The organism is Psychrobacter sp. AOP7-B1-25 (assembly GCF_052376195.1).
Classification (GTDB): Bacteria; Pseudomonadota; Gammaproteobacteria; order Pseudomonadales; family Moraxellaceae; genus Psychrobacter.
The window spans coordinates 115,343-173,013 of record NZ_JBQSVK010000005.1 but is presented as its reverse complement, the minus strand read 5'-3'; the positions used below and the strand labels follow the sequence as shown (position 1 = coordinate 173,013).

Below are 57,671 nucleotides of genomic sequence, written 5' to 3'. Positions count from 1 at the left end.
TCGTTGCGGATGCTCTTTGTAATGAGCCAGTAAAATCAGCGAAATCAATGTCATTTTTATCAGCGACTACAACATATTCAGGCAATAAAATTTCAGTCTTGGTCATAATGTCACGCGCAGTCTCTAACAAATCTGCTTCGTATAATGAGGCACCAACACTGTGGCCTTTTGCTGCCAAGAAAGTATTGGCAATACCACCACCAACGATAATCTGTGTGCAGACTTCAGCCAAGCTGTGTAGCACTTCCAATTTTGTAGATACTTTTGACCCACCAACGATAGCAAGCATTGGCTGCGCTGGCGTTTCAAGCGCTAGGCTCAAGGCATCAAGTTCAGCGGCTAACAATGGCCCTGCACACACAGTTTTGTCTGCTTGACGCATTGCTTGGGTAACACCTTCTGTTGATGCTTGCGCACGATGCGCAGTACCAAAAGCATCCATCACAAATACATCGCACAAATCAGCGTACTTTTTCGCTAGCGTGGCATCGTTTTTCTTTTCACCGTCATTGAAGCGTACATTTTCTAATAGAACCACTTCGCCCGATTTTACATTGGCACCTTGGGTAAGGTAATCACTATTAAGACGTACAGGTGTCGATAGTTGCGAGCTTAATTTTTCCGTCAAATAATCAGCGACTGGTGCCAATGAATATACAGCTTCAGGATTGCCTTCTGTTGGGCGGCCTAAATGTGAGCAAACAATTACCGCAGCGCCTTTTTCAAGCGCCATTTTGATGGTAGGAAGACTGGCTTGCAGGCGTGCATCGCTCGCGACCTTACCGTCTTTAATAGGTACATTTAAATCTTCTCGGATTAATACCACCTTATCCGTTAAGTTCAACTCACTCATACGCAAAAAATTCATTACCTGCTCCTATGCATCAATATATCTGTTAATTTCTGATTACTGTCGTTACTGATATGTTCACTATAGCCGGATTCATACAAATCAGAGACAGTGCTAAGCTCGCTCGACCTACTATTCGTAGCACTCTCACTCGCCTGCCTTATAACTACGCTATTTTATATCCAAGCTATATAGTCACTATCAGCTTTATTGCTTTTCAATGTTTTTTAACGCTTGGCTCTTACACTTATCAAGCCACTCTGGTGAGTCGATCAAGTAAGCAGAATTCAGCGGCGGTGTATTCTACCAGTTTTCTACCGCAGTCTCACAAACAACCTGACACAAATTTCAGTAAGTTTAGAATATTCAGTCTATATTCTTAGACCATTATTTGGTTGCAGCAATTACAGTTTCTGGCTTTGGGCATAGTCAATAAACAGTAACATTTCGTGGTGGTACTCAGCAGTCAAGCTCTTTATGATAGAAACATTGACAATAAAAACAATCTATTAGGAGAAAATAATGAGCATCAATTTAGACGCTGCCAAACAGAACCTATTAAAATTAAAAGATGAGTACGAATCTCGAATTGATAAGATAGAAGATCACATCCAAAATCCGCAAGATGAGCTCAACGAACATTGGGAAGATCAGGCCATATCTTATCGTCAAAACGACATGCGCAAAAACTTGATGAGCGAGGCACGTCAAAGCTTAACCTATGTCGAAAATGCATTGAGTCGGGTTGAAAATGGTACTTATGGCGAGTGTGAAGTCTGCGGTGAACCAATCGAAGAGCAACGTTTAGAAGCGCTACCCTACGCCACTTTATGTATGGAACATGCTGAATAGCGCTCTAGCATTGAGGTCCTATAATAAAATTATTGCCACTCTAAAAACCTTTCAAGAAGTAAAATTCAAGTAGGTATTTTCCATTTAGAAAATGCCTGCTGCCATTCATGACAGCGCTGAGCTATGTCTGCTACTGGCAAATTCATTATATCCCCGACGACTGCTACAAGCGCAATGGGCAAATTTACTAAATTCAAGACATTTTCTGCGGTTATCCCGCCTATGACACATATTGGTACGCCTTGCTGGCATCCTTCAACAAGCTGCCGACGCGAAATGATATTGGCATTTGGCTTAGTCGTAGAAGTAAACACTGCACCCATCGCAGCATAACTTGCACCGTCATTTTTCGCTTCTTTAACTAGCGCCACATCACCATGGCAAGTACGACCAATTATTTGATTTGGTAAAAGGGACTTAAGAGCATTATCGATACTGCCGTCTGTTTGACCAAGGTGTACCCCAACGCCAAGCTTTTCAGCTAATTTCACATTATCATTAACTACAACTGGTACATCGTATATTTTAGCCAACTCAATGATTTTCTTTGCTTCTTCAAAAAGCGTCAAAGCTCCATTAGGTAAACTAAGAACTTGCTTACGTCGAATTTGTAATAGCGCAATTAATCCTGTTGACAAGGCTGCCTCTAACTTTTGATACAGCAGCTCAAACTCGTCGTCATTGGTCAATAAATATAGTTTAGGCATAGCAGAAGATAGTGGCATATGGCTCATAGGGTGCTTCCTTAATTCTTAAATTTAACACAATAAAAAAGCTGTTATATCATATAACAGCTTTTTTTATGCGCTTAGAACATCAAGTCTATACCGTACGGCGAGTAGCCAAACTGTTTAAGATGTTTTTAGCATCACCCCAACGTGTCGCTGAGCTGTTTGCCCCTAAGATAACAATAATGGCAGGACGGTTGTTAACACGAGTTTCCATCACAACACAACGCCCTGCTTCATTGATAAAGCCTGTTTTAGAAATACCGATTGGATAACTGCCATCACGGACCAACATGCTAGTATTATTGGCTTTATAAGTGCGATTACCATTTGAGTAGTTTGAGACAAAAAAGTCATAGCTCTTAGTAGTAGAAAAACGACGAATGACATCGTAGTTACCAGCAGCACGGACCATCTTAACTAAGTCTTTTGAAGAAGCTACATTGCGCTTATCAAGTCCTGTTGGATCCCCAAAAAATGCCGTGCTCATACCCAAATCTTGCGCCTTGCGATTCATCGCACGCATGAAAGCGGCGTAACCACCTGGATAATTACGCGCCAGACTCTTCGCTGCTGGATTTTCAGACTTCATTAATGCCATTAATAGCATCTCAGCGCGGTTCAAACGATCACCTGATTTTAAACGCGAGCTTGCACGCTTAGGACCGACAAAATCTTCTGGATCAAGCGTGATTTCTTCACGCATATCAAGGCCTGCATCCAATACAACCATAGCGGTCATAACCTTGGTGATACTAGCCATTGGGCGTGCGATATCGGCATCTTTTTCGTAGATAGACTCGCCAGTTTCAGCGTCAATCACAGCAACACTACGTGAGTCAGTGCTAATCGGAATCATATCGCTACTACCAAATGCACCACGATAAGTTGTATTGTAGCGAGGACCATTGTTATTGCTACTAGCAAAGCTATTGGTATTCGTAACATTGGTTGTGCCATAACCGTTATCGACTTTCTTAATCGGCGAGCTATTGGACTTATACATGATATTACGCGCTTCAGACAAACTGTCAGCACCGCCCCAACTTAGGCGTGCACTAGAAGCAGTCTCAGTGCTACCATTAATCGTAAGTGCCGCTTGTGCAACACTGCCCAAACTCAATGAAATCATAGCAGCGATTAATTGCTGTTTGGTTAATGGTAGTTGCTTCATTATGACTCCTATTGCCGCTATTGCGCCAGTTACATAATGACTGACGCCTGGAACATGCATAGCGTTTGTAAATGTGTTTGTAAGTACTCGCATAGAGCTTTTGTATTTTTAGTGTATCATGGTTTACATTTAAGTTTAATCTATCAAACTGATTTAGTAGTTTTTTCTAGCTACTTTCAAATTTTGCTACAACCAATTTATACTTTAGAAACAACGATTCACATTACAGCAATATAAATTAACTTCAAATGTTATGATTATCCGTATTTTGTTATATTAATCAACGGTATTTTGAATATATAAAGATAATAATGAAGCCCAAAATATATTTCTTTTCTATAGTATTTAAGCTTAATAAAGCGTTCATTCTGACAAACAATAAAGAGTATGGTTATGATTAAAGTATTAGTGGTAGACGATCATGATTTGGTACGGATGGGTATTAGCCGTATGTTGTCAGACAGCCCTGATATCGAAGTAGTAGGTGAGGCAGACAGCGGTGATATGGCTATCAAACAAGCCAAACTGTTACATCCTGATGTCATTTTACTAGACGTCAATATGCCGAATATTGGTGGGCTAGAAGCAACCAAACGTCTGATTCAACTCGATATGGGTATCAAAATTTTAGCAGTCAGTAGCATGTCTGCACAGCCCTATCCTTCGATGTTAATTAAAGCAGGTGTCAACGGCTATATCACCAAAGGCACACCCCTTGATGAGATGATACGTGCAGTCAAAAAGATTTATCAAGGCGGTCGTTACTTCAGTCAAGACGTCGCTGAGCAATTAGCAGACGTTTTATTGTCTGATAATGCTACTTCACCTTTTGATTTATTAAGCGATAGAGAAAAACAAGTGGCTATGATGGTTGTTAACTGTCAGAGCCCTCAGCAAATCGCTGATCAATTATTTGTTAGTGTAAAAACCATCAACACATATCGCTACCGTATCTATGAAAAAGTTGGAGTTGATAGTGATGTTAAATTGACTCATTTAGCCATTCGTCACGGTCTGATTCAACCATAAAGCACCTAATATATTACGGCCAGTTTATGAAACCTGCTACCAGTCCTAGATCTGTCGCTACTCGCTACGCCAATCATGACGCTACGCTGCCTTTGTCACAATTGCGTAAGTTAGGACTGATTTATAGTAGCTATCGTTTCGTCGTTAGCCTGTTCTCTATGCTCATGCTATACATCCCTACTCGTACTGACAGCAGCATATCCCTACCCAGCTTTTTGCAGCAAACAACCTTAAGCTTTTATATGCTTCTAAGTCTGATACTGCTTGGACTGTTTTATGTCGTCAGAAAGCATATGCGCCGTCAGTTGGCATTTGGGCTGGCATTAGACGTTATCATATTAAGTCTGCTGCTTTACACTACAGGTAATCCTGATTTGCAGTTGACCATGCTATATATGGTTGTCGTCGCGGCCAGCTTTATGCTACTACATAGCTCACAAGCCTTGGTTATTACTTTACTTGCCATCATTCTTGTTATTTATCAGCAGTTTTTTTATGCTATTGCCAATAGCATGAGTCTAGCCAACCTAGGTGACGCGCTATTGATGTCGGCGAGCTTTTTAGCAGTTGGCGGTTTGAGCTGGTCTATCTCTCAACGATTGGTACAGCTTGAAAAAGTCGCCGCAAACCATGCGAAGGAAGTCGAGAGACTTAACGTGATCAATCAAGAAGTTATCACGCAAATGGTTAATGGTGTCATGGTTATCGATAAGCAGCATATTGTCTTAGCCAATCTTGCTGCACATCAATTACTTAGTCTTTCACTTGTCACACCTACCACAGCGCAAAATACCTTTGGCAATACTAAGGACGCTCAACACAAAGCGCTTCTCTCTAATTTCGAGCAGCAACTCAATAAACAACACACACAATTATTTAGTGCTTGTTTGTCGGTAGCTTCAGGGCAGTCACGCGCTTTTACCTATGATGTACCAGCGGTGGCAAATTCCTCAATATTTGGTAAATTACGCGTACAGATTATTCCACTAAAAGACGATAGCAAGCTTATCATATTAGAAGATTTACGCCGTGAGCAAGCCAGTGCTCAACAGCTCAAACTGGCTTCTTTAGGACAACTAACTGCTAGCATCGCTCATGAAATCAGAAACCCTTTAGCAGCGATCTCACAAGCTAGCCAGCTATTAATGGAAGATGTTGCAGAACAAGCGGAAGGTCATAGTACATCAAAAAATGAAGTGCATGCTGCTATGACGGGCAATCATGAGCTTTATGAAATGATATTTTCACAGACAAAACGTGTGAACCGCATCATCGAGGATATTTTAAAACTGTCTCGTCAGCAGACAGCGACCCAACAGGTGCTCAAACTGGCTGAATGGATACCATCGTTTTTGGAAAATTACTTTCAGGGACACGACATTTTTCTACGAGTAAAAACCAAACCTATAATATCATTCGATACTCATCAGTTAGAGCAGATATTAATCAATTTAATTAACAATGGCCTGCGCTATAGTAGCTATGCTCACCCTCATGCTTACGTAGAAATCGACATTTACTGCGCAGACAACGATGTTATAATCGATATATTAGATGATGGTAATGGCGTGAATACTGAGAATTTACAACTTTTGTTCGATCCGTTTTTCACAACAGATAAAACTGGTACAGGTTTGGGGCTTTATTTGTCACAAGCATTTTGTGAAGCCAATCAAGCACGTCTACTCTATATTCCTGAACATGAAAAAACATGCTTTCGATTAATTGTGCCTTCTATTAAATCTGATAATAAATTTCAAACCATTGAAGAAAGTCTTTCCTAAACTTATTTTTTGGAACAATATTGTTCTACGTTAATTTTACCAAACAGCAGGTTTGAGATGAAATTAATAAAAGTACATGACGTTTTGACTTTGTATAAAGCTATACGCCTATTTAGGTCCAGCTATGAATTTTATAGCCATTGAATACGATGAGATGATGTATGACAACAACCGCGCTAGTCGTCGATGATGAAGTAGATTTATGTCGATTGATGCAAATTACTTTGACAAAAATGGGTATCAAAAGTGATGTGGCTTATACTTTGTCGCAAGCAAGATCATTTTGGCAAGATAATGACTACGATTTTTGTTTGACGGACTTGAAGCTGCCGGATGGTTCGGGATTAGAGTTGGTGAAAGAAATTAGCAGTAGCTCTAATATTCCAATAGCGGTGATTACGGCTCATGGCAGCATGGATTTAGCTATTGAGGCGTTAAAACTCGGTGCCTTTGATTTTGTTAATAAACCGCTTGAACTACCACGTTTGCGCCTACTAGTAGAGAATGCCTTAAAAGTTATTCATCAAGATAGTGAAGTACAAACCACACCAGAGTGTTCTCCTGAACAAAAAATGTTGGATAGCAGATTGATTGGTAACTCCGCTGTCATGCATCCTCTTAAGAATACTATTTTAAAACTAGCACGCTCACAGGCGCCTGTATTTTTATCGGGTGCTTCTGGCACAGGTAAAGAAGTGGTCGCTAGATTGATCCATGATTTAAGTCCACGTCGTGATGGCAGCTTTGTACCAGTGAACTGCGGTGCGATACCATCAGAGCTGATGGAGTCGGAGTTTTTTGGTCACAAAAAAGGCAGCTTTACAGGGGCTGTCGCTGATAAACAAGGATTATTTCAACAAGCCAATGGTGGCACGTTATTTTTAGATGAGGTAGCAGACTTACCTTTAGCTATGCAAGTTAAATTGTTACGTGCCATTCAAGAAAAAACAGTCAGAGCAATTGGTGATACAAAAGAGGTTCCAGTGGACATACGCATATTGTCTGCCACTCATAAAGACCTAAGCCAATTGGTACAAGATGGTGCATTTCGACAAGATTTATATTATCGCATCAATGTTATTGAGCTCAAGCTTCCAACCCTGAACACACGCCGCGACGACATTCCTGTATTGGCAGAACACTTTTTAGCGATGATCGCTGATGATTGGCAATTAGAGTCACCACCATCACTGACGATCGAAGCCTGCGCACGCTTACAACGTCACGATTTTGCGGGTAATGTCCGTGAGCTACGCAACGTACTTGAGCGTGCAGTCACGTTAGCTGAAACCTCATGCATTGACATTAGTCATTTAGGTCTTCCTGACATTGAACCTGAGCTTGTAAATACACAAGAGAAGAATCATAACTCAGCTATTGACGACTCTGAGCTACCTCCTCATAACTCAGAAAACCAAATCGATGCTCAACCTACAGCCCAAGCAACGAAAAGTGGTGAGCAAGTAATTCAATCTAGCAGCAATATAACGACACAGGTTAAGCAAAGTGCGATTAATATACATCCCTATCGTACTAGCACCCATCATTACCCTTCCATGATGCAGCATTCATCAGATAATAATGGCAGCCCTTCAACCAACGTAGCAAGTACTCATGAAAAAGAATCACTTCTTAACTCTATTTCGCACCAAGAACTATCTAAAGATATATCAAACTCGCAAGAATTGTTTAACGGTCAACTACCGCCTCAAGGATTAGAGCATTATTTGCAAGAACAAGAAAAGCAATTAATTATCACCGCACTCAAGCAAACTGGCTGGAATAAAACCAAAGCAGCTGAGTTGTTGGGAACAACTTTTCGCTCTTTACGCTACCGTATGAAAAAGCTTGAAGTTTCTGAAGAGGCGTTCGATTAGCATCTTCAGAAATTTCAAACATTTCGGCTGTGTGATTAGATGTACTATTCATTGACAGATACAAAAATCTATTCTTGTACAGCCGTTTTTCTAACAAAGCGAATGCCAGAATCTAGCGCGCGCACTTTTACTAATTCTAATGCTTGCTGCTCCCACGTACTCTCACTGCCTGACAAGGTCACATCAGGCTCTACGCCGATCTCGTCTATTTGCCTACCTGCTGCCGTCATATAACTGGCCACAGTCAACTTAACGGCTTGCTCATCGTTTAAAGGAATGACCGATTGTACTGAGCCTTTTCCATAACTAACTTCACCAATAATAGTAGCGCGTTTTTGTGCTTGTAAACTACTAGCAAGCACCTCTGACGCCGATGCTGAATAGCGGTTTTGTAATACAACTAACGGCAAAGGCTTGAGTATCGCATCACCTTGGGTCGATAGTACGCGTGATTTATTTTGACGTGCTTGCACTTGTACCACATCAGTATCATCCATAAATAAACTGGCAACACTCACTGCTGATGTCAGTACACCACCTGGATTATCGCGCATATCTAACAAAATACCTGATATAGGAGCGTTAAGGTTAATCAAACCTTCTAACAACTTTTCACGGCTATTGTTTTGAAACGCAGGTAATTTAACAATAGCAATGCCGTCAACTAGCTTAGTCTCGATAATCTGCGGATGACTATTATTACGCTGCAACGTTGTTGTGTGCTTACGTCGACCAGCTTTGGAAGTAATAATATCTACCTGCGTACCAGCAATACCTGTCAAAAGCTGCTCAACATCATTGGCTTGCCTCCCTTCATCTAATTTAAACTCATCAACCTGATGTAAATAGTCACCAACTGCGATGCCTTTTTTATCCGCAGGTGAGTCATCGATAACTTCTGTTACGACCCAATACCCTGCTTCTGGCTGGTAGTTAACCTTAAGACCAATATCACCTACATCACCTTCGGTAAAAGCACGCAGGTTCTCATACTCTTCTGCATCTAGAAACTCAGCATGACTGTCAAGCTTGGTCAGCATACCGCTCATCGCATTGCTAAACAACTCTTCGTCATTGACCGTATCAACATACTCACGGCGTACTAAATCCACTACAGCCACGAACGTCTTTAGTGTCTCAGGAGAGATGGCATTTAACGATACCTGAGCGACCTCCGCTGGAATGTCCGTATTAATATCATCGGTATCATCTATTAGAGCGCTTTCATCTGGCACACTATCTATCAAATCATCTGGCTCATCGGCAACATCTAGCATATCAGCAATATTCGATAAATTATCAGCGTCGTTTTCATCCACTATCTCATCTGCATTTAGACTGATGAGCTGTAGACCGTCTGTAGAATTAGTACTATCTGCAGAAGACTCTACCCCTACTGCTGCCTGTACATTCACGCTAATCGCACAACCAAGCATACCTACCAAAATTGCAGGCTGTAAAACCGTAGACGCGGCTGACGGCTTCCTTACTGATTTACTTAACCCTTTGGATAAAAAAGAACGTGCAAGAGAAATAGGCTGCATAAAAGGACTCATTTAAATAATAGAGAATACGAATTTATGGTTATATAACGACTGATAAGATAGCACCAAACGCATATTTCAAACTAGCATAGTATTGCAAGTAAACTAAGTAAAATGTATCACAAAAAAAGGAAAGGATAATAGGTTATCCTTTCCTTTTCGATACCTTCTAGTATAGATATTCAATCAATATGAAGCCCAGCAACTCAAGGGTCGTTTTTGATTCGACTACCTTAAACTACTGGGATAAGCAAGCTCTCACCTGTCATCTCCGCTGGTGCATCAATATTCATCAACGATAAAATAGTCGGTGCTATATCACTCAGTTTACCGCCGCGACGTACTTGCAGCTTTTGGTCGCCCACATAAATTAACGGCACATGCTCTGTCGTATGCTGTGTATGTACTTGACCGCTTTCATAATCTTGCATTTGCTCACAGTTACCATGATCGGCTGTGATAAGCATATCACCATCAGCAGCACGCACTGCTGACTCGATACGGCCCACACATACATCCAAAGCCTCAACCGCTTTTACCGCTGCATCAAAGATACCTGTATGCCCAACCATATCACCATTGGCATAATTGACCACCAATACATCATACTTACCAGACTCAATCGCTTCTACTAGTTTATCCGTAACTTCAGGCGCGCTCATCTCAGGCTTTAAATCATAAGTCGCAACGTCTGGTGATGATACTAGAATGCGAGTCTCACCCTCATACTCTTCTTCGCGGCCACCACTAAAGAAAAAAGTCACATGCGCATACTTTTCAGTTTCAGCAATTCGCAGCTGCGTTTTTCCTTTATCCTGTAAGTACTCTCCCAATGTATTAGCCAAAGACGTTGGGTAGTAGGCAATGCTAGTCTTTGGGTTATCCGCTAGGATATCTGAATACTTCGTCAACATCACAAATGCTGCCAGTTTTGGCTGCTTTTGGCGAGCAAAACCAGAAAACTCATGGTCTGGTAAAACAAACGCTTGGGCGAGTTCACGAGCACGGTCAGCCCGGAAATTCATAAAAATAAGTGCATCGTTATCATTAACAGTATACGGCACTTCATCACGTCCAATTACGGTTGTTGGACTGACGAACTCATCGGTCTCACGCGCTTTGTAAGCAGCTTGGACAGCACCATCTGCCCGTGTTGATAGACGATCAGCTTTACCTTCAGTAATCAGCTCATAGGCTTTTTGTACTCTATCCCAGCGATTGTCACGATCCATAGCATAGTAGCGTCCGATGATGCTTGCAATCTGTACGCGGCCACCTTCGTAATGAGCATTCAACTTATTGATATAGTCACGCAAACGGTTGATATATTTATCAGCAGACTTAGGCGGGGTATCACGGCCATCTAAAAAGCAATGAATAAAAACATTCTTGGCACCATGGACCAACGCTGAATGACACATACCTTCGATATGATCTTGATGTGAATGGACGCCACCATCAGAAAGCAAGCCCATGATATGAACATTACCGCCACACTCATTGGCAGCTTTTACGGCATCGACCAACGCTTCGTTTTTATAAAATTCACGGTTAGTAAGTTCACTTGAGATACGTGTCGAGTCCTGATAAAGAACGCGACCAGCACCTAGGTTCATGTGACCAACTTCTGAATTCCCAAACTGCCCCTCTGGCAAACCAACATCTTCCCCTGAAGCAGAAATCAGCCCATGAGGATACTGCTGATAGATCTTATCTAAATTTGGCATATGAGCGGCAGCGATGGCATTATCTTTATCTTCTTCACGATGACCAAAGCCGTCCAATATCATCAAGACATGCGGTGTTTTTTTATTTTGGGCACTGTCTTGGTTATTGCTAAGCTGTGTTTTGTTATCAATAGAATCTGATGCTTGTTGGGTACTGGTCATATATTACCGCTCCTCGAGTGAATGAACGCCTATAATGTTGTGTAAGGGAATATAAAGCCCTATATATTAACACACATCTTGAAATAGCTGAAAAACTGACAATTTTTTACTAATAAACGAATGGTTTTGTATCGTTTTTATACCTTGGTATTTGTAAGCAAACCCTTACTAGTCATGCCTTTCAATGGCATTGAGTATCAATCTGTAATTCAGACTTGCAATCATTCTTTTCATTGGTTAAGATGAAACTATTCTGAAGTGTTGGCTAGTAGATGTTTATTCCCTGAGCCGATAATGCTTTACCAGGATGTGGTACCTATTGTCTCATTGTGTATGCCTGCACCGCTTGCGGTGTATCAGGAAACCTGCAGAGATGATGACGCATCCGCCCTGAACTTCACGGTTCATGGGTCACCATCTTACAGCGGCACTTCGGTTGTTTCATTCGGTTAGTAACTACACCTTTTATAACTGGTTTACTTACTACCACTAAAAAGCCCTTTCCGTCATTGACGAAAAGGGCTTTTTTTATGCTTATGATTTCGCTAAATAGTTATTCGTCATTAGCAGATTTCGTAATTTTTTTTACATCTTTAGGGACGTTTTTAGCGGTACCATCAACGGTAGTATGCTGTTTAAACACATCACCAAATGGGTTTTGTTGCTGTTGACCAAATGGATTTTGACCATTCATACCACTTGCGCCACCGAATGGGTTTTGGCCACCCATACCACCAGCACCGCCAAATGGGTTTTGACCGCCGCCCATTTGACCACCCATCTGTTTTGCCATCATTTCCATCATTTTTTGCTGATTGTTCATGACATAATTATTGGCCAAGTCTTTTAGCTTTTTTTGCACAGGTGGCAATACGACCAATAACGCTATCAAATCACTGAGCACCCCAGGGATAAGCAATAAAACACCAGCAACTGCCATCGCGATACTTTTGATCATGGTGGTCTCTGGTGGACGCATGGCAGGGTTCATCATGCCACCAGCTTTCATTTGCTGTGCCATTGGATTAAGAGCAGCCATACCTTTGCGTATTAATGAGATACCGATAACTGCAGCAATAATAAACCATATAAATACCCACCAGCCGCTCATAAATTGCGCAAGCAAATACCACAGTAGCATCTCGATAATAAACCAAACAATGGCTATACCAACTATCTGACCCATAAAGTGTCGTCCTATAAAATAAAAACCAATAAATTGAACGCCATGAAAATTAAAATGGCTAACATATGATGTATATGGGGATTGGTTGCTATACTATCAAACTTAAGGCTAATTTTTAAGCCATATAGTCGGTACAATACAATTTGGATATAAGGAAGGCGAACGTCAGCACTACAAGTAGTAAGCTGAGCGAGTCTGACTCCGTACCTCATTTATATAAGATTGAATGTAAAATAAAATGTAAGCAAGACGGAATATTATGGCAATTATTATAGGCATTGACCCAGGGTCACGCATGACTGGTTATGGAATAGTACAGCAAACAGGGGATAAACTGACCTATATCGATGCAGGGACGATTCGCACAGATACTAAAGAGATGCCTGAACGCCTCAAGCGCATCTTTAACGGACTAACTCGTATCACAAAACACCATTTAAAATATGCCGACGAGCCTATTTATACAGCGATTGAGCAAGTATTTATGGCGGAGAACCCTGATTCTGCACTTAAGCTTGGGCAAGCACGTGGCGCAGCGATTGCAGCGATGGTTGCCTTAGATTTAGAAGTATCAGAATATACTGCTCGGCAGATTAAACAAGCCGTCTGTGGCTATGGAGCTGCGGGCAAAGAGCAAGTACAAGAGATGGTGTGTCGTATACTATCGTTAGAAGTTGTACCGCAACAAGATGCTGCCGATGGACTTGCCTGCGCCATCTGTCATGCTCACTCAAGCCACTCCATGAACAAGCTAATATTGAATAGTGCCATGCGCGGACGCGGTGCTTCTAAAAAGAAAGGTCGTTGGCGTTTGACTGAAGAAGATTTAGGTAACTTACGTTAAATATAAACATTAAAACAGCTCGACATTGAAGCAGGAAGGCATTAAAACGGATAAATATCAAAATAGCTAGTCCATAAAAAAACACGTGCTATTAGACACGTGTTTTTTTATGGCTATAAGTATTTCAACTCTCAAAGCTCAAACGACAACAGGCTACTCTGTAACTGAACTTTCAATCACTGCATCTAGTATATAGGCATACTTTTCATCAGCAGTATCATCTTTGATTGGCTCACTGGCCTCTGACACGTCATCGATGTTTAGCGCATAGCGTTGTAAGCGTAATACTTCTTCATGTTTGTTGTCGTGCTGATAGCCATCAATTTCACCAAAGAATACTCGCCACTCTCCTTCGTAAGTTTTGATGCCTTGATTATTATAGGTGATAGGCTTGATTTGTAAACACTGTTCAGAGCTGCTTGCTTCACACGGTACAGTTTCGGAGTTTACTGCCCAAAATACTGTCTCACCTTTGCTATTGTATTTTGCTTGTGCAGTAAGCCTACCATTCCACACTAAAGTCACATCGTCATCAGTAACCTGCGTTAATACCGTGTTATCGCCTTGATCTATATTGAATTCACTGCTGCCTTGCATAAATGTATTCAAGGTATTTTCAGCTTCGTCCAGATCGCCACAGGACATTTTCGTACTCATACCCTCTTCAGTAGTCAAAGTATGCCCTTTTAACTGGTAAACTGCACTAATCGTATTACAGCCTACGCTATAGCTTAGCGTGTCTTGCCCTTGATACTGGTTAAATGAAAGGGTTGTATGACTGTTAATATTCGTAAGATCAACCACAGGTTGTTCATTAGCATCGATTGTACCTACTAGCGTCCAACGATGACGAGATAAGGTGGTCATTAGCTTTTCTTTATCGGTCAATTCAGTAGATTTAGATTCATTTAGTGTAGATTTGATACTAGATATTAAACTTTCATTTGTTGCTGTGTTTGTCACTTCACTATCTTCAGCAGTCTCTGCCATATCGTTTTCGCCAGAGGCCGCTTCTTGGTGACACGCACTTAGAATCAGACTAACCACCATCACACTGGGCAATAGCAGTGCTTTTAACGTTGGCTTATTTCGGCTACCTACCATATTACATACCTCTTAGTAAGCTTGTACAACTTATCTCACGTACCCTCTATGTTTTGAAACACTTACTCAAAAGATGTCATAATTTAAAATTACCTCTTTAAGTAAACGGTTTTGAAACATAACTTATATAACATTGATATAACGGGGTTAGACTGACCACTATAACCTTGGCTCTGTTGACCTATGTAACGAAATGTTGATTTTTATTATATTTCATAAAAAAACAGCTAACGGTTGGGGTTAGCTGTTTTGCTTTATCGCGATCAATTTACTGAGAAGGGTAATAGATAAACCTTGTGATTTGAACTATTTTCCTAGAACCTTTTAGTCATTCACATTTGCAGGTTTGGCTTTAGCCATCTTTTTAATACTAAAGCGGTCATTCATTTTTTGGTAAAAACGAGCTAGGTTTGCACCTTGTTCATTAGGATCTACTTTGAGTACTTTGCCAAAGTCTAAACCTATATAGAGTACGATATCGGCAAAACTTAATTGCTCACCAACCAAATACTCGCGGTCTTCTAGTATGCTTTCAAAATAAGCAAGTGTTTTGACACCTCGTGCGATAGACGGCTCAACAAACTCTGGCACTTGCTCAACACGTTGAGCCTTAGCAGGATTACTATGTTGAAACGCCAACATGAAGTTGTATAGTACTTCGAACTCTGCAATGCGGCGCATAGAACAAACTTGCGCACGCTGTACCACATCATTACCCATTACTGAACGCTCACCGTAAACGCGGTCGAGATATTCACAAACAGCCTGTGAATCATTTAGAACAGTCCCATCAGACAGTGTTAAGACTGGAACCGTACGCATCGGGTTCATGTTAGTAAACTCATCTGAATTCTGCTCACTTTCCGCAAAATCAATATCGATAACATCGATGTCATCCATGTTATCAACATCGATACCTTTTGAGGCCAATAGGATAAGCGCTTTACGTGGATTGGGCGCGGTACGGGTAATATATAGTTTTTTCATAGTAAACTCCTTGTAATAATGATTAGACAACAACTTAGCGCTGATACGCTTTATTATGGTTGTTGTACTTATAAGCATAAACCTATTGATACGCTATACCACAGTTATAGCCTAATCTAACCGTCGTGGCAAAGTTTTATTAATCATAAAATAGAAATAATAAAAGCCCCATAACTCTAAGTCATGGGGCTTTATTTAATCACATTTAGTCATCAGTATAATTATTTGTTTGGTGCAGGTGTAGTACGTAGATACGGCTTAATCTCTTTATGACCTTTTGGGTATTTTGCAGCGATATCTTCATTTTTTACACTTGGTGGAATAATCACGTCATCACCATCTTTCCAGTCTACTGGTGTTGCAATGTTATACTCGTCCGATAACTGTAGTGCGTCAATCACACGGATAATTTCATCAAAATTACGACCACAGCTGGCAGGATATGTCAGTGTTAGACGGACCTTTTTGCTTGGATCAATAACAAAGACGCTACGTACTGTATGAGTGCTATCAGCATTAGGATGCATCATGTCATATAGTTCAGCGACTTCTTTGTTAGGATCAGCGATGATTGGAAAGTTCAGGTCTGTACCTTGAGTCTCACCGATATCGCTCGCCCACGCTTTGTGATCTTCTAGGCTATCAACAGAAATACAAATTGGTTTTACATTGCGCTTTTGAAACTCACCATTCAATGCAGCGGCGCGACCAAGCTCAGTGGTACATACTGGCGTAAAATCTGCTGGATGAGAAAAGAAAACGACCCAGTGATCACCTGCCCACTCGTGGAAATTGATATCACCTTCTGTGGTTGTAGCGTCAAAATTTGGTGCGGTATCACCTAAACGTAAATGTGCCATGTTTGAATCCTTAGTTATATGGGTGAACACTTATATCGACACGTCGGCCTCGCGTTCTATTATTATCATCGACGTGCTTAGCTATCAAATATAACATAAAGCACATCCGTAAAAACTGACTTTATCTTAACAAACTGGTTATGAATGTCTTGTGACGGATTGTAATGCGGTTATTCCATCTAACGCTAAGCTGATGGACAGAGTTTTTAATAAGTTTTTATGAATCAACAGCTTTAATAAATAACTAGACCACCATCCCTGCATCCCATAAGAAAAATTCGCCACTATAATCATGCACAAACATGCACAAAATAACCATGTATAAAAAAGCCCATCCCTAGCGTACTAGAAATGGGCTTGCTTGCAAACTACTATTGTTCAGTATTATTTCAAAGTACCCTATCCATTTGGATAACAGTGTTTTTCAAATATTAAGCCAATATAAACTAAGCTGGCTTATAGCTATCACGCAAACTAACGATTTGATTAAAAACTGGCTTATCAGCACTGTGATCTTCGCTGTCAGAGATGAAGTAACCTTCACGCTCAAACTGGAAGCGAGTGCCAGCATCTGCATTAACCAAAGATGGTTCAACCACGGCGTTTAACTCAGTGAGCGAGTTCGGATTTAGCGCTTGATGAACATCAGCCACGCCACTTGGGTCTTCAGCACTGAACAGCTGCTCATACATGCGTACTGTGGCTGGTACACCTTGGCTGGCTGATACCCAGTGAATCACACCTTTGACCTTACGCCCTTCAGGGTTATTGCCCAAAGTAGTAGGGTCAATTGTCGCTTTTAGCTCAACGACATTGCCATTTTCATCAGTAATATGCTCAGTGACGGCTAGCACATAAGTATTACGTAGACGAATCTCTGGCTTTTCTGGAGAGAGGCGCTTGTAGCCTGCTGGCGGTTCAATCTCGTAATCACCTTGATCGATATATAGCGTTTCGGTAAATGGAATCTCACGCTCACCCATATCCACGTTAGGATGATTAGGCTGAGTCAACCAAAGCGTCTGAGTCGCCTCATCAAAACGTGCGTTAACGCTATCGGCTTTTTGCGACTCCCAGCTGCTGACCGCTTCGCTAAAGTTAGTGATAGTCACTTTTAATGGCTTTAGGACTGCCATACCACGACCAGTTGTCGTTTCTAACGATTGACGAACGCTGAATTCTAACAAACGAAAATCAACCACACTATCCGCTTTGGTCACGCCCACACGCTCACAAAAATCACGCAAGCCCTCTGGCGTATAACCACGGCGACGCATGCCAGCGACAGTTGGCATACGTGGGTCATTCCAACCACTGACGATACCTTCATCTACCAATTGCTTTAGCTTACGCTTACTAGTCAATGTATGGTCAACGTTTAAGCGGCTAAACTCATACTGATGCGGTGGTACGTCAAAGCCGATTTTCTCAATGACCCAATCATAAAATGGACGATGATCTTCAAACTCAAGCGTACATAATGAATGGGTAATACCTTCTAGCGCATCCGAGAGTGGATGAGCAAAGTCATACATGGGATAAACGCACCATTTATCACCAGTCTGATGATGCACTTGATGCATTACACGATAAATGACAGGATCACGCAGGTTCATATTTGGGCTAGCCATGTCAATTTTGGCGCGCAAGATAGCCTTTCCTTCAGCGTACTTACCTGCTTTCATATCATTAAAAAGCGCTAGGTTTTCTTCAACACTGGCATCACGATATGGTGAAGGCGTTCCTGCTTCATTAAATGAACCACGGTTATCGCGGATTTGCTCCGGGGTTTGCAAATCAACATAAGCGTCGCATTGCTCAATCAATTGGACTGCCCATGCATGTAGCTGATCAAAATAACCTGAGGCATGATGTGCCTCGCCTGCCCACTCAAAACCTAACCACTGTACATCGTTCTTAATATTGTCGATATAATCTTGCTTTTCGGCAGTTGGGTTGGTGTCATCAAAACGCAGGTTGCACACACCGCCGAACTCTTTGGCCACACCAAAGTTCAAGCAGATAGATTTTACATGGCCTAAATGCAGGTAGCCATTTGGCTCAGGCGGAAAGCGCGTTACAATTTGCTGGTATTTTTGCGCATTGACATCGTCACGAATGATATTACGAATAAAATCGTTTTTTGGTTCGTCTTTTTGTGCATTGTTGCTTGAGTGATCACTCATCGGGCATTGCTCCTAACGCAAATTGTCAGTTCATGGTGCGTGCCATCACGCATCACAAAACGTTTAAACTAGAATATTAAAATAAAACGAGAATATAAAAACTTAGATAGTGCGACAGCATTATCAAAATTTGTCAAAAATGGGTAAAGTTGCGTTATTCTATCAGGTTTCGCAAACGCATTAACAGCCTGATACATGACACGAGATAAAAAAGCCGTTAGACTACCCATAACTTTTTAACCACCAATTTTTTAGCCACCACTTGACAGTGTTATTTAAGGCGCTGCAACCAAAAAGGAATCTCCCATGGTAGACATGCCACCAGTAGTAGAACTAGAAACCAATATGGGTGCGATCGTTATCGAACTCAACGAAGAGAAAGCACCAAAAACCGTAGAAAATTTTTTAAACTACGTAAAATCTGGTCAGTATGACGGTACAATTTTCCATCGCATCATTGATGGTTTCATGATTCAAGGCGGCGGAATGGACGCTGAGATGAATGAAAAGCCAACCAATGCGCCTATCGAAAACGAAGCGGACAATGGTTTAAAAAATGACAAAGGTACTATCGCAATGGCGCGTACCCAAGACCCTCATTCAGCAACTAGCCAGTTTTTCATCAACGTAAAAGACAACGACTTCCTAAACCACTCTGGCAAAAACATGCAAGGTTGGGGCTACACCGTATTTGGTAAAGTCACTAGTGGTATGGACGTTATCGAAAAAATGCGCAGCGTACCAACGGGTCGTTTCGGCATGCATGCTGATGTGCCAAAAGAGCCAGTTGTTATCAACTCAGCTACTATCGTTACTCAGTAGTAGCTATTTAATAGCAGCTATTCAGTAATAGTTACTTAGCGATAGCTGTGAATGAGCGAGCATTTTTTAATAGAATTGATTAGAAAATGCTCGCTATACGATAAGTCACGAGGACAAAGATAAATGCAAAGTTTTAATCACTTAATCACGACCCGCCCTCATCAAGTGCGGCAAGTATTGATTAGCGATTTGCATTTATCGCCTCAAGAGCCTGCCTTAGTGCAGGCTTTTTTAGCGCTGCTCGATGACTGTCTTGCCCTACCTACTCTCAAACGCCTCTTTATATTGGGTGACTGGTTTGAGGTGTGGCTGGGTGATGATACCTACCTGTCACTGTCAGAAGATGAGCAGGTGGCGCACTGGTTGACGCCGCTTATCATTAAACTCAAACAATTACGTATCAATGGATGTGAGATATTAGTCATGCACGGCAATCGTGACTTTTTACTGGGTCAGCCGTTTTGTAACCTGTTCGGTGGTGAACTTATCAACGAGCCGTACACTTTGCCTATTGGTCCGCAGAATTATCGCTTAGAACATGGTGATACACTCTGTACTGACGATAAAAAATATCAGTTTTTTCGCAAGATTATGCGTAACCGCTTAACACAGTGGTATTTGCTTAATAAGTCGCTAGAAAAACGCTTAGCTATCGCAGACAATATGCGACAACGAAGCCAACAGAACAATGCTAGTAAGGCCGCTTATATCATGGATGTGAACGATGAAGCCGTAAGTAAAGCCATCACCACTAGCGATGCATTATTGCACGGACATACCCATCGCCCCGATATCCATCAGGCGACTACTGATAAAAAACGTTATGTGCTTGGCGACTGGCGATTATTAGATGAAGATTCCCGCCAGCCGAAAGTCAATGCAGTGATTGGGGCAGTAACAGATGACGAGAATTCAAATGACCGTTTGAATAGTAATGATGCTGAGTTTGGGTTGTTTGAGTTTGAATGTCTTATTCGCTAAAGCACGTTCAATGGCGTTTTAAACAACGTATCTCAAAACATTTTTCTTTAATACAAAAAGGGTCGGTTGATAATTCAACAGACCCTTTTTACTTTTACTACACTCTTAAACTGCTTATCGCCCGCTCTTTAGTCCATCAATTTAAAGAAATGCTGACGATAATGCTTTAGCTCACGAATAGAGTCGCGAATATCGTCTAGGGCTAAGTGACTACCACCTTTTTCAAAGTTTCGCAAAATATCAGGACGCCAGCGGAAACAAAGCTCTTTGATTGACGATACGTCAAGATTGCGATAATGGAAGAAACGCTCAAGTTCTGGCATTTGGCGCGCCATAAATCGACGATCTTGGCAAATAGAATTACCACACATTGGCGATTTTCCACTATCAACCCATTTGTTTAGGAACTTGATAGTCTCAGCTTCGGCTTCTGCCAACGTTACCGTACTACGACGCACACGATCGACCAATCCAGATTGACCGTGCTGCTTGGTATTCCAGTCATCCATTTTATTTAAGACTTGATCCGATACTTTGATAGCAAATACTGGGCCTTCAGCAAGTACGTTCAAATCTTCGTCAGTAACGACAGTAGCAATCTCGATAATCTCATCGTTTAAGGTATCAAGTCCGGTCATTTCTAAATCAATCCACACCAGCCCTTTTTTGCCTTTATTTTTGATTTTAATCTTGTTGGGATGGTCACCGGTAGTCATACAGTATCCTATGGTCATTGAATTTTGGAACAGTTTTAAACACAATTTAAAAAACGTATTACGAGTAAAGACTCGTGCTCAGACAGTATTGTAGCGCACTGATAGATTTGAAAAATCTAATAAGCAGCTAAAATATTACAAAACCACTGTCTGCCGCAGACGCTTTAGGCTGTATGTTAGCAAATTTTCACGCTACACTTAGCAATATTTTTATAATAGGTCACAAACCCATGGCATTAATCCGGCAACGCAAACTGACTAAACAACAGATTCGTCGCATCGACAAGCAGCAACTGTCCAATCAAGATAGTATTGATGACAGTTTGATGGATGGCGTGGTCATGGCGCATTACGGTAAGCAACTAGAAGTACAAGTCACTAGCCTGCCTGCAGTGATACCTGAGCAGCCAGAGATTGCACCTGATGATCCTGAGCCATTTTGGCAAGCGCTTGAATTGAATGATATTTGGCGCTGTCATGTGCGTACTAACTTACCGATGCTAGCTGCTGGTGATCAAGTTCGCTGGAATGCTGACTCTAATACCGGCTTTGGACGTATCGAAGCTGTTAAACCGCGTACATCGCTAGTGTCTCGTCCTGACCGCTATCATAAGCTCAAACCTGTCGCTGCCAATGTCGATATTTTGGCGATTGTTTTTGCGCCATTGCCTGCCGCCGCGCCAACACTGATCGATCGCTATCTCGTGGTATGTCATCATGCAGGCGTCAAACCACTATTGGTACTTAACAAAGCCGATTTATTGGCAGCAGAAAACGGCGTAGATACCAATGAATTATTAGCACAATATGCCGCACTTGGTTATGAAAGTGTTCTGACTTCGGTCGACTGCCCTGAAAATATTGCCGAGAGCGATGAGCAAGAAGGCCCTGATGAGCTAAAGCGCTATATAGATAAAAAACTAGTTATCTTTGCTGGTCAATCTGGCGTCGGTAAAAGCAGTTTGATCAATGCCCTACTTCCCGACTCTGGTCAGAGCGTCAATATCATCTCACAAAACTCTAAGCTCGGTCAGCACACGACGACGACCAGTCGACTGCTGCCATTCAATCCAAAAGACCTCACTCAAGGCGGTATCGTTGATACACCAGGAATTCGTGAGTATGGTATTTGGCACCTCACCCCTGACGATATTATCTCAGGCTTCATTGAGCTAGCACCATTGGCTGGCAACTGCCAATTCCGTGACTGTCGCCATACTCACAACAGCAAAGGCTGCGCATTATGGCAGGCAGTCGCTGATGGTGAGGTATTGCAGCGCCGTGTTGAAAACCTCGTTACGCTACGAGAAGAAGCTGATACTAAGCCTTATTGAATTTTAGTTTGTTAGTGTCCGCCTTCGTTAAATGCGGTATTGTGAGTAGATATTTTTATTAAGCTGAAAATCTCAATAGATAAGTGCAATAACCACTTAATCATTGCTCGTGTCATCGCCCGTTTACTATAGATGACCTTATCGGTATAATAGCGCCTTGTTCAATATCATTGGGCTGTCTTCTCAGCTCGATAGAACACTTATTTTTTTGGAGGTATGGTTTGGATCGTGCGCTGGAATTTGTGGGCAACCACCCGTTTTTATTTGGTATATTAGCCGTACTTGCTATACTGTTTTTTACGATTGAAAACAAACGTAGCGGTAGAAAAATATCGCCTAACACGCTTGGCATGATGGTCAACTCTCAAAACGCGCAGCTTATTGATATTCGCGCTAAGAAGAAGTTTGAATCAGGCTATATTCAAGGCAGCCGCAATATACCGTTTACTGACCTCAAAGACCGCTTAGAAGAGATTCGCGCGATTGAGCAGCCAGTGATTATCATCTGCGACATGGGCGTACAAGCAGGCGCTGCGATTCAGATGATTGGTAAAGATAGTGTCTACCGCTTAGATGGCGGTGTCGGCGGTTGGCAAGGCGCTGGTATGCCATTGGTTGGTGTAAAAGACACCAAATCAAAGACTAAAGGTAAAACAAAACCAAGTCTAAGCAAGTAATAGGCCGGTATAAGCGCTATAAAAAAGACACCTTCTTATTAGGTGTCTTTTTTATGGTACGCTTTTTATATTCTATTTATAGTTTAAAAGACGTTTTGGGCCAAAACAGCTTGAATTTGTTATGCCCATCCCCACTTTAGTAATGAGCATCACCAAATGCATTTATACTTTACTCATTGATAACAGACTATACCAACTCTGAGGCTATGATGATTTATCATGCTCTTTATAATAAGTTTGTTATCCCATAAATTTATAAATAAGGATTTACCATGACTGTATCTGTGAAAGTTTATACTACCCCTATCTGCCCATACTGCTCAAACGCCAAACAACTACTGAAAACCAAAGGCGTTGATTATGAAGAAATCGGTATGCACGATATGAGCAGCGAAGAGCGTCAAGCATTAATGAAAAAGACCAATAACTACCGCACTGTGCCGCAAATCTTTGTTGGTGAAACCTTTGTTGGTGGTTTTGATGAGCTCAACCAAATGAACCAGCAAGGCAAACTTGACGAGCTATTGGCTGGTTAATCTGCTACATCTCTTTACTGTCTGTCTTTATCTATGTAAAGATAGGCAGCGGCGAATTTTAATAGAACATTAAGAAGTAATGATAAGAAATATCAAGTTTTCATCTTGATTTATATTACAATGAATTTTTATTGAAATGACGATTTGTCCAATCATTTGATTTAATTTTAGAGGATTTACCATGGCTGAAGAACAAGCACAACCACAATTGGCACTAGAACGTATCTATGTAAAAGATATGTCACTTGAAGTTCCAGGCGCTGGCGTATTCACCAAAGAGTGGAACCCAGAGCTTGATATCAATTTGTCTAGCAACGCTGAAAAATTAGATGATGATCATTATCAAATTATCCTAACTGTGAGCGTTACTGCCAAAAATGCGGAAGAAGCAGCGTTTATCGCTGAAGTGCATCAAGCAGGTATCTTCTTACTAAAAGATATTCCAGAAGACCAAATCGGTCAAATCCTAGGTGCATATTGCCCTAATGTGTTGTTCCCATACGCTCGTGAAGTCATCAGTGACATCGTGACACGTGGTAGCTTCCCACAATTGCTACTAGCACCTGTGAACTTCGATCAAGCATACGCGCAAAGCCAGCAGCAAGCGCAAGTGGATGCTGAAGGTAATGCATAGGTATTGATCAAAAGTATATGAGCTTTATAAGTTATATATGTTGATAAAAGAGCCGTTTACTTATAATGAGTGAGCGGTTTTTTTGTGGCCATGTTTTTATAATGCACAAAGTCATCAGCCATAAAAAAACCCTGTTACCAAACAGGGTCTTCAATGACTACATCGACTGGCTAAATCAATTAGCTAAAATCGACAATTAGCCTTTTAGTGCAGACAAGATTTGCTGCTTAACATCATCGATACCTTGCGTACCATCAAACTTGTCATAGCTAGGTGCGTCATCGCCTTCTTTAGCTTTGTCTTGGTAAAAACCAACCAATGCTGACGTTTGCTCATGATAAGTAGACAGACGATCACGAATAGTCGCTTCTTGGTCATCTTCACGCTGGATAAGCGCTTCACCAGTGACATCATCGATGCCTTCAACCTTTGGTGGATTGTGATGGATATGATACACACGGCCTGAACCTGGATGCTGACGACGGCCAGACAGACGGCTAACGATTTCGTCATCAGGAACACTGATCTCAACCACATGGTCAATAGCAACATCAGCGTCTGCAAGTGCTTGCGCTTGAGGAATAGTACGCGGGAAACCATCTAAAATACAACCATTGACACAATCAGGCTTAGCGATACGCTCTTTCACTAGGTTGATAATAAGGTCATCAGAAACCAAACCACCAGCATTCATGATATCTTTGGCTTTTTTGCCAAGCTCGCTACCTTCTTTGATTGCTGCACGTAGCATGTCGCCAGTTGAGATCTGTGGAATATCATATTCTTTAGAAATAAACTGGGCTTGGGTACCTTTACCGGCGCCTGGTGGTCCTAGTAAAATAATACGCATCATTACACGACTCTCCTTAATAGATAGGATTTTGGGATTAATAAAACCCAGGGATTATTTGTTTGCAAAGCTACCTTACCTTGTGGCCCTGCAAAGCTCAAGTATTTTCATTATTGATGTGATAAGTTGGCATGACTTATCTGTTCATATGTAGTCAATTCAGAATAAAAAGTAGAAAATTGACTGTATTTGGAATGTCTAGTTAACTACCTGAATCAACTTCACACCTCTTCTAATCAAGTCAATCATCGCACTGTTGCTCACGGCTATGCTGAGCAACAGCATCTATATAATAAACACCATTTTTGTTAGGTATTTATACTACTATAACTATGGAACTTGCTGATTGATTTCCACATTAACTTCAGTTTGTTCTGCGCCGATGACCACTGGGTTACCAGAAAGGTCACCTGATTCTGCGGTAGCATTACCGCTATGGCTGATACGAGCGATGACCGCTAGCTGTACTTTATCAGAACGAGCCGACCCAAGAGTACGCTCTGGCATCATAGCATCAAGATCACTTAGACTAATAACGGCTTCGCCTTGCTTGATATTGCTGATTGGTAGACGCTTCGCTGCAAATGGTGGACCACCTTTTACATCACGTATCGCTACAAACAGTGTATCGTCAGCTTTTACCAACGGTAGTAGACTGGCATTGACTTTGACCGTCACTTCGACGCCTTCAGAGGCTTGCTGCTGCTGCATCACCACATTAGCACTAAGCTCGTCTAGACTTGATAGCGCTTGCGTGTGATCTCCTGGTTTGGCTGCGATACTCTCACGCAGACGCTTAATCCAGCCTTGTGCTTGATCGAAGTTACTAGCACGTGCTTCACCCATCGCCATAAGCATTTGTGCGCCTTCATGCTCTGGGTTTGTGGCTAGTATATTTTCTAATACTCGGCGGCTATTTGCATCTAACTGACCTTTATTAGCAAAGAAACTGATCTGCGCATAAGTGGTCGCAATTTCTTCATTATCAGGTGATAGACGATAAGCGCGCGACAATGCCTCTAACGCTGAATCAGTCGCTTCTAATGATAAGAACAGCTCCGATAGGCGCATCCAGCGATTGTAGTCACTAGCATGACGATAGACGTTAGTCTGCATGGCACTAATCAACTGATTACCATCTTCAATTGCCCAAGCAGGTGGCTGATCGATTCTACCTGCTAATAGATCATCCGCCACTTGGCCAACTTTGTCTTCAGCAGCCCACAACTCAAATACGGGTGTGCGATCACCGACCATCAGATATGCCATGGCAGTCAATACAGGTACCCAAACGATAACAATCAAGCGGCTTTTGATACCTGGCGTGACCATCGGTGAGACTTCACGCTGGGCATCCAAAAGTTGACGTTCAAGCTCAAGTTTTTGGTTTTGATAATGATGATCATCAATAACGCCACTGTCTTTATCTGTTTTCAGTTCTGCTAGTCGCTCACGGAACACAGCAACGTTGATATCTAGTAGTTGATTGTCCAAAGGCTTACTATGTGAACGCGGTGCTTTTAACCATGGTTTAATGGTGATAACACCCAGCAACAAAGCGACAAGTAAACTTAGCGCAATAAATAAGCCAACAGTAGAAAATATGGTCATTTTTTGCCCCCAAGGCTTGTAGTGTCGTCTTTGTCATCATTATTAGCTCGTGACAATAAGCGATCAAGTTCTGCTTTTTCAGCGGCAGACAATGCTTTTACATTGTTGTCTATTGTCACACCACCCTCGCCACTAGCGACGAGCTGACGACGTTTGCTTTGCCAAAACCAACCAACTAGCAAAACGATCAATAATAATGGTGGGAAAAACCATAAAATCCATGTTGAAGGACGTACCGGTGGCTTATAGCTGATAAAGTCACCGTAGCGTTCTTGCATATACGCTCGAATCTCGCCATCACTACGACCATCTTTAATCAAATCATAGGTCTTTTGTTTTAAGTCTTGCGCAATGGGTGCATCAGACCCTGCCAAGTTTTGATTTTGGCATTTTGGGCAGCGCAGTTCTTCGATAAGACCACGATATTGGGCTTCTTGTTGCACAGAGTCAAAGTCATAAACATCAATTGCAGCAAAACTGGCCATGCTGAATAGACAGGCGATCAGCAAGCTTGCTAACTTGATAGTCGCACTTCTTATTTGATGGGCTATCATTTGCACACCTCCGCAACTTGACTCGGATCTGGACTAACCCCATTATTGCTAGCCTCATTGAGTACCATCAAGCAAGGCGTAATACGACTTTGCCAATTGCTTTCGTTGATTTCACCGACGATATGCTGACGAATAACCCCTTCACCATCGACGATGAAAGTCTCAGGAGCACCTGTCAGACCCAGGTCTAAAGCAAATTGTCCTGACAAATCCTGAATAGACATAGAGAACGGATCACCGCCGCGATTCAGATACCCTAATGCATCGCCAATATCATCTTTGTAATTGACACCCACTAAGTTAACGCCGCGCTCTTCTAGCTCCATCAAAAATGGATGCTCAATAATACAAGTTGGGCACCAAGAGCCCCAGATATTCATTAAAAATGGCTTATCTGGCAAGTTGTCATTGGTCATAATACGACTGGTATCTGACAACAACGGTAGTTCAAAGGCAGGTACTGGGCGTTCTAGAGCCGTATTGGTCACGATATCAGTCGGTTTGCCCAAACGCATATAGAGTATAGCGACCAAGCCAATAAAGATAACCAACGGAATCAAAAATCCAATCTTTAACTTTTTCTTACTTTTCACTTTATTGCTACTTGTCGTTTTGCTACCGTTGACGGTTGCTTGTTGAACTTTGTTATCAGGTTCATTGCTTGAGGTAGTCATATCAACGCTCCCCTATCTTTGTAGCTGAAGTATCTAAATCTGCAACTGTAGCAAAGCCTGATTTTTTGGCCGCAATTTGCGCAGGTGTTTTGGTTTTTTTGATACGATAACGACTGTCTAGCATACTGAGTAATGCACCAAACGCCATGATAAGCGCACCCAACCATATCCAGCGAATAAGCGGTTTAACATAGATTCGAAAAGCCCATTCATTGCTATCTTCGGCAATCGGCTCACCAAGTGCTACGTAGACATCGCGCATCAGATTGGCATCAATCGCAGCCTCTGTCATCGGCATCATACTGATAATATAGTTACGCTTTTCAGGGTATAACGTGGTCACTTCTTGACCGTCTTTACTGACCATTACTTCTGCTTGTGTGGCATCAAAGTTACTACCTTTTACTTCACGGAAGCCTTGTACAGTAAAGTCATAACCTTGTACATTCACACTATCATTAGGCCCTAATGCCACATCACGCTCAATGCTCAACGTGCTGGTAAATGCCACACCGATGACTGCAATGATGACGCCAATATGAGCGGTTTGTTGACCCCAGTAACTTAGACGTAACTGACGTAAACCCTTTAAGCGACTTGGTGCATTTTTGGTTTTATCTTTGAAGTCGACAACCATCCATAATAGTACCCAAAAGCTCACGACCAATGTGACACCAATATTTAGCATCGCTGATGGACTGGTGAAGTAGGTGATGATGGCAGCCAATACCAAACTACTTACCGCGATAACCATACCAGCGCCTAATAACGGACGGCTGTCTTGTTTCCAGCGGATATTAGAACCCATACCCATTGCCACTAATAGTAGCCACGTCAACGGCACAAATAGTGCGTTGAAGTATGGAGGGCCAACAGACACCTGACCTAAATTAAAGGCATCAGCAATAATAGGATAGAGCGTACCAAGTAGCACTACTAAGGTTGAAATCAGAATAATAACGTTGTTAATCACCAAAAATGATTCACGTGAGATAAGTCGATACTGACTCTCGACCGTCAAACGCCAGCCGCGTACAGCGAACATCAACAGACCACCGCCAACAATGATACCGAGGATCACTAGAATCACCAGACCGCGCGTCGGGTCAGCGGCAAATGAATGCACTGACGTGATGACACCTGAACGTACTAAGAACGTACCAAGCAGACTGAGCGCAAAAGCAAAGATTGCAAGCATGATTGTCCATGCTTTAAATACACCGCGTTTTTCGGTGACAGCAAGTGAATGCAGTAGCGCTGTCCCTGCCAGCCACGGCATCAATGAGGCGTTCTCTACTGGATCCCAGAACCACCAACCGCCCCAGCCAAGCTCATAATAAGCCCACCATGAGCCAAGTGCGATACCGACTGTTAAGAAACCCCAAGCAGCCAATGCCCATGGACGCGACCAGCGTGTCCATACTGCATCCAAACGCCCTTCCCACAGTGCTGCCATACAAAATGCAAATGGTACAACCATGCCCACATAGCCCATATAGAGCATCGGTGGGTGAATGATCAAACCAAAATCTTGCAATACAGGGTTTAGATCCGCGCCATCAACAGGCAGATTAGGCAATGTGCGATCAAATGGTGATGAGGTAAAGATAAGCATCGCTAGCATCATCATCTGCACGCCTGCTAGTATCACAAGCACTCGCGCACGCATAGATAACGGCAACCCACGACTGAAATATGAGACCAGCGCACACCAAGTGGCCATGATGGTCATCCAAAGCAGCAACGAGCCTTCATGCCCGCCCCATGTCGCAGACAACTTGTAGTACCAAGGTAGCAATGTATTTGAGTGCTGAGTGACATAGACGAGACTAAAATCATTGTAATAAAAGCCTGCCATCAGCGCAGCGAATGATGTAATCATTGCCGCAAATTGTGCCCATGCCAGACTTGGCGCCAAACGCTGCCAAGCGACGTGGTCACGCATGACGCCAATGGTTGGTAGTACCACCTGCAAAATCGCCAGTATAAAAGCGGCCAGCAAGGCAAAATAACCCAATTCTGTGATTAACATACGGTCTAACCTTGTTTACCTTGGATACAATTAAGGGTTCACCGATGGCATTGCTAGCCACTGGCAAACGCTAATAATCCTTTATGCGGTCATAGTTTACGGTTAAAAACTGAGGTTTCAATTGCTGTAGAAGCACATAAAACCCGCTACTATCGTTGTGACGTACCAATATGAATGATTGATACAAAATGCTTATCTATTGTTAATTCTGCATTTTTTAGTTATTAAAAGCTTGTTCAGTACAGCGACTCATGACTATTTAAAAATACTTATTCATGCATTACTGCACTGAGGGGAAAAATACTAACACTAAATGCAACCAACCTGCTAGAAAACCGGTCAAACCGCCCAAAACAATCAGCGTCATCTCATCCTCACGAAAAGCTGGACGCAATAGATTCTGAAATTCATTTGGCGTGAGCGCACGTATTCTATCGCGAAACAGACCAAATATCTTACTAGCTCGGCTTTCATTCAGCTCAGGATCTCGCAATGGTACCATCGTTGCGACAATAGACTTGTCGATGATGGTATTTTTTAATTGTCCATAATCACGGCGACCCAAGCCCACGCGTAATGTTGTGCTGATCACTGGCGACTCAAGCACCGTATATAGATGCGATTTCATCAAATCGCGCGTTTGCGCTGAGCGGTCACCATACATCATTTCATTCATAATGTTTTCTAAAGTGACCAAATCTTTTACCACAATCTCAGCAAAAACCTCAGAGACTTCCTCTTGGCGCTTCATGAAGCCGCCTTGTAAACGATACTTTGCGATATGCGGCATGACTGGTTTGATAAATGGAAAGCGACTCTGCACCGTAAATAGCTTCAAGTAAGGTATAAAGTGCGGCTCTACTGGATTAAACACCATCCAAATAGCAATCCAATTGGTGAGAAAGCCCCAAATCGCAGCAAAAAATGGTACGGTCCAATGCTGGGGCACCATCAAAAATATAAACATCTGGATAATACCAAATACCAAACCAATCAAAGCACTGATATGCCAGATAAAATCGATCTCTTTTTGCCCGACCTTTAAAAACATATTGACCATCAGGCGACGATCGTTTTCCATTGTATTAACAATCATCTTACGCATATCGACTAGATCTTCGACATGGTGGGTCAAATCTGTTACAAGCGACTGCATAATACTGGGTAGCTCTTGATGTGCTTGAGCATAAACTCGACGTTTAATCGCATACGGTAAATTGCCCCACAATGCTGGCGAATGATCCAGCATAATCTCATCTATCAAAGGTTCAAGATTCCTATCAACCGTATCAGTGACAAATGTCGCCGTTTGCTCAGGCTCCATCGCCTGAAAAAACTCATCAAGCGAACCGAGTTTTGAGAGTGTTTGGTCAACAATAACGCCTGATATCTTGCCCGCTTTACGCGGAACGATACCTTGCCAACCGATCCCTGGCAACCCAAAAAATGGGAAGTTAGGAATACGAACACCCCGAAACTTAATCGGATAGAATAGCATTTTGAGCGCCATCCACACATGTAACCAAGTGACAAATGCCGTCACTGGTGGGATAGTCAGCATGGCGAAAAACTCTGGGTGTTCAGCTATCGTCTGCCATAGTGAATTTACGTCCATGACTTATCTAGTCCCTGACAGGTTGATTGTCGTTGCTAATATTATCGTTACAGATAACAAACCTTTAGCAAAATAAGAACGTTTCAAAAGACGCTCCGCCCATAATAACTACTATAAAATAAATCGCCTGATTTTAGCATACTTGCCATTTATTAGCACATATAGACCATAGTCGAGTTATAACTAAAAATGATATATCTCACGGAACCCCTCAACCCTCAAAGACCCGAATATAAGCCAGTTTTTGGCTAATAGATAAACAGAACAAAATATATGACTGAGTACTGCGCCTTCTCATTTGTTCTGTTATAATTTGTAGTAAAATAACTAAGACTACCTGCGTATAAATGAATGCATGACGTTTTCACATCGCACCTTCTATGTGATTGAAACCACTTGTATTATCCTTTAGACTCACCGCACTTTGGTTAACCAGCCTGCCCTCTTATTTTTCCTTTATTGACTCACTGACCGTTTGGGCTCTAATCTTCTATGAATAAACCGATAACTCCCAATACCCAGCAGGTCAACAGTACCTTTACCAATCGTATTATCATTTTTGGGATTATAATATTGATTGGTCTGGGCGGTTTGATAACACGGTACGGGTATTTGCAAGTCTACGCTCATGACCAGTACACAACGCAAGCAGATAACAACCGTATTAAACTGATATCTGCACCGCCTAGTCGTGGTTATATTTACGATCGTAATGGGGTGATCCTGGCAGACAATCAGCCTGTATTTACAGCGATGTTAAGCCCTGATGAGGTCGAAAACCCAGAGCGTACGTTAAATCTACTTGCGCCTATTTTCGATTTAACTGATACAGATATTACCGATATTTTGGCGCGTCTAAGTAAAAATAAGAATGACCCTGTAACCATCAAAATCGATTTAACAGAAGCGCAACTGGCTCAGTTTAGTGAGCGTAAGCCATTTTTCCGCGGCGTCTCTATCCAAAGTAAACTTACCCGCTCATATCCGTATGATGAGCTGTTTGCCCATGTCATTGGTTATGTTGGCCGCATTAATGATAAAGAGTCTAAACGCATTGATAAAGACCGTTATGCTGGTACTGACCTAATCGGTAAAATTGGCATCGAGGATTACTACGAAGACATCTTACTTGGGCAACCAGGTTATCAATCAGTCGAAACAGATGCGCATGGCAATATTTTACGTCAACTGGATACCAAGCCACCGATAGCTGGCAACGATATTACGTTAAGCTTGGATTATGGTCTGCAAACCATCGCTCAGCAGCAGCTTGATGGACGCCGCGGTGCAATCGTTGCGATAGATCCAAAAAACGGTGACGTCTTAGCATTTGTCAGTAATCCCAGTTACGATCCTAACCCTTTTATATCAGGCATCTCTTACAGAGACTACGATGACCTGCGTGAGGATCTGGATCAGCCACTGTATAACCGTGCGCTTCAGGGTACTTACCCACCTGGCTCCACTATCAAGCCATTTGAAGGTTTAGGCGGCATTCATTATGGTTTACGCGATTGGAACAGCACCATCTATGATCCTGGCTATTTTAGCTTACCTGGCGACACGCATCGATTCCGCGACTGGAAACGTGGTGGTCATGGTACAGTAGATCTCAAAAAATCTATCATGATGTCAGTCGATACTTATTATTATAAGTTGGCTTATGAGATGGGTATTCAACGTCTGCACGATTGGATGGTACGCTTTGGTTTTGGTGAGGATACTGGTATTGATTTGCCTAATGAAAAATCAGGCATTATGCCATCGCCGAAATGGAAAAAAGATTCTTACGATAAAGACTGGCTACCAGGCGAGACCATATCGGTCAGTATTGGACAAGGTTACTTCTTGGCGACACCGCTACAGATTGCCAACGCGACCGCCATGACGGCCAGTAAAGGACAGCACATTACCCCGCATTTGTTAAAAAGCAGTGACGGTGCTGCGGACGTCAATATTATCACTGAGCCAGACGGCAAAATTGATTACAACGGCAAGCCATCAGACTGGTTACGCATGCACGACGCTATGGAAGACACTGTTAAAAGTGGTACTGGGCGCGGCATCTATACACCGCGCTATCGTATCGCTGGTAAAACAGGTACCGCACAGGTGAAATCTATCGCTCAAGGCAAACGCTATGACAAGTCGGCAATCGATAAGCGCCACTGGGATCATGCTTGGTTTAATGGCTTTGCGCCAGTAGAAGATCCACAGATTGCGCTTGCCGTACTGGTCGAAAACGGCGGTGGTGGTAGTACTACTGCTGCTCCTATTGGCCGTGCGCTATTTGACTACTGGATGATACAACGTAAGACGGATCCTATACTTCCACCTTCTGCGGATGAACTAAAAGCCATTAAACGCCAAAAAGCTTTCGAAAAAGCCATGCGTGACGCCATTCGTGATAAAGAGGAAAAAGCATTGGAAGAGAAAGAAGCCACAGAAGCCGAAACAGCGACAGCAACGTCTGAGTAACTAACCATTTAAACCGTAAAATTCAGCAAAGAATTGGTAAGCGAGACACAATAATGAAAAAATCCTCAAATGGACGCGCATCAAAGAATCACCGTAAAGCGAAAAATGCAGCAGCAGGTGATGTGCGTATCATTGGTGGACAGTTTAAACGCCGTATTGTCAGTTTTATCGATGCAGATGGTCTGCGCCCAACCCCAGATCGCTTACGGGAGACTTTATTTAACTGGCTACTCGCTGATATTCATGACGCCTATGTACTCGATAGCTGTGCTGGCAGTGGCGTACTAGGGTTTGAAGCGCTATCTCGCGGCGCTGCTCACACGACATTTATCGAAATCAATCCAGCACAAAGTAACATGCTACGTCAGAGTGCTGAGCAGTTGCGCCTTGAGGCGTCTTCCTACCAAATTATCACTGGTACTGCTGAGCAGGTATTGAATCAAGGACAGCTGACTGATCGGCCTTTTGACATTGTCTTTATCGATCCGCCTTATGCTCAGGATTTATGGCAGCCTATTTTGACGTCGCTTATTATCAACGCTTCAATTAATACTGAAACATTGATTTATTTAGAAGCTGATAAAGATTTGTCAGTACAGCTTAAGCAATTAGAAGCGTCGCTAAATGAAAGATTAGGCTCGCCATTAAGCGTTATTCACCAACCAATCGCTTTTGAATACCTGAAACAAACCAAAGTTGGACAAGTTGTCGCTGGACTTTATCGTCTATCATCGTCATAATTGTCGGGTTAATAATAGCCATTAACATATTTTACAAATGTTTAGAACCGCTAAAAACTGGCCGACGCTGCAGTTTAATGTATATAAGGCGAAAATAAACCCCAATGCAGCTTGCAAGCGTAGGCGCTACTGCTTATAATGTGCAGTCTGTTTTTTGAGAGCCCCGTTCCCAGCTAAACTCTCAACGAATTCTAATTTTAAGGTTTTATCATGAAAACACTTAGTGCAAAACCAGCTGAAGTGACCCATGACTGGTATGTCGTAGATGCTGACGGCAAAACCCTTGGTCGCTTAGCCACTCAAATCGCAACTCGCTTACGTGGCAAGCACAAGCCTTCTTTTACTCCGCACGTTGATACTGGTGACTTTATTGTTGTCATCAATGCTGACAAAATCACGGTAACGGGTAAAAAAGCACAAGACAAAAAGTACTATCGTCACAGTGGCTACCCAGGTGGTATCAAAGAAACCAACTTCAACAAGTTGCTTGCACATAAGCCTGAAGATGTTCTACACAAAGCAGTTAAGGGTATGCTTCCAAAGGGCCCTCTTGGCTATGCGATGATCAAGAAGCTGAAACTTTATGCGGGTACTGATCATCCACATACTGCACAGCAACCTAAAGAACTAGACATCTAAGGAATACTTATGGAACGCAATTACGGAACTGGTCGCCGCAAGACGTCTACTGCTCGTGTATTTTTATCAAAAGGTACTGGTAGTATCGTTGTTAACGGTAAGCCACTTGACGAATATTTCAGCCGTGAAACTTCACGCATGGTTGTACGTCAGCCATTAGAACTACTAGACTCTGCTAACGCATATGATTTATATGTAACTGTTGCAGGCGGTGGTACTACTGGTCAAGCTGGCGCAATCCGCCACGGCATCACACGTGCATTAATCGAAGCTGACGAAACTTTGAAGCCTGCCCTAAAAGCAGCTGGTTTTGTTACTCGTGATTCACGTCAAGTTGAACGTAAGAAACTGGGTCTACGTAAAGCACGTAAACGTCCACAGTTCTCAAAACGTTAATCAAAACTCTCTCTTATATTTTTGCTGCTGTTGTCTTTTTCTCAGAGCTTCAGTAGCAAAACTAAATAAGAGCCTGGTTTTGCAAAACCTTATAAGCTGGTCACAGCTTATAAGGTTTTTTTATGCCTACTGATAGCGCGTTAAATATATGATTAACTCAGTCAAATATGCTTTGCGATATATTGATAATTATCATGAATCTAACATTCGTTCTTTTTAGTTAATAGTCAAAGCATGAGATATTGTTTCGACACTACAAAGTAGCGCATCTATAAAATTCTAACTTGCAAAGCATTTAACGCTACCCCATCATATCAGTAACTTTTTATTATTAGCCATGATGCCTCAAACCTTGCTGTAGAAGAATATTATGAAAGCGCCAGAACAATACGACCCTAGCAAACCATCTTCTAATAGCAGCGTGCCGCCTAGTACGAAGCAATCGGCTAAATCGCCTGCCATACCTGCTGGAACGCCAACGATTATGCAAAATCATAAGCATACCGCACAAGCAGATAAGAAGCCATTTCAATGGCAGTTCTTAGCGCCAAAGTACTGGGGCATTTGGTTATTGTTTTTGATCATGTTACCGATGATGTATCTACCATTACGTTGGCAATTTTGGCTAGGTCGTAAGCTTGGTAGTTTGATTTATAAAGCTGCTGGCTCACGTAGACGCGATACGCTCATCAACCTAAAACTAGCGTTTCCAGAGAAGCCTGAAGCTGAACGTGAATTAATGGCTAAGCAAGTATTTGTCAATCAAGGTATTGGTGTGTTTGAAACGTTATGCGCTTGGTTTCGTCCAAATGTGTTTACTAAAACAGTGTCTATTTCAGGACTACAGCATTTGGTTAATGCTCAAAATGAGCAGCGGCCAGTTATTCTGCTAGGTGCACATTACACAATGCTCGATTTAGGCGGCTTGCTAAGTGCACAGTTTTTCCCTGTAGACTGTATGTACCGTACGCAAAACAACCCTTTATTAGATTGGTTTATCTATAACGGTCGCACCAACATATTTGGTAAGCAAATCTCTAGCCGAGATATGCGTAGCTTAGTTACCTCTATTAAAGCGGGACACGTCATCTGGTACTCTCCTGATCAAGACTACGGGCTAAAACAAGGAGTTATGGCGCCATTTTTTGGTGTACCAGCAGCAACTATTACTGCCTCACGTCGTATGACAAAAATGGGCAACAAAGCCAAGCCACCAGCGGTTATGGCATTACATACTTATCGACAGACACCTGACAATCTGCCGCGTGGTAAGCGTCCTCATTATCATTTGACTATTACGCCAGAATTAGACGGTTATCCAAGCAAAGATGAAGTCGCTGATGCCACTCGGGTTAATGAAGTCTTAGAAGGACTCATTCGTATTGATCCCACCCAATGGATGTGGTTCCATCGCCGCTTTAAACATGGGCCAAACGGTCGTACTGATATCTATAAGTAAGCCTTTATTCCCAACAACACTGATGAAGTTTGCTATACTTTGCAGCTAATATTTCGCGCTTTTGATATATATTTATAATAATTTGATAAACAAAATAACGGATTTTCCATGAGCAATAACAGCACTCCTGACAATCAAGCTTCTGATACTTCAACCGAAGCTAAACGCATCCTGACTGGTATTAAACCGACTGGTATTCCGCATTTAGGTAACTATGTTGGAGCGATTCGTCCAGCAATTGAGTCTATTCAAAATAGTGATCATGAAGCGTTTTTCTTTTTGGCAGACTACCATGGCATTATCGGTTGCTATGATCCTGCTATCATTCATGAATCGACAAGAGCCATTGCCGCTACGTGGATTGCTTGTGGTCTAGACCCAGAGCGCGTGACGTTTTACCGTCAGTCAGACGTGCCTGAAATTCCAGAGCTTGCTTGGATTTTGAACTGCTCATGTGCCAAAGGTTTAATGAACCGCGCCCATGCCTACAAAGCAGCGGTTGATATCAACACAGAAAAAGCCGATGTCGATCCTGATCAAGGTGTCACCATGGGTTTGTTTGGTTATCCCGTACTAATGGCTGCTGATATCTTGATGTTTAATGCGACTCATGTGCCTGTTGGTCGTGATCAAGTACAGCATATCGAGATGGCTCGTGATATCGCAGGTACTTTTAATCATCGTTATAAGTCACTTTTCACGCTACCCTCAGCAGTTGTTGATAACGATATACCACTGCTTACTGGGCTTGATGGACGCAAGATGAGTAAGAGCTATAGCAATACTATTCCTCTATTTGGTGATCCAAATCCACAAGTCAATCCTGAAAAACAAATGCACAAAGCTATCATGAAAATTGTGACTAACTCACAGTTGCCTGATGAGCCAAAAGATCCTGATGAATCCGCTATCTTTGAGATTTATAAAGCATTTGCTACTGTTGAAGAAATTGCTGATATGCGTGCGCGTTATGCCGCTGGTATTGGTTGGGGTGACGCTAAGCAAGCACTATTTGATAAAATTAATGACGAAATCGCGCCATTCCGTGCACGTTACGAAGAGCTGATGGCCAATCCAAAAGAGTTAGAAGAGATCTTGCAGATGGGTGCAAACAAAGCCCGCCGTCATAGTCGTAAGCAACTAGACAAAGCTCGTCGTGCTATTGGCATCCGTCCGCTTGCTAAGCTTAAATAATCGTTGCTGGAATAGTCGTTTCACTGACGCAATTTATTATCAAAGCGGGTGCTAAACGTGCAAACTGAACCAAACACCAAACAGGCGGCTTTGTCTAAAGCCGCCTTATCTGCTATGGCTGATTCAATCTCTGAGCCTATAGACAATCAGAGCGAGCTTGATGAATCATTCAACCATGATATATCGCTGCGTATCTATCAGACGCCTGTGCAGCATTTGCCAGAAGATCTATATGTACCACCGCAAGCCTTTGCTATTTGGTTAGAGCAATTTGCTGGGCCATTAGATTTTCTATTGTATTTGGTCAAGAAAAATAACGTCGACTTGACTCAAATGCCAATTCTGCCTATTACTGAGCAGTATTTATCATATATCAGTGAGTTGGACACCGAGCACTTCGAGTTAGCAGGTGACTATCTACTGATGGCATCAACGCTCATTGCTATTAAAACCGAATTGCTATTACCTGCTCCTGATACCCCTACTGATGAGCGTGACCCAAAAGCAGAGCTCATTGAACGCCTCGAAGCGTACGCGCAAATCAAAGTGGTCAGTCAACGCTTAGACAATCTAGTACGCTTAGAACGTGATGTGTTTTTGGCAATGGTCAGTATGCCTGGTCAAGAGGTTATGAATGCAGAACTGCCAAGCTACTCGCCCAACTTACTGATTGATAGCTTGTTCAAAATGCAACTACAGCCTGACTATCAAATGCATACCATCAAAGTTGATGCAGTACCACTTGCCGATCGTATTGCCAGTATTAGCAGGCAACTAAGTACGGATGGGGCGCGCTCCTTTTATGAGCTGTTGGATAGAGCACAAGGTAAAATAGGCGTGGTTGTGAGTTTCGTCGCCGTACTTGAGCTCATAAAACGGCAGCTGATTGGTGTGGTTAACATCGAGACAGATAGCAAGATCGTTAGCTCTGTTTCCAATGACGAGCTGTCTGATATAGACAGTGAACCTACAACGCTTACGTTACAGTGGCTAGCCTAGTCAGCTTTACGACTGTCTCCTAGACCTACTCTCTATTAAAAAACAACACTGAGATAAGAGCACATTTTAGATGGTAGATATTGAAAACTCAAAACAGCATGATAAAACTCTAGAATCAACACATATAGCTTCATCAATTGAAGCGCAGCATGATTCTCTTGAAGATATGAGTAAACGCATTGAAGTGCTGTTACATGCGTCAGAAGCACCGCTGACAGCTCATGTATTGAAAAAACATTTATCATTATCTACTAAAGAATTAGAACAAACCTTGGAAGTGTTGCGGAAACGCTTAGATACAGGTGTGCTTAGGCTACATGAAACCGCCAGTGGCTATCGCTTACAAATATCTGATGACTACAGCAGCTTAATCCAGCGCATTTTTCCGCAGCGTCAGGAACGTCTGAGCCAAGCCTTACTTGAAACCCTAAGTGTTATTGCATATAAGCAACCTGTGACACGCAGTGATATTGAGCACGTACGTGGAGTCACATTATCGAGCAATATACTCCGCCAGTTGTTTGATAAAGGATGGATTGTGGAGAAAGGCTTTAAAGATACTCTAGGTCGTCCTGCATTGCTTCATACTACTGCGCAGTTTTTAGACGCGTTTGGATTAAGCCATCTGGATGAACTACCACCTATGCCAGATATGGAAACCATACGAGCCATGTCTTAAGTTTTTTTGCTGAACAAACTATAGTTACTCGTATAAAAAAGGACAGAGCGCATAGGATCTGTCCTTTTTATTACATTGCTAATTTTGAATCAAAACCTAACAATATATTTGCTAATTACTGATTAATAACATCAACACCCTCTGGCGGTGTAAATTTAAACTGACTGCTGCCAACACTTGGATTCATCTTGATATTACTGAACTTAATAGAAGTTGTTTGTCCCAAGGTATCATTCAATACCATCATGACAGGTTTACCACCACTAAAGCTCATTGAAAGGCTCTTAAAGCTAGCGCTCTCTGACTTAGGATAAAGCACGTAGTAATTTTTGTTGTCATATGGCTGAGTAATTTTAAAGTTTTGATCAATTTTGCTCGGCTCCCCTGATAGTAGCAAAGCTGGTGTATTACCTACTTGGCTATCGACGTTTTGTTTAGTTGCTTGCTCTAGGTCTTTGTCGTAAACCCACATAGAATTACCATTAGCAACAATTAGCTGCTCTGATGGTGATTTAGTTTCCCAGCGAAAATTGTTTGGACGTTGAACACTCATAGTGCCTGTAAACGTACCACTACTGGCGCCTTTGGTCGTTTGGCTAAAATTGGCTGTCATGCTCTTAGTATTCGTTAGCAGTTTATTCAAACGTTTAGCAGCTGTTAGATTGTCAGCGGGAGCTGCTGTAGCCGTTTGAGTTAGCGCCATCATTGGAGCTGCAATACCTAGCGATGTCATCAATACACCTGCTAAAGCACCACTCATCATTTTTTGTTTGGTCGATTTTTTCGTAGATAAGTTCATCATAAATCCTCTCTAAAAAAGCATAGTCTCTTAAAAATTGTCGCTTAAAATAAAATGTTTTATTGAAATTTTTGTTTTCTATAAATACTAATTTTACCAAGATAAAACGGGTAACCATCAGCAATGACAATAGTGTGCCAGTTTTTTTATTACACGCCTAGTCATGATTTGCAATCTTTACTACGGCTGCCATACACACTTGTAACCAATACAATTACACAGCAAAAGTTCGTATTTAGTATTCTTAGCTACAGTAACTATAATCATAATAGCTTTTAAGATAGCACTCATAAAAATCATTATTCTTTTATATGAGACTACAAATACAAAAAGCCCCTATTACCATAAGGCAACAGGGGCTTTTTTAATTATCCAATCATTTTATTCAAAGAATAAAACAACTTGAGTAGATAATTATGCGTTTTCAACCGTAACATAACGACGGTTAAATTTACCTTTGGTCGCAAACTTTACAACACCGTCATTCAGTGCAAATAAAGTATGGTCACGACCCATACCAACGCCTTCGCCTGCATGGAATTCTGTACCACGTTGACGAACGATGATGTTACCAGCTGAGATAGCTTGGCCACCAAAGATTTTTACGCCTAGCATTTTTGGGTTTGAATCACGACCGTTACGGCTCGAACCGGCAGCTTTTTTATGTGCCATGAGAAAATCTCCTTGTTAATTTGACTTATCGCTAATGCGATAACTCTTAAGCATTTAGTGCGCTATTTAGCAATAATTGCTAAATGAATAATTAGGCATTAATCGCTTTGATTTTTAACAAGGTGTACCATTGGCGGTGACCTTGTTCTTTGTGATAATGCTTACGACGGTTGTGCTTGATGATACGGATTTTTTCGCCGCGACCATGCTCGACAACTTCAACTTCTACGCTAGCGCCGTCAACAACAGGCTGACCGATTTTGACGTTCTCGCCGTCAACAACCATCAACACGTCTTCAAATTTGATTGTTTCGCCTTTTTCTGCTTTTAGTAGTTCAACTTTAAGCAATTCATCGACGACTACACGGTGCTGTTTACCACCAGTTTTGATTACTGCGTACATTATACGACTCCGTTTAACCCGTGTGCCGTGGCTGATGTTATACCAACGCTTTTACGACGAACACGACAGGGAAAAATTAAAGGCAAGATTTTACGGCTTTTTGCTCATAAAAGCAAGCCGCGCCTCTTGTTTTTGTAAGGTGGTTACACTAATGACCATCTCTCATTTTGCTATAACGGATGCTCATCAAGGAAAGTCGATGAACGACAATACGAATATAAACATGAGAAATAGTAATGATAAGTGATAGATTAAGCCCAACAGTGGCCATTATAACTTATGCAATCAGTTACTTACAGCCTTTTATAAAACATTTATGTGACTAAAAAACTCAGATAAGCTAGAAGATTTATCTTCAAAACATGAGGGGTTTTTATTTTATTTTATAGGCATGGTAAGCCCTATATATCATACTCCTAACCTACTTGCGCCCTATATTTTAACCAACAATTTAAACAGATAGCTATGCTATCATAAGCGAAATAATACTTTACCTACCGATAGATAAAGTCAAGGTTATAACAACTCTCTTTACTCTTATTAATATGACTATTTATTATGACTAGTACCTCTTTAAATAATACCGTGCCTGTTTCTCAATCGACGCCTAGCTATGCTGACATTCAAAGTATTGTAGCCAATGACTTCGAAGTAATGGACAAGCAAGTGTTTGGCAGCTTGAACTCAAAAGTACAACTCGTCATGAGCGTATCGCAACACGTGATCAATGCTGGCGGCAAACGTATGCGCCCACTAATTACATTGCTCTGTGCCCGTATGTTTGATGATAATCCATCAGAAAAGGCCATGCATCTAGCTGCTATCACGGAAATGCTACATACGGCTACCTTAGTGCATGACGATGTCATCGATGAGTCAGGACAGCGCCGCGGCAAACCAACGGCAAATGCCACATGGGATAATGCTACTGCTGTGTTGGTCGGCGACTATCTGATTGCTCGCGCTTTTAATCTTTTGGTTGGTTTTCAAAGCCTGCCATTGTTGCAAGTATTTTCAGATGGGACTTGTGACATTGCTGAAGGCGAAGTATTGCAGCTACAACACCAGCATAACCCTGCTGCGACAGAAGAAGATTACTTGCGCATTATTGATGGCAAAACATCACGCCTTTTCATGATGGCGACTCAAGGTGCTGCTATTTTGCAAGACAAAACAGAATATATGGCAGCGTTGGGCAATTTTGGACAGCACTTTGGCAATGCCTTTCAGATTATCGATGATGTGCTCGACTATAGCGGCGATAGTGACGTGATGGGCAAAAACCTAGGCGACGACCTTGCTGAAGGCAAACCTACCCTACCGACTATCAAAGCACTCGAACTACTCAAAGATAGCAACTCTGAAGGCTATGAGCAGTTACGTATCGCCGTTCAGACAGGCAAGACACCAAATGCTGAGCAGCTTATTGAATTGGTACGTAGCTCTGGCTCATTGGCTTATTGTAAGCAGCGCGCGTTGGAAGAAACCAAATTGGCGCAAGACGCACTGAGCACACTACCTGATAACCGTTATCGTACAGGCTTATATCAATTAACTGAACTCGCTAGCGCACGATTAGTATAATCAAAACTGAGTCGTCTATATTGTTAAATGATTACGGCGACTCAGTTTTTAGCAGAGTTTTTTGGCAATTAAAGAATATAAGACCCATTAAACAAGAATTACCCTCTCAAAAAATCGTTTGTCAGCTAAATCGTTACCTTTCTTTAAGTTTCATACATCCTAGCAGTACTATAATCATATAAGAATTTTCCGACAGTCGAATAATATTTGTGCACGCTTCGCAGGCACACACTGATAGTTATTTTTTATGCCTGCAATTAGGGGTTGCTAAAATTGTCGTTTTGTTGACAAAGTTGATTCTTTACTATTTAAAGACCTCATTAACTCTAGGGCTTTAGATTTATAACAAAAATTTACAATATATTTTGATACTAGGTTGTACATGGAGCTATTAGCTGTTAGTAGAGACGACGCTTACTATGTCAGTAATTCGTTAATCCGCAAACTGTCATACTTCTCCTTTTTGGTCCAGCTTATATCGCAAACCACTTGACTGTGGGGTTACCCCAATAGTTTATAATAACTCATTAAATTTATTAATCCACTTTGTGGTTTGCTTAAACAATTAATGCTAAATAGTTCTTTCGATACTTAATCCATGTCGATGTCAGATTTTTGATTGGCAATGCTCCATTAACTGAACGATCTAAAATTTGAGTAAATAGTGCTAGCTTAGACTATTTATTTTTTATTTAGCATTACAAGACCCTTATATCAGTACGCTAAACTTATTGATCGATTTTTATACTGTCACTATTTATATATTGCCGAGGACATTGATGAAGCACTCTTATCTTGCGCTTGTAATAGCATCTGTACTATCTGGAGCTGTACTGGTTGGCTGCGACAACAGCGGAGACACCGCTGGGGATGCTGCTCAACAGCAGATGCCACCCTCTGTCGTCAACGTACAGACTGTCACTTTTGAATCTGTACCACAAGTACAAACATTCTCCGGCCGGACCTCAGCCTATCAGACAGCCGATGTCCGTCCACAGGTTAATGGCGTCATTGACGAAGTACTTTTTCGTGAAGGAAGTAACGTCAAAAAAGGTCAGCCACTGTATCGCATTAATACTGATAACTATGCCTCATCTGTAACGAGCAGCCAAGCAGCCGTACAGCAAGCACAAGCCAATTATCAAACGGCATTGGCAAATACGGCTAGCAGTAGAGCTGCTCTGGTTAGCAACCAAGCATCATTAGCACAAGCAAAAAGCGACTTACAGCGATTAAGTGGTTTGGTCGAAATTGATGCTATATCTAAACAAGAATACGACCAAGCTGTGACCACTCTTCGTACCGCCGAAGCAGCGGTAGCCAGCGCGCGTGCAGCTATTGGCCAGTCTGAGGCCAGTGCTGAGAGTGCAAAAGCGACTATTGAAAGTGCAAAAGCAGGTTTACAAGCCAGCGCTTTGGATCTGAACCGTACCATCGTACGCGCCCCTCTTACAGGCCGTAGCGATCGCTCAAGTTTTACTGCTGGTGCATTGGTTAGTGCAAGCCAAGCTGATCCATTGGTTACTATCTCGCGCTTAGACCCTATCTACGTTGATATTAGTCAGTCTTCTTCTGAACTACTCAAACTACGACAACAGATTTCTGCTGGCGAAGCTCAAACAGGTACAAATACAGTTGAGTTGGTATTAGAAGATGGCACAGTTTATCCTGTCAATGGTCAACTGGCTTTGTCTGAAGCAAAAGTGGATGAGTCAACAGGTGCTGTCACCTTACGTGCTGTATTCCCAAATAGTAATAATATCCTGCTACCAGGTATGTATGTCACGGCACGCTTAACTCAAAGCGTTATTACCAATGCTACACTCGTTCCTCAAAGCGCTGTTACACGTTCTGCTAAAGGTGATACTCAGGTTTATATCGTCGACGAGAATAATCAAATTAAAGTACGTCCTGTAACGGTCAATGGCACTTATAACGGCAACTGGGTAGTAACTGACGGTCTAAAAGAAGGCGAAAAGCTAGTAGTTATTGGTGGCTCAAAGGTCAAACCAGATCAAGAAGTGGTTGCTAAACCCCTAGAAGACACTAAGTCAACATCAGCGACGCAAAGCGCTCCTTCTAATACTGTAGCCAAAACACCACAGCAAGCTGCAAAAGAGAGCGAAAAACCTGCAGAAACTGCCACTAACTAATTCCATTCAAACATAGGAAGACTTAGGGATATACTATGTCACGTTTTTTTATTGATCGCCCTATTTTTGCATGGGTACTGGCTATTTTGATCATGCTCATCGGGATAATATCGGTTAACAGCCTACCGGTTGAACAGTATCCTAGTATTGCACCACCTACTGTTTCGGTTAGTACAAGCTATCCAGGTGCCAATGCGCAAACTATTGAAAACTCAGTTGTTCAGGTTATTGAACAAAAAATGAAAGGGCTTGACGGCTTGATGTACATGTCGTCAACCAGCTCATCAAACGGCAGTGCATCCGTGACGCTGACGTTTGAGAATGGTACTGACCCTGATACGGCTCAAGTACAAGTACAGAATAAACTCCAGTCAGCAACAAGCTCACTACCTGAATCCGTTCAGCGTCAAGGGGTTACCGTTAACAAATCCTCTAGCAGCTTCTTAATGGTACAAGGCTTTGTGTCTGAAGATGGTAGTATGGATCGTAACGATATTGCCGATTATGTTAACTCAAATGTCGTTGATCAGATCAGCCGTGTTGAAGGGGTTGGTGAAGTTCAAGTATTTGGTTCTACATACGCGATGCGTATCTGGCTCGACCCTGCACGCTTACGCAGTTACAGCTTAATGCCCTCTGATGTGGTCACTGCAGTTACCGCGCAAAATACGCAAGTATCTGCAGGACAGCTAGGACAAGCACCCGCTGATACTGAACAGCAAGTCATCAACGCAACAGTTACGGTACAAAGCTACTTACAGACGCCTGATGAATTTAAAGATATATTATTAAAAACTGATGCATCAGGTGCACAAGTGCGCTTAGGCGATGTCGCAGATGTTGAGATCGGTAGTGAAGACTATAGTGTCAACTCATTATATAATGGTCAAGATGCGGCAGGTATGGGTATCTCACTTGCTAGTGGTGCCAATGCACTGAATACTCGTGAGGCCATCAGTACACGTATGGCTGAGTTAGAAGCCAATTTTCCTACAGGCCTAGTATCAGTTACACCTTATGACACGACACCATTTGTACGTTTATCTATTGAGCAAGTGGTACATACGCTTATTGAAGCCATCGTATTAGTATTTATCGTCATGTTCATTTTCTTACAGAACTGGCGCGCCACAATTATTCCAACGCTTGCTGTCCCTGTCGTTCTTTTGGGTACATTTGCCGTGCTATATATTGCCGGCTTTAGTATCAACGTACTGACGATGTTTGCCATGGTACTATCTATTGGTCTACTGGTCGATGATGCCATCGTCGTTGTAGAAAACGTTGAGCGAATATTAGAAGAAGACCCGCATATCTCTATTAAAGACGCCACGATAAAGTCGATGGGTGAAATTAGCAGGATTGTTGTTGGTATCGCTCTGATCCTATCAGCAGTGTTTTTACCAATGGCCTTCTTTAGCGGTTCAACTGGAGCTATTTATCGTCAGTTTTCGATTACTCTGATTACCAGCATGGTGCTATCTGCTCTAGTAGCACTTATCTTTACCCCTGCTTTATGTGTGACCTTGCTAAAGCGTGGCAAAAGTCACGAAAAAGACAGCACCGAAAAACAAAAAGGCTTCTTTGGTTGGTTTAACCGTAGTTTTGCTAAAACAAGCCGCTCGTATGAAGGCTTTATTGGTAAGAGCTTCGGTCGTAAATGGATATACCTTATCATTTATGCTGCGATTATCGGCATCATGACGGTAGTCTTTTTACGGATTCCTAGCTCATTTTTGCCAGAAGAAGATCAAGGCCTTATGTTCACGATCGTTCAGCTGCCTTCTGGCTCTACTATAGATGAAACACAAGACGTTCTTGATAAGGTAAGAAACTATTACGATACTGAAGAATCAGACAATATCGCTTCTGTCTTTACTATCGCAGGCTTTAGTTTTGCCGGATCGGGCCAGAATATGGGTCTGGCGTTTGTGCGCTTATCAGACTGGGATGACCGTCCGGGTGATGAGAATACCGCTCAAGCCATCTCCGAACGTGCCATGGGATTTTTCCTTACTCAGATTAATGAAGCATCAGTATTCGCGATTGTACCGCCCGCTATTACCGCACTGGGTAATGCCAGTGGTTTTGACTTGATGTTGCAAGATACAGGCAACCTTGGTCACGATGGCCTGCTCGAAGCCCGTAATACGCTGCTTGGTATGGCCGCACAAAATGAAAACTTAACTGGTGTACGCCCTAACGGTCAAGAAGATGCTCCACAATTAAAAGTCAATGTCAATCAAGAACAAGCCGCCGCTTATGGTTTGTCGATGTCAAATATTAACAGCGTCATATCAACCGCATGGGGTTCAAGCTATATTAATGACTTCATTGACCGTGGTCGTATTAAAAAAGTTTATGTACAGGGTGAACCAAGCAGTCGTACCAATCCTGATGACCTTGGCCAATGGTATATACGCAATGAAAATGGTGATATGATTTCATTCGATGCATTTTCTAGTAGCGAATGGCAATCAGGCTCACCGCGTCTGACGCGTTATAACAGCTTATCATCAATGAATATTCAAGGTTCAGCAGCAGCTGGTCTTAGTACTGGTGAGGCAATGAGTACGATGGAAGAGCTCATAACCAAACTACCTGAAGGTGTCGGTTATGAATGGACAGGTATGTCACTAGAAGAGCAAGAATCAGGTGCGCAAGCCCCAATGCTATATGCAGTCTCAATCCTAGTCGTCTTCTTATGTCTTGCAGCACTATATGAGAGTTGGTCTATACCATTTTCTGTACTATTAGTGATCCCGCTTGGGGTCTTGGGCGCTGTGATATTCACATGGCTCCGTGGCTTATCCAATGACGTCTACTTACAAGTAGGTCTATTAACTGTCGTTGGTCTATCAGCCAAAAACGCTATTTTGATTATCGAGTTTGCAAGAGATCATCAAGAAGAGGGTTACAGCCTCAAAGAGTCAGTCATGACAGCGGCGCGTCAACGTTTACGCCCTATTATCATGACATCACTTGCCTTTGGTCTTGGGGTCGTGCCATTATTCCTAGCCACTGGCGCAGGGTCTGGCAGTCAAAATGCGATCGGAACTAGTGTGGTTGGTGGCGTTGTCACTGCCACCTTATTAGGAGTGTTCTTTATTCCGATGTTCTATATTTGGATACGAAGCATCTTCCCTCATAAATATGAGAATAATAAGCCAAATGATAGAGATGGTGGCAATGGTACGCCTAACCCAACATCTTCTGAGAGTTATCAGCCTGCAAGTCTTGGAGACAATATACAATGAGTGCTCAAAAAACAATTATCACTAGTGCATCATCGGTAGCTATCACAGCTACCGTTGCACAGCCAACGCTATCACGTTTGCGTAAGAACAGCGGTCGCTTGTTAGGTCTAACTGCTTTAGCAATTAGCATGGCCGCTTGTAATACCATTCCAAAAGCCGATATGAGCCCTGTTCTCGCAGAGCCGAACATCTCTATGCAGCAATCTTATGGTGCGTTCGATAAAGAAACGGCAAGTAGCGCAGAGCAAGCGAGTATTGCAGGTCAACGTTGGCAGAACTTTTATAGCGATGAGCGTCTAAAAGGCCTGATTGCGTTAGGTCTTGAAAACAATAAAGACTTTGAAAGCGCTCGCCTAGCTATCGAAAAAGCACGTGCACAGTATCAGATTACCGATATTAATGACTTGCCAGCTATCGATGGCACTGCCGGTTATACCCGTCAAGCACAGAATCGCACTGACCGAAACGCTAGTAGCAGTTATAGCGTCAATCTAGGTCTTGCTAGTTACGAGCTAGACTTTTGGGGCAAAATCTCAAGCTTAAAAGATCAAGCTTTACAGAACTTCTTGGCGACTACAGCAGCCAAAGACGCGACTCAAATCAGTCTAATCAGCAATATCTCACAAGGCTATGCCAATCTAAGCTATAGTTTGGCACAGTTAAAGCTTGCTGAAGCGACTGTTGAAAGTCGCGAACGTTCGTTATTCATTACAAATAAGCGCTTTGAAGCAGGTATTGATGCAAAACTACCTTCATTGCAGGCTTCTGCTTCTCTTGAAAGCGCCAAGCTTGCTGTATTGGCTGCGCAAACCAATATTCTAAAAGCCAGAAACGCACTACAGTATTTGGTTGGTGGCTCTATTCCTGCTGAGCTAATTCCAACACCGGCTGTTAGTAATATTACTAGCCAGCAAATCTTTAATACTGGCTTACCAAGTGAGTTGCTACGCTATCGTCCTGATGTTTTGCAAGCAGAATACAACTTGAAAGCCGCTGGTGCCAATATTGCAGTGGCTCGTGCGTCTTACTTCCCCTCTATTAGTTTAACCAGTAGTGTGGGCGTGAGTAGCGGTAGCTTAAATGACTTGTTTAAGAATGGTGCCGTTGGCTGGTCATTTGGCCCAAGCGTTAGCGTACCTATCTTTGATGCAGGACGTTTGGATGCTGATTATGATGTGGCTCAAATTGAGCGTGACCAAACGCTTACCAGTTATGAGAACTCTATTCAAACAGCATTCCGCGAAGTGTCAGATGTACTTGCCACACGTGCAACGCTTGGTGAGCAATTAGAAGCGCAGTATCGCTTGCAAGATAATTTTGAGCAGACCTATCAGATAGCAGATGCGCGCTTCAAGTCTGGTCTTGATAACTACCTAGACGTGCTTGATGCCCAGCGCTCATTGTTCTCTACTCAGCAAGACATATTAGATTTAGAGCTACAAAAAATCATTAGTCAGGTTGAGTTGTACCAAGCGCTCGGTGGCGGTGCCAACCTTGATATACCGACCGCTATCCCAGTACCGCAGCATACCAACTTGGCACAGATTGTGACTGGCTCTGCTACTAGTGCAAAAACCAAAGCGACAAATGCTATCAAAGCAGCTGGTTCAGCGCGTGTAACGACGCCACAGGAAGCTGTCGCGATTAAGCAATCACAAGCGGTAGAAACAACTACCTTTGAACCGACTGCTATCGTCGATGTCAATGATGATGGTAAGAAGGATGCTGCTGTCGGTGTGGTCACTGAAGAGACTCGCTTTAATAACAATAGCACCGAACAAGCCCCTGCTACGCAGATTGTTGAGCCTTAAATGACCTATGCTTAATCTGATGATATAAACTATCATCACATTGACAGTTGATAAGTACTATCAGCCCTACCGACTCAACTTGGTGGGGCTTTTTACTTTTATTGACGTCTTTTTGTTATAGTAGATCCGCTTTATACAAGGCCTATATATATACAGCCACTTTATGAAATACCGTTTTTGATAGGCTAATTTTACAAAATACCTTTTAGAAAAATATTATTTTAATCATGTAACATGATAACTATTAAAACAATCATAAGGAATTATTATGAGCTATACCTTTAATCGTCAGTACCCTGCTACTCGCTTACGTCGTCTACGCTACAATGACAACGTACGTTCAATGATTCGTGAAGTAGAACTGCATCCCAAGCATTTTATCGCCCCTGTCTTTGTATTAGAGGGTGAAAATCAGCGCGAGACCATCGCTAGTATGCCAGGCGTTGAACGTTTATCGATTGACTTGCTAATCAATTATGCCAAAGAGTTATTAGCAGAAGGCGTTACAACCATTGACCTTTTCCCTGTGATCGATAATGCCTTGAAAACACCAGACGGTAGCGCAGCTTATGACGAAAATGCTCTGACGGTACGCACGATAAAAGCGGTAAAAGACGCTGTACCAGAAATGGTCGTCATGACTGATGTCGCGCTAGACCCTTATACCTCACATGGTCAAGACGGTCTGCTTGATGACAGCGGCTACGTCATCAATGATGCCACCATCGAAGTATTGGTCAAGCAAGCACTTGTACATGCTCGCGCGGGTGCAGACATTATCTCTCCTAGTGACATGATGGATGGCCGTATCAAAGCCATGCGTGATGCGTTTGAAGCAGAAGGTTTTGTCAATACGGCTATCATGGCTTACTCAGCCAAATATGCTTCTGCTTACTACGGTCCCTTCCGTGATGCTGTCGGTAGTGCGGGCAACCTAAAAGGTGGCCACAAAAAGCAGTATCAGATGGACTTTGGCAATCGTGCTGAGGCGCTACATGAAGTGGCTATGGATATCAACGAAGGCGCAGATATGGTCATGATCAAACCAGGTCAACCTTATCTTGACTTGATTCGTGAAGTCAAAGATACCTTTGGCGTACCAACCTTTGCCTATCAGGTGTCTGGCGAATATGCCATGCATATGGCTGCCATTCAAAATGGCTGGTTGAGTGATGCAGTAATTTTAGAGTCGCTGATTGGCTTCCGCCGTGCTGGCGCTGATGGCATCTTAACCTACTTTGCCTTAGAAGCGGCCCGTCAGCTAAATAATGCCTAATAGTAGTTTCACTACCCTTTATATTGTAAAAGCCCCAGCTGCTTATTAGTAGCTGGGGCTTTTTTATGCTGACACTCTATTCAAAATAAAGAGGTTTATTAAGTTTACGAACTATAAATGTCTATAGCTGCTCACGATGATGTGCTGTCATAAAATCAATATCAGGACCAACAGGCACAATACGCGTAGGATTAATATTGGCATGACTGGTGTAATAATGCTGCTTGATATGGTCCATATTCACCGTCTCCGCAATACCTGGTACTTGATATAAATCACGCAGATAGCCCCAAAGGTTTGGATAATCAACAATACGATGCAGATTGCATTTGAAGTGCCCAACATAAGCAGCATCAAAACGAACGAGAGTCGTAAAGAGTCGCCAATCAGCCTCTGTTATAGTGCTGCCTGTCAGATAACGCTGATGTGCTAAGCGCGCCTCAAGAGTATCTAAGGCTGTAAATAGCTCGGTCACAGCTTCTTCATAAGCCTCTTGAGTGGTTGCAAAGCCCGTTTTGTACACACCATTATTGATAGTAGGATAAACGAATGCGTTGATGTCATCTATTTCTTGTAATAACTCTGCTGGTAAAAAGTTACCTACTGATGCGCCCACTTCATCAAAAGCTGAGTTAAACATACGGATAATCTCAGATGACTCATTACTGACAATCGTATCCGTCTGTTTGTCCCATAAAATCGGAACGGTCACACGGCCTGTGTAATTTGGTTTGGCTTTGGTATACAGCTCATAAGCGTAGTCTGCATTGATCACTGGATCAGCAATGACCCCTGCCCCCTCTGCAAACGTCCAGCCGTACTCACCCATATATGGATGTACTACAGATATCGGAATGATGTCTTCTAAGCCTTTAAGCTTGCGATAGATAAGCGTGCGGTGTGCCCAAGGGCAGGCTAGCGACACATAAAGATGATAGCGGTCAGATTCGGCTTTGAAACCCTCAATACCTGTTGGCCCTGCACTACCATCTACCGTTATCCAATTTCTAAAACCAGCATCTTCACGCTGAAAGCGGCCGCCACTTTTTTTTGTATCGTACCATTTGTCTTGCCACTGCCCGTCTACCAAGAGACCCATGTTATTCTCCAACTATTTTTAATATTTGTCTAACGCTTACTAAGCATGATTGACTTTAAGCTATTATTATCACGATAAACGCGTTATTTAAAGAGGTATCATACCAGTTATAGACCTTTATTCATTAGAGTCGTACCATTTATTAACAATAAATACTTAACGGACTAAATTTAATATTTAGTAAATATACACAAAAATATATTCCAATAACTAATATCTGACTGAATACCAAATATTATGATAATAAAAGAGGTTTATGCTAAAAAAGACTTGCAAAGTCTGGGAAACTTGCTAAAATGCTCAACCTAAATAGGCGTATAGCTCAGTTGGTTAGAGCGCTACCTTGACATGGTAGAGGTCAGCAGTTCGAATCTGCTTATGCCTACCAAATTTAGAAAGCCCCAATCTCACGATTGGGGCTTTTTTTGTCCGTAAAATATAGGCTGTAGCGGAAAAGGAAACTATACGTCGATTCAAATTATCTCTTTTCTCACTTTCAGCAAACATCATCAAAAAACGTGTGTGCCCAAATTGTGCCCGCTCTTTATTTTGCCTTTCTTTTAGAGTAACACTTTCGACCTCTACCCTAAATTATCTAAAACACTCTCAAGATTAATTTACTTCTCTTTATCTAGCGACTCGTTAGGTACATAAGTAAATAAATCACCTACTTCAATATCTAGTGCCTCACAAATTTTATCCATAGTGTCAAAATCTATTCTCGAAGTCTGTTCGTTATAAATCTTGTGCATGGTCGACTTACTAATTCCTGTCATTCTTATTAGGTCTGCAACTTTCATACGTCGTTCAGCTAGTAGCACTGGCAAATTACATAAAATCATTAATAATTCCTTAATAGACTAAAAAAGTACTTGCATCGACTAACAATAGCTAGTAAAAACCCTAGAGAGCAGACGAACAAATGGCAATACTCACCACTACTACGATTTTTTGTGCCTATGATGCTGATTACAGATGAGAAACTATCTATTTTGAGTTAAGTTTTTTTGTATCCAAAGTCATTTGTCATAAGCCTCATTATGGGAACAATGGATGATCCTGTAATAGGAGCTTAAAGATTACACTGTAGTCTAATAATATCGGAATTTGAATTACTGATATACTAGTGGTGTGCTCCAAAGTATATGTAACGAGCTATTCAAACTATTTGGTTAATAGAAAAAATAACTACTTAGTACATTAAAAAATTTGTAATCATGACTATCAGTCTATAATATGACCGACAGTCACAGAAACAATTGGGCAATATATATGGGAATTCAAGAGCGCAAACTCCGTGAGTTTGAGAACCGTGGTCAAGAAATTCTAGATGCAGCTTTGAGCTTATTTGAATCAGATGACTGGGAACAGGTTACGGTTGAGCAGATTGCGCAAAAATCTGAAGTTGGTAAAGGTACTATTTATAAACATTTCGAGAGTAAGAGTGAGATCTATGTACGGCTTGCCATTCGTTTTCAAAAGCATATAGCTAGCGAGATAAATCTTATCGATACTTCCTTACCCGTACTTGAGCGACTTCGTTGCTATATCAAGGTAGCATGGGAGATACATCTCTCTAGTAAAGAACTACATCGGGTCTTTATGTTTTGTAGTCGAGCTGAGTTTCGCTCGCAACTGCCTAGTCAACTACTTAGCGATATGCAGGACGCTGAATTACAAGTCGGTAGCTATACTTATCAGCTTATGACTGAAGGTATAGAGCAAGGCTTATTTGCAGACAAACCTATTCATTTATTGATATTTGGACTTCAATCTATATTTTGGGGTTCGATACAGCTTATTTGGAGTGGTTATCTTGGCGACATTGATCATGAAGAGCACTTAGAGGAAGTCACTAGTTTTATGATAGCTGGCTTGGTTCATCACAACTTACCTATCCCTACAACTAATCAAAACTGCTAGAACAGTTTTGATTTTGTACTGATATAACTTATAGAATTTTTTTTATTTATTGGTGACTGACAGTCACATATAGACCATTAGTATTAAGAGAAAATAATCATGAACCCTCATACAAACACCGTCAAAACTTCACCTTACTATTTCGTCAATGCACCACTAACTATGCTAGTGATGATAACAACTTTAGGTATGACTACTACCGCTAATGCTGAAGCAGGATTAGTCAAGAAAAATGATTCTAAATCAACCTTTACCCTTGGTGCAGGTGTAGCTTACGTACCAGAGTATGAAGGATCAGAGGATTATAAGGTCAGTGCTTTACCAGTGATCAGTTACCGTAATGGACGCTTCTTTGCAGGGGCCCTAGGTGGTATAGGTTATGATCTTTCAAGCAAAGAGAACTTGTCTTTTGGTCCTGTCCTCTCTTATCAGTTCGGACGTGAAGAAAGTGACAATGAGCGTTTAGAAGGTCTTGGTGATATTGACCCTAGTGCTACTCTTGGAGCTTTTGCACGTTGGAATTTACAACCATTTTCTTTGAACAGTACTGTCAAACACAGCTTAGGCGGCGATGCTAACGGTGCTCAGATCAAACTAGGTGCTGGTTATACGCTACCTCTTAATACGAAAGATATTATTAATTTTGAAGCTTCTATAGGCTGGTCTGATCAAGAGGTAATGGAAGCTTACTTCGGTGTTTCTCCAGTACAGTCGAGCCGCTCTGGTCTAGACGAGTATGAGGTGAGCTCCGGTATCAGACGCTATGGTCTAGGGGCTTCTTGGGTACACACATTTACTCCAAACGTATTTTCAACGCTAAATGCAGGGATTTATCAGTTAGGTAGTGAAGCAGCGGATAGTCCTATTACGACGTCAGATACGGGTGGTCTAATAGGTGCAAGTGTCGGTTATAAATTTTAATAATCAATTTATTATCTAACGGACATAGTGTATACGGCAACAAATAATATCTCAGTTTGGTGTGCCTTAAAGCTTAGTAAAGCTTCCATAAGTACCACAAGGTAATCAATAGAGTGTGCCTTATTACGCTGCAATATATAGAGAATTACAATGAATATTAAATACTGGATTCTACCCTTCAGTTTCGTGATGATCCTCCTGGTAGGGTGTTCAAAAGAAGAAAATGTCCCTGAAACCAATACTAAAGAGCTGGGTACAAGAACAGTTAGCGTAGACTCTATAACGCTGCGCCCTATGACGGGAAGTGTGACTGCTTCTGGATTACTGTTGCCACGTGAAGAAGTAGCTGTTGGTTCCGAGATATCAGGTTATCGAGTTGCCGAATTATTGGTCGATGAGGGGGCAACCGTTAAAAAAAACCAAGTGTTGGCGCGTCTAGATCCAAGTCTGCTGTTAGCTAAGATTGCTCAAGCTGAAGCCAGTCTTTCTCAAGCAAAAACCACTGCAAACCAGTCACGTGCTGAGTCTGATCGTCTTAAAGGTTACGAGGATATAGGCGCCTTTTCGGAGGAAGAGATCGCCACTAGAGTTGCCAAAGCAGAGAATGCAGAGGCTGGTGTTGATGTCGCTCAGGCCCAGCTGAATGAATTACAAACACAGAAGCAACGTATGGAAATACGTGCTCCAGTTGATGGATTCGTGCTTGAGCGTCAAGTACGCCTTGGCGATGTTTCAGGTCAATCTCAACCAATGTTTCGCCTTGCTAGTAACAGTTTGATCGAAATGGATGCAGAAGTACCGGAAGATGACCTTGCTAATATTACTGTTGGTCAAGAAGCAACAGTAATATTGCCCTCAAGCACTGAGTTACAAGGTAAAGTAAGACTACTATCCCCTCGCATTGATCCACAAACGAAACTTGGTCGTGTGCGGGTGCAACTTTTGACTCACCCTGAACTAAGAGCCGGTGGTTATGCAAAAGTTGTTTTTGGGCAAGTCTCTACACCAGTTCCTGCAGTACCTGAAAAAGCGGTGCAGTTTGAGGCCAGCGGTTCGTTATTAATTGTTATTGATGACAATAATCTAGCGCGTCGCGTCTCAATAGAGACGGGTGCTCGAAATGATGGTTTTGTTGAAATAAAAAAAGGACCAGCGGTAGGTACCCGTGTCGCTTTAGGGGGCGGCGCTTTCTTACTTGATGGCGACCCAGTTAAACCAATTAGCAAAGCAAGTACACCTGATGATATATCTGACAATGC

At 42.1% G+C, this 57,671-nt stretch carries 49 protein-coding genes, 1 tRNA gene and 1 other RNA gene (2 of these 51 running past the window's edge); 29 read left to right on the top strand and 22 right to left on the bottom strand.

Features of this window, described 5'->3' with window-relative positions; genetic code table 11:
• Window positions 1-868, bottom strand: the 5' portion of a protein-coding gene (locus tag ACT3QR_RS06835) for a phosphoglycerate kinase (RefSeq protein WP_444520623.1). Its footprint begins 347 nt before the window's first position; only the first 868 of its 1,215 coding nucleotides appear in the window; the start codon lies at window positions 866-868; the stop codon falls past the left edge of the window.
• A gap of 504 nt (window positions 869-1,372) precedes the next feature.
• Here ACT3QR_RS06835 and ACT3QR_RS06830 point away from each other — a divergent pair.
• A complete protein-coding gene (locus ACT3QR_RS06830) occupies window positions 1,373-1,702 on the top strand; it encodes a TraR/DksA family transcriptional regulator (protein ID WP_444520622.1) in 330 nt (109 codons plus the stop codon).
• Window positions 1,703-1,767: 65 nt separating this feature from the next.
• Here the strand turns inward: ACT3QR_RS06830 and ACT3QR_RS06825 are convergent, their stop codons facing one another.
• Window positions 1,768-2,436, bottom strand: a complete 669-nt coding sequence (locus tag ACT3QR_RS06825; protein ID WP_444520621.1) for a thiamine phosphate synthase — start codon at window positions 2,434-2,436, stop codon at window positions 1,768-1,770.
• 88 nt (window positions 2,437-2,524) lie between these two features.
• Window positions 2,525-3,604, bottom strand: coding sequence for a serine hydrolase (locus ACT3QR_RS06820; RefSeq protein WP_444520620.1), 1,080 nt, complete (start codon window positions 3,602-3,604; stop codon window positions 2,525-2,527).
• Between the two features lie 393 nt (window positions 3,605-3,997).
• Here ACT3QR_RS06820 and ACT3QR_RS06815 point away from each other — a divergent pair, with 393 nt between their 5' ends.
• From ACT3QR_RS06815 to ACT3QR_RS06805, 3 genes are all read left to right on the top strand, one after another.
• Window positions 3,998-4,633 (top strand): response regulator, encoded by a 636-nt coding sequence (locus ACT3QR_RS06815; RefSeq protein WP_444520619.1) that lies wholly within the window; start codon window positions 3,998-4,000, stop codon window positions 4,631-4,633.
• A 26-nt stretch (window positions 4,634-4,659) separates the two neighbouring features.
• Window positions 4,660-6,417, top strand: coding sequence for a sensor histidine kinase (locus ACT3QR_RS06810; RefSeq protein WP_444520618.1), 1,758 nt, complete (start codon window positions 4,660-4,662; stop codon window positions 6,415-6,417).
• A 161-nt stretch (window positions 6,418-6,578) separates the two neighbouring features.
• A complete protein-coding gene (locus ACT3QR_RS06805; protein ID WP_444520617.1) occupies window positions 6,579-8,294 on the top strand; it encodes a sigma 54-interacting transcriptional regulator in 1,716 nt (571 codons plus the stop codon).
• A gap of 68 nt (window positions 8,295-8,362) precedes the next feature.
• Here the strand turns inward: ACT3QR_RS06805 and ACT3QR_RS06800 are convergent, their stop codons facing one another.
• Window positions 8,363-9,838, bottom strand: coding sequence for a S41 family peptidase (locus ACT3QR_RS06800; protein WP_444520616.1), 1,476 nt, complete (start codon window positions 9,836-9,838; stop codon window positions 8,363-8,365).
• Between the two features lie 233 nt (window positions 9,839-10,071).
• Entirely contained in the window at window positions 10,072-11,727 is a 1,656-nt protein-coding gene (gpmI, locus tag ACT3QR_RS06795) for a 2,3-bisphosphoglycerate-independent phosphoglycerate mutase (RefSeq protein ID WP_444520615.1), read from the bottom strand.
• Window positions 11,728-11,974: 247 nt separating this feature from the next.
• On the opposite strand from gpmI, the gene ssrS reads away from it, so the two are divergent.
• Window positions 11,975-12,170, top strand: a non-coding RNA gene (gene ssrS, locus ACT3QR_RS06790) — 6S RNA.
• 110 nt (window positions 12,171-12,280) lie between these two features.
• Here the strand turns inward: ssrS and ACT3QR_RS06785 are convergent.
• Window positions 12,281-12,913 (bottom strand): FxsA family protein, encoded by a 633-nt coding sequence (locus ACT3QR_RS06785; protein ID WP_444520614.1) that lies wholly within the window; start codon window positions 12,911-12,913, stop codon window positions 12,281-12,283.
• Window positions 12,914-13,172: 259 nt separating this feature from the next.
• On the opposite strand from ACT3QR_RS06785, the gene ruvC reads away from it, so the two are divergent.
• Window positions 13,173-13,757 carry a crossover junction endodeoxyribonuclease RuvC gene (gene ruvC, locus ACT3QR_RS06780; protein ID WP_444520613.1) on the top strand — a complete coding sequence of 195 codons (585 nt, stop codon included), beginning with the start codon at window positions 13,173-13,175 and terminating at the stop codon, window positions 13,755-13,757.
• 153 nt (window positions 13,758-13,910) lie between these two features.
• Here ruvC and ACT3QR_RS06775 read toward each other — a convergent pair whose 3' ends face one another.
• The 4 genes from ACT3QR_RS06775 to ACT3QR_RS06760 all read right to left on the bottom strand — a co-directional run bounded on the left by ACT3QR_RS06775 (window position 13,911) and on the right by ACT3QR_RS06760 (window position 18,894).
• Entirely contained in the window at window positions 13,911-14,861 is a 951-nt protein-coding gene (locus tag ACT3QR_RS06775; RefSeq protein WP_444520612.1) for an META domain-containing protein, read from the bottom strand.
• A gap of 324 nt (window positions 14,862-15,185) precedes the next feature.
• The gene (locus ACT3QR_RS06770; protein ID WP_444520611.1) at window positions 15,186-15,848 is read right to left on the bottom strand and encodes a glutathione S-transferase family protein; all 663 of its coding nucleotides are present in this window, start codon (window positions 15,846-15,848) and stop codon (window positions 15,186-15,188) included.
• A gap of 221 nt (window positions 15,849-16,069) precedes the next feature.
• The gene (locus ACT3QR_RS06765) at window positions 16,070-16,708 is read right to left on the bottom strand and encodes a peroxiredoxin (RefSeq protein ID WP_444520610.1); all 639 of its coding nucleotides are present in this window, start codon (window positions 16,706-16,708) and stop codon (window positions 16,070-16,072) included.
• A gap of 446 nt (window positions 16,709-17,154) precedes the next feature.
• Window positions 17,155-18,894, bottom strand: coding sequence for a glutamine--tRNA ligase/YqeY domain fusion protein (locus tag ACT3QR_RS06760; RefSeq protein ID WP_444520609.1), 1,740 nt, complete (start codon window positions 18,892-18,894; stop codon window positions 17,155-17,157).
• A gap of 306 nt (window positions 18,895-19,200) precedes the next feature.
• Between ACT3QR_RS06760 and ACT3QR_RS06755 the strand changes: the two genes are divergently transcribed.
• Together ACT3QR_RS06755 and ACT3QR_RS06750 are read left to right on the top strand one after the other, a co-directional pair.
• Entirely contained in the window at window positions 19,201-19,716 is a 516-nt protein-coding gene (locus tag ACT3QR_RS06755) for a peptidylprolyl isomerase (RefSeq protein WP_179798385.1), read from the top strand.
• 123 nt (window positions 19,717-19,839) lie between these two features.
• Entirely contained in the window at window positions 19,840-20,697 is an 858-nt protein-coding gene (locus ACT3QR_RS06750) for a UDP-2,3-diacylglucosamine diphosphatase (RefSeq protein WP_444520608.1), read from the top strand.
• A gap of 128 nt (window positions 20,698-20,825) precedes the next feature.
• Here ACT3QR_RS06750 and orn read toward each other — a convergent pair whose 3' ends face one another.
• A complete protein-coding gene (gene orn / locus ACT3QR_RS06745) occupies window positions 20,826-21,413 on the bottom strand; it encodes an oligoribonuclease (RefSeq protein WP_444520607.1) in 588 nt (195 codons plus the stop codon).
• A gap of 230 nt (window positions 21,414-21,643) precedes the next feature.
• On the opposite strand from orn, the gene rsgA reads away from it, so the two are divergent.
• The 4 genes from rsgA to secB all read left to right on the top strand — a co-directional run bounded on the left by rsgA (window position 21,644) and on the right by secB (window position 24,594).
• Window positions 21,644-22,747: a ribosome small subunit-dependent GTPase A gene (gene rsgA / locus ACT3QR_RS06740; protein ID WP_444520606.1), complete on the top strand. Its 1,104-nt coding sequence runs from the start codon at window positions 21,644-21,646 to the stop codon at window positions 22,745-22,747.
• A 221-nt stretch (window positions 22,748-22,968) separates the two neighbouring features.
• On the top strand, window positions 22,969-23,424 hold the full coding sequence (locus ACT3QR_RS06735; RefSeq protein ID WP_444520605.1) for a rhodanese-like domain-containing protein: 456 nt from the start codon (window positions 22,969-22,971) through the stop codon (window positions 23,422-23,424).
• A 272-nt stretch (window positions 23,425-23,696) separates the two neighbouring features.
• Window positions 23,697-23,960 (top strand): glutaredoxin 3, encoded by a 264-nt coding sequence (gene grxC / locus ACT3QR_RS06730; protein ID WP_021813631.1) that lies wholly within the window; start codon window positions 23,697-23,699, stop codon window positions 23,958-23,960.
• 181 nt (window positions 23,961-24,141) lie between these two features.
• A complete protein-coding gene (gene secB / locus ACT3QR_RS06725) occupies window positions 24,142-24,594 on the top strand; it encodes a protein-export chaperone SecB (RefSeq protein WP_444520604.1) in 453 nt (150 codons plus the stop codon).
• A gap of 196 nt (window positions 24,595-24,790) precedes the next feature.
• Here the strand turns inward: secB and adk are convergent, their stop codons facing one another.
• The 6 genes from adk to ACT3QR_RS06695 all read right to left on the bottom strand — a co-directional run bounded on the left by adk (window position 24,791) and on the right by ACT3QR_RS06695 (window position 31,930).
• A complete protein-coding gene (gene adk / locus ACT3QR_RS06720) occupies window positions 24,791-25,444 on the bottom strand; it encodes an adenylate kinase (RefSeq protein WP_444520641.1) in 654 nt (217 codons plus the stop codon).
• Window positions 25,445-25,774: 330 nt separating this feature from the next.
• The gene (ccmI, locus tag ACT3QR_RS06715; protein WP_444520603.1) at window positions 25,775-27,055 is read right to left on the bottom strand and encodes a c-type cytochrome biogenesis protein CcmI; all 1,281 of its coding nucleotides are present in this window, start codon (window positions 27,053-27,055) and stop codon (window positions 25,775-25,777) included.
• The gene (locus tag ACT3QR_RS06710) at window positions 27,052-27,609 is read right to left on the bottom strand and encodes a cytochrome c-type biogenesis protein (RefSeq protein WP_444520602.1); all 558 of its coding nucleotides are present in this window, start codon (window positions 27,607-27,609) and stop codon (window positions 27,052-27,054) included. The genes ccmI and ACT3QR_RS06710 overlap by 4 nt, the downstream gene beginning before the upstream one ends.
• The gene (locus ACT3QR_RS06705; protein ID WP_444520601.1) at window positions 27,606-28,283 is read right to left on the bottom strand and encodes a DsbE family thiol:disulfide interchange protein; all 678 of its coding nucleotides are present in this window, start codon (window positions 28,281-28,283) and stop codon (window positions 27,606-27,608) included. The genes ACT3QR_RS06710 and ACT3QR_RS06705 overlap by 4 nt, the downstream gene beginning before the upstream one ends.
• Window position 28,284: 1 nt before the next feature.
• A complete protein-coding gene (locus ACT3QR_RS06700; RefSeq protein ID WP_444520600.1) occupies window positions 28,285-30,315 on the bottom strand; it encodes a heme lyase CcmF/NrfE family subunit in 2,031 nt (676 codons plus the stop codon).
• A gap of 280 nt (window positions 30,316-30,595) precedes the next feature.
• Complete coding sequence (locus ACT3QR_RS06695) at window positions 30,596-31,930, bottom strand: hypothetical protein (RefSeq protein ID WP_444520599.1); 1,335 nt, start codon at window positions 31,928-31,930, stop codon at window positions 30,596-30,598.
• A gap of 492 nt (window positions 31,931-32,422) precedes the next feature.
• Between ACT3QR_RS06695 and mrdA the strand changes: the two genes are divergently transcribed.
• The 8 genes from mrdA to scpB all read left to right on the top strand — a co-directional run bounded on the left by mrdA (window position 32,423) and on the right by scpB (window position 40,514).
• Complete coding sequence (gene mrdA, locus ACT3QR_RS06690; protein WP_444520598.1) at window positions 32,423-34,408, top strand: penicillin-binding protein 2; 1,986 nt, start codon at window positions 32,423-32,425, stop codon at window positions 34,406-34,408.
• A gap of 53 nt (window positions 34,409-34,461) precedes the next feature.
• Complete coding sequence (rsmD, locus tag ACT3QR_RS06685; protein WP_444520597.1) at window positions 34,462-35,148, top strand: 16S rRNA (guanine(966)-N(2))-methyltransferase RsmD; 687 nt, start codon at window positions 34,462-34,464, stop codon at window positions 35,146-35,148.
• A 210-nt stretch (window positions 35,149-35,358) separates the two neighbouring features.
• Window positions 35,359-35,787, top strand: coding sequence for a 50S ribosomal protein L13 (gene rplM, locus ACT3QR_RS06680; protein WP_057761004.1), 429 nt, complete (start codon window positions 35,359-35,361; stop codon window positions 35,785-35,787).
• Between the two features lie 9 nt (window positions 35,788-35,796).
• Window positions 35,797-36,183 carry a 30S ribosomal protein S9 gene (rpsI, locus tag ACT3QR_RS06675; RefSeq protein ID WP_444520596.1) on the top strand — a complete coding sequence of 129 codons (387 nt, stop codon included), beginning with the start codon at window positions 35,797-35,799 and terminating at the stop codon, window positions 36,181-36,183.
• Between the two features lie 370 nt (window positions 36,184-36,553).
• The gene (locus ACT3QR_RS06670) at window positions 36,554-37,642 is read left to right on the top strand and encodes an LpxL/LpxP family acyltransferase (protein ID WP_444520595.1); all 1,089 of its coding nucleotides are present in this window, start codon (window positions 36,554-36,556) and stop codon (window positions 37,640-37,642) included.
• 108 nt (window positions 37,643-37,750) lie between these two features.
• The gene (gene trpS / locus ACT3QR_RS06665; protein WP_444520594.1) at window positions 37,751-38,836 is read left to right on the top strand and encodes a tryptophan--tRNA ligase; all 1,086 of its coding nucleotides are present in this window, start codon (window positions 37,751-37,753) and stop codon (window positions 38,834-38,836) included.
• Between the two features lie 114 nt (window positions 38,837-38,950).
• The gene (locus ACT3QR_RS06660; RefSeq protein ID WP_444520640.1) at window positions 38,951-39,835 is read left to right on the top strand and encodes a segregation and condensation protein A; all 885 of its coding nucleotides are present in this window, start codon (window positions 38,951-38,953) and stop codon (window positions 39,833-39,835) included.
• Window positions 39,836-40,001: 166 nt separating this feature from the next.
• Entirely contained in the window at window positions 40,002-40,514 is a 513-nt protein-coding gene (gene scpB, locus ACT3QR_RS06655; protein ID WP_444520639.1) for an SMC-Scp complex subunit ScpB, read from the top strand.
• 115 nt (window positions 40,515-40,629) lie between these two features.
• Here the strand turns inward: scpB and lolA are convergent, their stop codons facing one another.
• From lolA to rplU, 3 genes are all read right to left on the bottom strand, one after another.
• Window positions 40,630-41,316 (bottom strand): outer membrane lipoprotein chaperone LolA, encoded by a 687-nt coding sequence (gene lolA, locus ACT3QR_RS06650; RefSeq protein WP_444520593.1) that lies wholly within the window; start codon window positions 41,314-41,316, stop codon window positions 40,630-40,632.
• Window positions 41,317-41,727: 411 nt separating this feature from the next.
• Window positions 41,728-41,985, bottom strand: a complete 258-nt coding sequence (gene rpmA, locus ACT3QR_RS06645) for a 50S ribosomal protein L27 (RefSeq protein ID WP_444520592.1) — start codon at window positions 41,983-41,985, stop codon at window positions 41,728-41,730.
• Window positions 41,986-42,076: 91 nt separating this feature from the next.
• Window positions 42,077-42,388, bottom strand: coding sequence for a 50S ribosomal protein L21 (gene rplU / locus ACT3QR_RS06640; RefSeq protein WP_062845087.1), 312 nt, complete (start codon window positions 42,386-42,388; stop codon window positions 42,077-42,079).
• 558 nt (window positions 42,389-42,946) lie between these two features.
• On the opposite strand from rplU, the gene ACT3QR_RS06635 reads away from it, so the two are divergent.
• The 5 genes from ACT3QR_RS06635 (at window position 42,947) to hemB (ending at window position 52,469) form a co-directional block, all read left to right on the top strand.
• Window positions 42,947-43,972 carry a polyprenyl synthetase family protein gene (locus tag ACT3QR_RS06635; protein WP_444520591.1) on the top strand — a complete coding sequence of 342 codons (1,026 nt, stop codon included), beginning with the start codon at window positions 42,947-42,949 and terminating at the stop codon, window positions 43,970-43,972.
• A 779-nt stretch (window positions 43,973-44,751) separates the two neighbouring features.
• Window positions 44,752-46,125: an efflux RND transporter periplasmic adaptor subunit gene (locus ACT3QR_RS06630; RefSeq protein WP_444520590.1), complete on the top strand. Its 1,374-nt coding sequence runs from the start codon at window positions 44,752-44,754 to the stop codon at window positions 46,123-46,125.
• A 35-nt stretch (window positions 46,126-46,160) separates the two neighbouring features.
• A complete protein-coding gene (locus ACT3QR_RS06625; protein WP_444520589.1) occupies window positions 46,161-49,382 on the top strand; it encodes an efflux RND transporter permease subunit in 3,222 nt (1,073 codons plus the stop codon).
• A complete protein-coding gene (locus ACT3QR_RS06620; protein WP_444520588.1) occupies window positions 49,379-51,193 on the top strand; it encodes an efflux transporter outer membrane subunit in 1,815 nt (604 codons plus the stop codon). Before ACT3QR_RS06625 ends, ACT3QR_RS06620 begins: the two co-directional genes overlap by 4 nt.
• Before the next feature lie 268 nt (window positions 51,194-51,461).
• Window positions 51,462-52,469: a porphobilinogen synthase gene (gene hemB, locus ACT3QR_RS06615; RefSeq protein WP_444520587.1), complete on the top strand. Its 1,008-nt coding sequence runs from the start codon at window positions 51,462-51,464 to the stop codon at window positions 52,467-52,469.
• Between the two features lie 121 nt (window positions 52,470-52,590).
• Here hemB and ACT3QR_RS06610 read toward each other — a convergent pair whose 3' ends face one another.
• Entirely contained in the window at window positions 52,591-53,568 is a 978-nt protein-coding gene (locus ACT3QR_RS06610; RefSeq protein ID WP_444520586.1) for a glutathione S-transferase family protein, read from the bottom strand.
• A gap of 311 nt (window positions 53,569-53,879) precedes the next feature.
• Here ACT3QR_RS06610 and ACT3QR_RS06605 point away from each other — a divergent pair.
• Window positions 53,880-53,956 (top strand) — tRNA-Val (locus tag ACT3QR_RS06605).
• 229 nt (window positions 53,957-54,185) lie between these two features.
• On the opposite strand, the gene ACT3QR_RS06600 is transcribed toward ACT3QR_RS06605, so the two are convergent.
• The gene (locus ACT3QR_RS06600; protein WP_062845094.1) at window positions 54,186-54,410 is read right to left on the bottom strand and encodes a helix-turn-helix domain-containing protein; all 225 of its coding nucleotides are present in this window, start codon (window positions 54,408-54,410) and stop codon (window positions 54,186-54,188) included.
• Between the two features lie 430 nt (window positions 54,411-54,840).
• Here ACT3QR_RS06600 and ACT3QR_RS06595 point away from each other — a divergent pair, with 430 nt between their 5' ends.
• The 3 genes from ACT3QR_RS06595 to ACT3QR_RS06585 form a co-directional block, all read left to right on the top strand.
• On the top strand, window positions 54,841-55,491 hold the full coding sequence (locus tag ACT3QR_RS06595) for a TetR/AcrR family transcriptional regulator (RefSeq protein ID WP_444520585.1): 651 nt from the start codon (window positions 54,841-54,843) through the stop codon (window positions 55,489-55,491).
• Window positions 55,492-55,590: 99 nt separating this feature from the next.
• The gene (locus tag ACT3QR_RS06590; RefSeq protein WP_444520584.1) at window positions 55,591-56,412 is read left to right on the top strand and encodes a MipA/OmpV family protein; all 822 of its coding nucleotides are present in this window, start codon (window positions 55,591-55,593) and stop codon (window positions 56,410-56,412) included.
• A 189-nt stretch (window positions 56,413-56,601) separates the two neighbouring features.
• Window positions 56,602-57,671, top strand: partial view of an efflux RND transporter periplasmic adaptor subunit gene (locus ACT3QR_RS06585; RefSeq protein ID WP_444520583.1) — the 5' portion only. The gene runs 28 nt beyond the window's last position; 1,070 of the gene's 1,098 nt are visible here — the first part of the coding sequence; it begins with the start codon at window positions 56,602-56,604; the stop codon falls past the right edge of the window.

Coding starts and splice junctions, on each gene's coding strand:
- ACT3QR_RS06830 (WP_444520622.1), top strand. CDS start 1,373: ATGAGCATCAATTTAGACGCTGCCAAACAGAACCTATTAAAATTAAAA.
- ACT3QR_RS06825 (WP_444520621.1), bottom strand. CDS start 2,436: ATGAGCCATATGCCACTATCTTCTGCTATGCCTAAACTATATTTATTG.
- ACT3QR_RS06820 (WP_444520620.1), bottom strand. CDS start 3,604: ATGAAGCAACTACCATTAACCAAACAGCAATTAATCGCTGCTATGATT.
- ACT3QR_RS06815 (WP_444520619.1), top strand. CDS start 3,998: ATGATTAAAGTATTAGTGGTAGACGATCATGATTTGGTACGGATGGGT.
- ACT3QR_RS06810 (WP_444520618.1), top strand. CDS start 4,660: ATGAAACCTGCTACCAGTCCTAGATCTGTCGCTACTCGCTACGCCAAT.
- ACT3QR_RS06805 (WP_444520617.1), top strand. CDS start 6,579: ATGACAACAACCGCGCTAGTCGTCGATGATGAAGTAGATTTATGTCGA.
- ACT3QR_RS06800 (WP_444520616.1), bottom strand. CDS start 9,838: ATGCAGCCTATTTCTCTTGCACGTTCTTTTTTATCCAAAGGGTTAAGT.
- gpmI (WP_444520615.1), bottom strand. CDS start 11,727: ATGACCAGTACCCAACAAGCATCAGATTCTATTGATAACAAAACACAG.
- ACT3QR_RS06785 (WP_444520614.1), bottom strand. CDS start 12,913: ATGGGTCAGATAGTTGGTATAGCCATTGTTTGGTTTATTATCGAGATG.
- ruvC (WP_444520613.1), top strand. CDS start 13,173: ATGGCAATTATTATAGGCATTGACCCAGGGTCACGCATGACTGGTTAT.
- ACT3QR_RS06775 (WP_444520612.1), bottom strand. CDS start 14,861: ATGGTAGGTAGCCGAAATAAGCCAACGTTAAAAGCACTGCTATTGCCC.
- ACT3QR_RS06770 (WP_444520611.1), bottom strand. CDS start 15,848: ATGAAAAAACTATATATTACCCGTACCGCGCCCAATCCACGTAAAGCG.
- ACT3QR_RS06765 (WP_444520610.1), bottom strand. CDS start 16,708: ATGGCACATTTACGTTTAGGTGATACCGCACCAAATTTTGACGCTACA.
- ACT3QR_RS06760 (WP_444520609.1), bottom strand. CDS start 18,894: ATGAGTGATCACTCAAGCAACAATGCACAAAAAGACGAACCAAAAAAC.
- ACT3QR_RS06755 (WP_179798385.1), top strand. CDS start 19,201: ATGGTAGACATGCCACCAGTAGTAGAACTAGAAACCAATATGGGTGCG.
- ACT3QR_RS06750 (WP_444520608.1), top strand. CDS start 19,840: ATGCAAAGTTTTAATCACTTAATCACGACCCGCCCTCATCAAGTGCGG.
- orn (WP_444520607.1), bottom strand. CDS start 21,413: ATGACTACCGGTGACCATCCCAACAAGATTAAAATCAAAAATAAAGGC.
- rsgA (WP_444520606.1), top strand. CDS start 21,644: ATGGCATTAATCCGGCAACGCAAACTGACTAAACAACAGATTCGTCGC.
- grxC (WP_021813631.1), top strand. CDS start 23,697: ATGACTGTATCTGTGAAAGTTTATACTACCCCTATCTGCCCATACTGC.
- secB (WP_444520604.1), top strand. CDS start 24,142: ATGGCTGAAGAACAAGCACAACCACAATTGGCACTAGAACGTATCTAT.
- adk (WP_444520641.1), bottom strand. CDS start 25,444: ATGCGTATTATTTTACTAGGACCACCAGGCGCCGGTAAAGGTACCCAA.
- ccmI (WP_444520603.1), bottom strand. CDS start 27,055: ATGACCATATTTTCTACTGTTGGCTTATTTATTGCGCTAAGTTTACTT.
- ACT3QR_RS06710 (WP_444520602.1), bottom strand. CDS start 27,609: ATGATAGCCCATCAAATAAGAAGTGCGACTATCAAGTTAGCAAGCTTG.
- ACT3QR_RS06705 (WP_444520601.1), bottom strand. CDS start 28,283: ATGACTACCTCAAGCAATGAACCTGATAACAAAGTTCAACAAGCAACC.
- ACT3QR_RS06700 (WP_444520600.1), bottom strand. CDS start 30,315: ATGTTAATCACAGAATTGGGTTATTTTGCCTTGCTGGCCGCTTTTATA.
- ACT3QR_RS06695 (WP_444520599.1), bottom strand. CDS start 31,930: ATGGACGTAAATTCACTATGGCAGACGATAGCTGAACACCCAGAGTTT.
- mrdA (WP_444520598.1), top strand. CDS start 32,423: ATGAATAAACCGATAACTCCCAATACCCAGCAGGTCAACAGTACCTTT.
- rsmD (WP_444520597.1), top strand. CDS start 34,462: ATGAAAAAATCCTCAAATGGACGCGCATCAAAGAATCACCGTAAAGCG.
- rplM (WP_057761004.1), top strand. CDS start 35,359: ATGAAAACACTTAGTGCAAAACCAGCTGAAGTGACCCATGACTGGTAT.
- rpsI (WP_444520596.1), top strand. CDS start 35,797: ATGGAACGCAATTACGGAACTGGTCGCCGCAAGACGTCTACTGCTCGT.
- ACT3QR_RS06670 (WP_444520595.1), top strand. CDS start 36,554: ATGAAAGCGCCAGAACAATACGACCCTAGCAAACCATCTTCTAATAGC.
- trpS (WP_444520594.1), top strand. CDS start 37,751: ATGAGCAATAACAGCACTCCTGACAATCAAGCTTCTGATACTTCAACC.
- ACT3QR_RS06660 (WP_444520640.1), top strand. CDS start 38,951: ATGGCTGATTCAATCTCTGAGCCTATAGACAATCAGAGCGAGCTTGAT.
- scpB (WP_444520639.1), top strand. CDS start 40,002: ATGAGTAAACGCATTGAAGTGCTGTTACATGCGTCAGAAGCACCGCTG.
- lolA (WP_444520593.1), bottom strand. CDS start 41,316: ATGATGAACTTATCTACGAAAAAATCGACCAAACAAAAAATGATGAGT.
- rpmA (WP_444520592.1), bottom strand. CDS start 41,985: ATGGCACATAAAAAAGCTGCCGGTTCGAGCCGTAACGGTCGTGATTCA.
- rplU (WP_062845087.1), bottom strand. CDS start 42,388: ATGTACGCAGTAATCAAAACTGGTGGTAAACAGCACCGTGTAGTCGTC.
- ACT3QR_RS06635 (WP_444520591.1), top strand. CDS start 42,947: ATGACTAGTACCTCTTTAAATAATACCGTGCCTGTTTCTCAATCGACG.
- ACT3QR_RS06630 (WP_444520590.1), top strand. CDS start 44,752: ATGAAGCACTCTTATCTTGCGCTTGTAATAGCATCTGTACTATCTGGA.
- ACT3QR_RS06625 (WP_444520589.1), top strand. CDS start 46,161: ATGTCACGTTTTTTTATTGATCGCCCTATTTTTGCATGGGTACTGGCT.
- ACT3QR_RS06620 (WP_444520588.1), top strand. CDS start 49,379: ATGAGTGCTCAAAAAACAATTATCACTAGTGCATCATCGGTAGCTATC.
- hemB (WP_444520587.1), top strand. CDS start 51,462: ATGAGCTATACCTTTAATCGTCAGTACCCTGCTACTCGCTTACGTCGT.
- ACT3QR_RS06610 (WP_444520586.1), bottom strand. CDS start 53,568: ATGGGTCTCTTGGTAGACGGGCAGTGGCAAGACAAATGGTACGATACA.
- ACT3QR_RS06600 (WP_062845094.1), bottom strand. CDS start 54,410: ATGATTTTATGTAATTTGCCAGTGCTACTAGCTGAACGACGTATGAAA.
- ACT3QR_RS06595 (WP_444520585.1), top strand. CDS start 54,841: ATGGGAATTCAAGAGCGCAAACTCCGTGAGTTTGAGAACCGTGGTCAA.
- ACT3QR_RS06590 (WP_444520584.1), top strand. CDS start 55,591: ATGAACCCTCATACAAACACCGTCAAAACTTCACCTTACTATTTCGTC.